The organism is Haloarcula ordinaria (genome assembly GCF_029338275.1).
Lineage (GTDB): Archaea > Halobacteriota > Halobacteria > Halobacteriales > Haloarculaceae > Haloarcula > Haloarcula ordinaria.
The window spans coordinates 166131-220220 of sequence record NZ_CP119789.1 but is presented as its reverse complement, the minus strand read 5'-3'; the positions used below and the strand labels follow the sequence as shown (position 1 = coordinate 220220).

The 54090-nt window shown below is 67.0% G+C and carries 56 protein-coding genes and 1 pseudogene (2 of these 57 running past the window's edge); 21 read left to right on the top strand and 36 right to left on the bottom strand.

Features of this window, described 5'->3' with window-relative positions; translation table 11 throughout:
• Positions 1-490, top strand: partial view of a translation initiation factor IF-2 gene (gene infB, locus P1L41_RS01185; protein ID WP_276297056.1) — the final stretch only. 1319 nt of this gene lie to the left of the window's left edge; the window shows 490 of its 1809 coding nt (coding positions 1320-1809); its start codon lies off the left edge, out of view; its stop codon occupies positions 488-490.
• A gap of 45 nt (positions 491-535) precedes the next feature.
• Here infB and P1L41_RS01180 read toward each other — a convergent pair whose 3' ends face one another.
• Entirely contained in the window at positions 536-1579 is a 1044-nt protein-coding gene (locus P1L41_RS01180; protein WP_276297055.1) for a hypothetical protein, read from the bottom strand.
• Between the two features lie 341 nt (positions 1580-1920).
• Positions 1921-2508 (bottom strand): hypothetical protein, encoded by a 588-nt coding sequence (locus P1L41_RS01175; RefSeq protein ID WP_276297054.1) that lies wholly within the window; start codon positions 2506-2508, stop codon positions 1921-1923.
• Between the two features lie 122 nt (positions 2509-2630).
• Here P1L41_RS01175 and P1L41_RS01170 point away from each other — a divergent pair, with 122 nt between their 5' ends.
• Complete coding sequence (locus P1L41_RS01170; RefSeq protein WP_276297053.1) at positions 2631-2813, top strand: DUF8015 family protein; 183 nt, start codon at positions 2631-2633, stop codon at positions 2811-2813.
• Positions 2814-2826: 13 nt separating this feature from the next.
• On the opposite strand, the gene P1L41_RS01165 is transcribed toward P1L41_RS01170, so the two are convergent.
• The gene (locus P1L41_RS01165; protein WP_276297052.1) at positions 2827-3180 is read right to left on the bottom strand and encodes a DUF5811 family protein; all 354 of its coding nucleotides are present in this window, start codon (positions 3178-3180) and stop codon (positions 2827-2829) included.
• A gap of 170 nt (positions 3181-3350) precedes the next feature.
• Here P1L41_RS01165 and pan2 point away from each other — a divergent pair, with 170 nt between their 5' ends.
• The 4 genes from pan2 (at position 3351) to P1L41_RS01145 (ending at position 7203) form a co-directional block, all read left to right on the top strand.
• Entirely contained in the window at positions 3351-4571 is a 1221-nt protein-coding gene (gene pan2 / locus P1L41_RS01160) for a proteasome-activating nucleotidase Pan2 (protein WP_276297051.1), read from the top strand.
• A gap of 67 nt (positions 4572-4638) precedes the next feature.
• Positions 4639-5337, top strand: a complete 699-nt coding sequence (gene fer, locus P1L41_RS01155; RefSeq protein WP_276297050.1) for a ferredoxin Fer — start codon at positions 4639-4641, stop codon at positions 5335-5337.
• A gap of 48 nt (positions 5338-5385) precedes the next feature.
• The gene (locus P1L41_RS01150; RefSeq protein WP_276297049.1) at positions 5386-6600 is read left to right on the top strand and encodes an outer membrane protein assembly factor BamB family protein; all 1215 of its coding nucleotides are present in this window, start codon (positions 5386-5388) and stop codon (positions 6598-6600) included.
• A gap of 132 nt (positions 6601-6732) precedes the next feature.
• Positions 6733-7203, top strand: a complete 471-nt coding sequence (locus P1L41_RS01145) for a pyruvoyl-dependent arginine decarboxylase (protein WP_276297048.1) — start codon at positions 6733-6735, stop codon at positions 7201-7203.
• 59 nt (positions 7204-7262) lie between these two features.
• On the opposite strand, the gene P1L41_RS01140 is transcribed toward P1L41_RS01145, so the two are convergent.
• From P1L41_RS01140 to truA, 3 genes are all read right to left on the bottom strand, one after another.
• On the bottom strand, positions 7263-7607 hold the full coding sequence (locus P1L41_RS01140; RefSeq protein WP_276297047.1) for a HalOD1 output domain-containing protein: 345 nt from the start codon (positions 7605-7607) through the stop codon (positions 7263-7265).
• A gap of 141 nt (positions 7608-7748) precedes the next feature.
• Positions 7749-9539, bottom strand: coding sequence for an oligoendopeptidase F (gene pepF / locus P1L41_RS01135; protein ID WP_276297046.1), 1791 nt, complete (start codon positions 9537-9539; stop codon positions 7749-7751).
• Positions 9540-9579: 40 nt separating this feature from the next.
• Positions 9580-10380 (bottom strand): tRNA pseudouridine(38-40) synthase TruA, encoded by an 801-nt coding sequence (gene truA, locus P1L41_RS01130; RefSeq protein ID WP_276297045.1) that lies wholly within the window; start codon positions 10378-10380, stop codon positions 9580-9582.
• 96 nt (positions 10381-10476) lie between these two features.
• Here truA and P1L41_RS01125 point away from each other — a divergent pair, with 96 nt between their 5' ends.
• Entirely contained in the window at positions 10477-10983 is a 507-nt protein-coding gene (locus P1L41_RS01125) for a GNAT family N-acetyltransferase (protein WP_276297044.1), read from the top strand.
• Positions 10984-10989: 6 nt separating this feature from the next.
• Here the strand turns inward: P1L41_RS01125 and hisS are convergent, their stop codons facing one another.
• The 5 genes and pseudogenes from hisS to P1L41_RS01100 form a co-directional block, all read right to left on the bottom strand.
• Positions 10990-12297 carry a histidine--tRNA ligase gene (gene hisS, locus P1L41_RS01120; RefSeq protein WP_276297043.1) on the bottom strand — a complete coding sequence of 436 codons (1308 nt, stop codon included), beginning with the start codon at positions 12295-12297 and terminating at the stop codon, positions 10990-10992.
• A 151-nt stretch (positions 12298-12448) separates the two neighbouring features.
• Positions 12449-13048, bottom strand: a complete 600-nt coding sequence (locus tag P1L41_RS01115) for a DUF7411 family protein (protein ID WP_276297042.1) — start codon at positions 13046-13048, stop codon at positions 12449-12451.
• Positions 13049-13400 (bottom strand): annotated as a pseudogene (locus tag P1L41_RS01110) (DNA-binding protein).
• A 215-nt stretch (positions 13401-13615) separates the two neighbouring features.
• Positions 13616-14077, bottom strand: coding sequence for a 30S ribosomal protein S19e (locus P1L41_RS01105; protein WP_276297041.1), 462 nt, complete (start codon positions 14075-14077; stop codon positions 13616-13618).
• Positions 14078-14171: 94 nt separating this feature from the next.
• Positions 14172-15215 (bottom strand): lysylphosphatidylglycerol synthase transmembrane domain-containing protein, encoded by a 1044-nt coding sequence (locus P1L41_RS01100; RefSeq protein WP_276297040.1) that lies wholly within the window; start codon positions 15213-15215, stop codon positions 14172-14174.
• 78 nt (positions 15216-15293) lie between these two features.
• On the opposite strand from P1L41_RS01100, the gene thiL reads away from it, so the two are divergent.
• The gene (gene thiL / locus P1L41_RS01095) at positions 15294-16160 is read left to right on the top strand and encodes a thiamine-phosphate kinase (protein WP_276297039.1); all 867 of its coding nucleotides are present in this window, start codon (positions 15294-15296) and stop codon (positions 16158-16160) included.
• Positions 16161-16184: 24 nt separating this feature from the next.
• Here the strand turns inward: thiL and P1L41_RS01090 are convergent, their stop codons facing one another.
• Positions 16185-17381, bottom strand: a complete 1197-nt coding sequence (locus tag P1L41_RS01090) for a site-2 protease family protein (RefSeq protein ID WP_276297038.1) — start codon at positions 17379-17381, stop codon at positions 16185-16187.
• Between the two features lie 198 nt (positions 17382-17579).
• A complete protein-coding gene (locus P1L41_RS01085; RefSeq protein ID WP_276297037.1) occupies positions 17580-17828 on the bottom strand; it encodes a DUF7123 family protein in 249 nt (82 codons plus the stop codon).
• A gap of 343 nt (positions 17829-18171) precedes the next feature.
• Between P1L41_RS01085 and pyrH the strand changes: the two genes are divergently transcribed.
• Positions 18172-18858: a UMP kinase gene (pyrH, locus tag P1L41_RS01080; RefSeq protein WP_276297036.1), complete on the top strand. Its 687-nt coding sequence runs from the start codon at positions 18172-18174 to the stop codon at positions 18856-18858.
• Position 18859: 1 nt separating this feature from the next.
• The gene (gene lysS / locus P1L41_RS01075) at positions 18860-20497 is read left to right on the top strand and encodes a lysine--tRNA ligase (protein ID WP_276297035.1); all 1638 of its coding nucleotides are present in this window, start codon (positions 18860-18862) and stop codon (positions 20495-20497) included.
• A 54-nt stretch (positions 20498-20551) separates the two neighbouring features.
• On the opposite strand, the gene P1L41_RS01070 is transcribed toward lysS, so the two are convergent.
• Both P1L41_RS01070 and P1L41_RS01065 read right to left on the bottom strand, forming a co-directional pair.
• Positions 20552-21199 carry a helix-turn-helix domain-containing protein gene (locus P1L41_RS01070; protein WP_276297034.1) on the bottom strand — a complete coding sequence of 216 codons (648 nt, stop codon included), beginning with the start codon at positions 21197-21199 and terminating at the stop codon, positions 20552-20554.
• Positions 21200-21267: 68 nt separating this feature from the next.
• Positions 21268-22578 (bottom strand): hypothetical protein, encoded by a 1311-nt coding sequence (locus P1L41_RS01065; protein ID WP_276297033.1) that lies wholly within the window; start codon positions 22576-22578, stop codon positions 21268-21270.
• 89 nt (positions 22579-22667) lie between these two features.
• Here P1L41_RS01065 and P1L41_RS01060 point away from each other — a divergent pair, with 89 nt between their 5' ends.
• Positions 22668-22934, top strand: a complete 267-nt coding sequence (locus tag P1L41_RS01060) for a DUF2249 domain-containing protein (protein WP_276297032.1) — start codon at positions 22668-22670, stop codon at positions 22932-22934.
• Positions 22931-23221, top strand: a complete 291-nt coding sequence (locus P1L41_RS01055; protein ID WP_276297031.1) for a hypothetical protein — start codon at positions 22931-22933, stop codon at positions 23219-23221. The genes P1L41_RS01060 and P1L41_RS01055 overlap by 4 nt, the downstream gene beginning before the upstream one ends.
• On the opposite strand, the gene P1L41_RS01050 is transcribed toward P1L41_RS01055, so the two are convergent.
• The gene (locus P1L41_RS01050; protein ID WP_276297030.1) at positions 23207-23518 is read right to left on the bottom strand and encodes a cupin domain-containing protein; all 312 of its coding nucleotides are present in this window, start codon (positions 23516-23518) and stop codon (positions 23207-23209) included. The genes P1L41_RS01055 and P1L41_RS01050 overlap by 15 nt on opposite strands.
• On the bottom strand, positions 23511-23750 hold the full coding sequence (locus P1L41_RS01045) for a DUF2249 domain-containing protein (RefSeq protein ID WP_276297029.1): 240 nt from the start codon (positions 23748-23750) through the stop codon (positions 23511-23513). The genes P1L41_RS01050 and P1L41_RS01045 overlap by 8 nt, the downstream gene beginning before the upstream one ends.
• A gap of 89 nt (positions 23751-23839) precedes the next feature.
• On the opposite strand from P1L41_RS01045, the gene P1L41_RS01040 reads away from it, so the two are divergent.
• Positions 23840-24391 (top strand): DUF7998 family protein, encoded by a 552-nt coding sequence (locus P1L41_RS01040; protein WP_379788279.1) that lies wholly within the window; start codon positions 23840-23842, stop codon positions 24389-24391.
• Between the two features lie 74 nt (positions 24392-24465).
• Here P1L41_RS01040 and nirK read toward each other — a convergent pair whose 3' ends face one another.
• From nirK to P1L41_RS01020, 4 genes are all read right to left on the bottom strand, one after another.
• Positions 24466-25566 carry a copper-containing nitrite reductase gene (gene nirK, locus P1L41_RS01035; RefSeq protein WP_276297028.1) on the bottom strand — a complete coding sequence of 367 codons (1101 nt, stop codon included), beginning with the start codon at positions 25564-25566 and terminating at the stop codon, positions 24466-24468.
• Positions 25567-25791: 225 nt separating this feature from the next.
• Positions 25792-26856, bottom strand: a complete 1065-nt coding sequence (locus P1L41_RS01030) for a radical SAM protein (RefSeq protein ID WP_276297027.1) — start codon at positions 26854-26856, stop codon at positions 25792-25794.
• On the bottom strand, positions 26856-27200 hold the full coding sequence (locus tag P1L41_RS01025; RefSeq protein ID WP_276297026.1) for a CGCGG family putative rSAM-modified RiPP protein: 345 nt from the start codon (positions 27198-27200) through the stop codon (positions 26856-26858). Before P1L41_RS01025 ends, P1L41_RS01030 begins: the two co-directional genes overlap by 1 nt.
• 5 nt (positions 27201-27205) lie before the next feature.
• Positions 27206-27622 (bottom strand): SRPBCC family protein, encoded by a 417-nt coding sequence (locus P1L41_RS01020; RefSeq protein WP_276297025.1) that lies wholly within the window; start codon positions 27620-27622, stop codon positions 27206-27208.
• 170 nt (positions 27623-27792) lie between these two features.
• Between P1L41_RS01020 and P1L41_RS01015 the strand changes: the two genes are divergently transcribed.
• The 3 genes from P1L41_RS01015 to argS all read left to right on the top strand — a co-directional run bounded on the left by P1L41_RS01015 (position 27793) and on the right by argS (position 33756).
• Positions 27793-30072 (top strand): nitric-oxide reductase large subunit, encoded by a 2280-nt coding sequence (locus P1L41_RS01015; protein WP_276297024.1) that lies wholly within the window; start codon positions 27793-27795, stop codon positions 30070-30072.
• A gap of 74 nt (positions 30073-30146) precedes the next feature.
• Positions 30147-31913, top strand: a complete 1767-nt coding sequence (locus P1L41_RS01010; RefSeq protein WP_276297023.1) for a site-2 protease family protein — start codon at positions 30147-30149, stop codon at positions 31911-31913.
• Between the two features lie 52 nt (positions 31914-31965).
• Positions 31966-33756, top strand: coding sequence for an arginine--tRNA ligase (gene argS, locus P1L41_RS01005; RefSeq protein ID WP_276297022.1), 1791 nt, complete (start codon positions 31966-31968; stop codon positions 33754-33756).
• A gap of 21 nt (positions 33757-33777) precedes the next feature.
• On the opposite strand, the gene P1L41_RS01000 is transcribed toward argS, so the two are convergent.
• Positions 33778-34590 (bottom strand): MinD/ParA family ATP-binding protein, encoded by an 813-nt coding sequence (locus tag P1L41_RS01000; RefSeq protein WP_276297021.1) that lies wholly within the window; start codon positions 34588-34590, stop codon positions 33778-33780.
• Between the two features lie 385 nt (positions 34591-34975).
• On the opposite strand from P1L41_RS01000, the gene prf1 reads away from it, so the two are divergent.
• Complete coding sequence (gene prf1 / locus P1L41_RS00995) at positions 34976-36229, top strand: peptide chain release factor aRF-1 (protein WP_276297020.1); 1254 nt, start codon at positions 34976-34978, stop codon at positions 36227-36229.
• A 142-nt stretch (positions 36230-36371) separates the two neighbouring features.
• Complete coding sequence (locus tag P1L41_RS00990) at positions 36372-36749, top strand: DUF7968 family protein (protein ID WP_276297019.1); 378 nt, start codon at positions 36372-36374, stop codon at positions 36747-36749.
• A gap of 9 nt (positions 36750-36758) precedes the next feature.
• Here P1L41_RS00990 and P1L41_RS00985 read toward each other — a convergent pair whose 3' ends face one another.
• From P1L41_RS00985 to ahaH, 11 genes are all read right to left on the bottom strand, one after another.
• The gene (locus P1L41_RS00985) at positions 36759-37151 is read right to left on the bottom strand and encodes a DUF6276 family protein (protein ID WP_276297018.1); all 393 of its coding nucleotides are present in this window, start codon (positions 37149-37151) and stop codon (positions 36759-36761) included.
• A gap of 75 nt (positions 37152-37226) precedes the next feature.
• Positions 37227-37919, bottom strand: a complete 693-nt coding sequence (locus P1L41_RS00980; RefSeq protein WP_276297017.1) for a V-type ATP synthase subunit D — start codon at positions 37917-37919, stop codon at positions 37227-37229.
• 91 nt (positions 37920-38010) lie between these two features.
• Complete coding sequence (locus tag P1L41_RS00975; protein WP_276297016.1) at positions 38011-38763, bottom strand: bacteriorhodopsin; 753 nt, start codon at positions 38761-38763, stop codon at positions 38011-38013.
• Positions 38764-38875: 112 nt separating this feature from the next.
• Positions 38876-40303, bottom strand: coding sequence for an ATP synthase subunit B (locus P1L41_RS00970; protein ID WP_276297015.1), 1428 nt, complete (start codon positions 40301-40303; stop codon positions 38876-38878).
• A gap of 2 nt (positions 40304-40305) precedes the next feature.
• Complete coding sequence (locus tag P1L41_RS00965) at positions 40306-42066, bottom strand: ATP synthase subunit A (RefSeq protein WP_276297014.1); 1761 nt, start codon at positions 42064-42066, stop codon at positions 40306-40308.
• Between the two features lie 2 nt (positions 42067-42068).
• Positions 42069-42395 (bottom strand): V-type ATP synthase subunit F, encoded by a 327-nt coding sequence (locus P1L41_RS00960; protein WP_276297013.1) that lies wholly within the window; start codon positions 42393-42395, stop codon positions 42069-42071.
• Entirely contained in the window at positions 42392-43468 is a 1077-nt protein-coding gene (locus P1L41_RS00955; protein ID WP_276297012.1) for a V-type ATP synthase subunit C, read from the bottom strand. Before P1L41_RS00955 ends, P1L41_RS00960 begins: the two co-directional genes overlap by 4 nt.
• Positions 43465-44046, bottom strand: a complete 582-nt coding sequence (locus P1L41_RS00950) for a V-type ATP synthase subunit E (RefSeq protein WP_276297011.1) — start codon at positions 44044-44046, stop codon at positions 43465-43467. Before P1L41_RS00950 ends, P1L41_RS00955 begins: the two co-directional genes overlap by 4 nt.
• Before the next feature lie 21 nt (positions 44047-44067).
• Positions 44068-44322: a F0F1 ATP synthase subunit C gene (locus P1L41_RS00945; protein ID WP_276278409.1), complete on the bottom strand. Its 255-nt coding sequence runs from the start codon at positions 44320-44322 to the stop codon at positions 44068-44070.
• A 231-nt stretch (positions 44323-44553) separates the two neighbouring features.
• Positions 44554-46800 (bottom strand): V-type ATP synthase subunit I, encoded by a 2247-nt coding sequence (locus P1L41_RS00940; protein WP_276297010.1) that lies wholly within the window; start codon positions 46798-46800, stop codon positions 44554-44556.
• Positions 46787-47119, bottom strand: coding sequence for an ATP synthase archaeal subunit H (gene ahaH / locus P1L41_RS00935; protein WP_276297009.1), 333 nt, complete (start codon positions 47117-47119; stop codon positions 46787-46789). Before ahaH ends, P1L41_RS00940 begins: the two co-directional genes overlap by 14 nt.
• Positions 47120-47279: 160 nt before the next feature.
• On the opposite strand from ahaH, the gene P1L41_RS00930 reads away from it, so the two are divergent.
• Positions 47280-47900: a methyltransferase domain-containing protein gene (locus P1L41_RS00930; RefSeq protein WP_276297008.1), complete on the top strand. Its 621-nt coding sequence runs from the start codon at positions 47280-47282 to the stop codon at positions 47898-47900.
• Between the two features lie 18 nt (positions 47901-47918).
• Here the strand turns inward: P1L41_RS00930 and P1L41_RS00925 are convergent, their stop codons facing one another.
• Entirely contained in the window at positions 47919-49136 is a 1218-nt protein-coding gene (locus tag P1L41_RS00925; RefSeq protein ID WP_276297007.1) for a DUF7094 domain-containing protein, read from the bottom strand.
• A 154-nt stretch (positions 49137-49290) separates the two neighbouring features.
• On the opposite strand from P1L41_RS00925, the gene P1L41_RS00920 reads away from it, so the two are divergent.
• Positions 49291-50400, top strand: a complete 1110-nt coding sequence (locus tag P1L41_RS00920; protein ID WP_276297006.1) for a helix-turn-helix transcriptional regulator — start codon at positions 49291-49293, stop codon at positions 50398-50400.
• Between the two features lie 4 nt (positions 50401-50404).
• Here P1L41_RS00920 and P1L41_RS00915 read toward each other — a convergent pair whose 3' ends face one another.
• On the bottom strand, positions 50405-51439 hold the full coding sequence (locus tag P1L41_RS00915; RefSeq protein ID WP_276297005.1) for a phosphoribosylaminoimidazolesuccinocarboxamide synthase: 1035 nt from the start codon (positions 51437-51439) through the stop codon (positions 50405-50407).
• A gap of 99 nt (positions 51440-51538) precedes the next feature.
• On the opposite strand from P1L41_RS00915, the gene cofH reads away from it, so the two are divergent.
• On the top strand, positions 51539-52891 hold the full coding sequence (gene cofH / locus P1L41_RS00910) for a 7,8-didemethyl-8-hydroxy-5-deazariboflavin synthase subunit CofH (protein ID WP_276297004.1): 1353 nt from the start codon (positions 51539-51541) through the stop codon (positions 52889-52891).
• A 249-nt stretch (positions 52892-53140) separates the two neighbouring features.
• On the opposite strand, the gene cofG is transcribed toward cofH, so the two are convergent.
• Positions 53141-54090, bottom strand: the 3' portion of a protein-coding gene (gene cofG, locus P1L41_RS00905) for a 7,8-didemethyl-8-hydroxy-5-deazariboflavin synthase subunit CofG (RefSeq protein WP_276297003.1). Its footprint extends 154 nt past the window's final position; 950 of the gene's 1104 nt are visible here — the last part of the coding sequence; its start codon lies off the right edge, out of view — the gene reads right to left on this strand; it ends in the stop codon at positions 53141-53143.

Genomic DNA, 54090 nt, shown 5'->3' with positions numbered 1-54090 from the left:
CGACGTCATCTACCAGCTCATCGAGGAGTACGACGACCACGTCACCGCCATCGAGGAGGCTCAACAGGAACAGATCTTAGAGAACATCACCCGCCCGGCGAAGTTCCGCATCCTCCAGGACCACACTTTCCGGCAGTCCGACCCCGCCGTCGTCGGCGTCGAGATCCTCTCGGGGTCGCTCCGCCGGAACGTCAACGTCGTGAAGTGGGACGGCAACGAGCCGAAACGGGTCGGCCACCTCAAGACCATCCAGGACGAGGGCGAGGACGTCGACGAAGCCATGACCGGCGAGCGCATGGCCGTCTCCATCGACGGCCCGACGGTCGGCCGCCAGATCGAGGAGGGCGACGACCTCTGGGTAGAGATTCCCGAAAAGCACGCGAAGATCCTCGAGCAGGAACTCACCGAGGATATCACCGTCGACGAGCGCGAGGCGCTGTCGATGTACCTAGAGAAGCAGCGCAAGCGGGACCCCTTCTGGGGGAAGTAGGTACGCAGCCGACCCAAACCACTACCCATCTCGGCGGTGGATCGCTCACTCCTCCTCGAAGTGGTAGATGACGTTCATCTCGAACGGATTGGCCTTCAGATTCCTGAAACTCCCCTCGTCCGGCGCTCGGACCTCGCCATCGACGTCGGGCTCCCACTCGTCGTTGAGCGGGAGGTGCGTCGTCAGCGATAACGGTTCGAGATTCGACCACGCAATGTGTCGTCGAGAACTGTTGAGCGACGGCCGGTCGAAGCCGATCGACGGGTAGCCTTCCGTACACTCGACGTCCGTGTACGTGTACTCGAACTGCCGCGCTTCGTGTGGCTCGGTTTCGAGATTGCTATATCCAGCGACGGGCAGGTTGCCCAGATGGGACAGGTCTGGCATATCGATATCGTGCAAGCCTGCCCAGAAGTGGCCAGACAGTTCAACCCGCTGTACAAGGACCATCACCGGATGGCAGCCAGTCATCCAGTAGGCGACACCGGTGAAGAACATCGAAGCCGTCACACAGTCGGCCCCTGCGTACTCGTCGGTCGTCGCACTCAGGTACATATTGACGACCGTCTCTTCGGGCGTATTCTGATAGACGTCTGCCTGGAAATCGTAGTCGATTTTGCCGACGAAGGCTTTCAGCGTCGTCAACTTCTGGTACTGGAGCGACTCGAACCGGTCCGCGTACGGCTTTGCTTCGAGTGCTTCGGAGAACGCTTCACCCCATCGGCGGGACATACCCCGCCCGACACAGAATTTGATCGGGTTTACCTTTCGGAGGTCTTCGGCTGCGAACTCCTCCTCCCAGAATAACTCGTGGAGCGCTCCGTAGAAGAAGTAGTCCGCTGCTGGGTCCGCTTCCTGAGCGACGTGTGAAGTAGTGGATACAATTCGATCGTCGAAGTCTCCGTTTTCGGCTAGTATATACTCCGTTGGGTCTATCAGAACCGAACACCCGAAGTTCTCCTTATCGGTAACTTCTTTGCTCGTGTACGGAACGCCGTCTCCGACGCTGTACTCGCCAGCTGGATTCAACAGTTTCTGCGTGGCGGGGGAATTGAACAGCATCGACTCCAGATATTCGAGTGCAGACAACCGGAGTGTGACGACAGTCCAGTCGTAATAGGGACCTTGGACTTCGCCCTCGCCGTCGCTGGCAAATTCGTGACTTAGGACCGGGACTCGAATGATTGCGGTCAGTTCGATGTTGTGGAGGTCGAACCAGTCGCTCCCGTCGTAGTACTCTTTCTCTTCGTCCTCGTACGTCTGGATGTCGTATTCCGACCTGTCCAGGGGGCGGGATATCGAACGGTGGGTCGTCGGACTCGTTGTACCACACTTCGACCTTCTGTGAATCGTAGCGAGGACTTGCCCAGTCTTCATCGGAGACAAATTTCGGGCCGACCGCTCTGAGCGTTTGCTCGTCTCTCGCGACGTTATCGAAGGGGAGATAGACCACGTCGCTCCGGCCGATACTCACCGCAGACGCCTCCAGTTTCGGACTGGCGAACCGGACTTCGAGTTCCCGTGGGGTGTCCATCAGGTCCTCGTCGAACTCCAGCGACACCTCGTGGTCCTGCGTACCCCCCCCTGAGGCTGGCTCCCGTCTCGCCGAGGACATCGCTTCCCCCCACAGGCACGTTCCCGTAGACGCGGAGCGTCCCCTCCACCGCCTCCTCGGGTTGCTGGTGTGGCAGGAGCCCGTTCTTGAGCGTAAGCTGAACGGAATCGAGTGTTACCTCGCCGAACTCCAGGTCGTATCCTTCGACCACTTCGAGTTGCGTCCGGGTCCGCTCATACTCTTCCTCTCTCGAGGGTCCCTCCTCCGTCTCACCTTCCAGTACAGAGCCGACTTCCTTCGATACCGCCGCCCCGCACTCCTGGGGTCCGTAACACTCACCACACCCAGCCATCCCCGAGGCAGCGGCCGTCGCTCCCACTGCGAGCAGTTCCCGTCGAGAAATCGCCTGCGAGTAGTAGGTCGCATCGGGTTCGGTTTCGTCCGTCGTCCCCTCTTCAGTCATGGAACTGACTCACGACTGAACTGGTAAGTATGTTAGTACTATCGAATGGCTAATCTACAACACGACGCTCGAGCGACCGAGTAATAATATTTAATTAGCGCGAGTGTCTCTAGACAGACACGATGCTCGAACTCTCGACGCCCGACCTCGTCCTCCTCAGTATCGCCGCGTCGATGCTGCTGGCGGCTGTCGGTGGGTTCGCGTCTTCGCTCAGTCTCTGGACCGCGCTGGGTGCGGGTAGTCTGCCCGCCGGCGGCTCCATCGGCTACGCGCTGTTCTTCGACCCGCCCGAAGACACGGTGTGAGGAAACGGCTCTGTTACTGCGCGGTCGGGGCGGTGTCGTCGCCCATCACCTGCTTGACCTGCAGGGCGGCGGAGGCGGCGATACCCTGTGCGAGCTCGTCGCGCTCGTCCGAGGTGATGCTCGAACTCTCCGCGTCCTCCGGTCGGTAGTCGGCGCTGACGACGGAGCCCACCGGCGGCTGGACGGCGATGGTGGCGCGCGGGCCGGTCTCGCTGTTGTGAATCTCGGAGCCCACCACGAACTCGCTGGGGAGCAGCTCGCGGGTCCGGGCCGCGACGCTCGCCAGGTCCTTCCGGAGCTGGTCGCGTTGCTCCGCGGTGAGCGTCACTTGCTCGGTCTCTCCGCCGAACGGCGAGTTTCCATACATGGACGTTCTTCACCACTAAGCGGGATGGGTACTAAAACCCGATGGCTCGGTCGGGCAACCGCGGGATATCGCCGGGCCGACGAGGACACAAAAACCGTTCGGTCCCATGGGTGAGCCCCCCCCGACCCAAAGGCACTTTGTACCCCAGCCCTGTACTTACGTTCAACCAAATGTCGCGTAGTCCCTCGCTTCCGGAGCGACCGCGGTTGGAGCTCGACCCCGACATGACGCCCGACGAGCGTCTGGCGGCACTGCGGGAGCACTTCGAAGAGATCGTCCGCGTGAACGAACAGCTCACAGAGCAACTCGACTCGGCCCGGAGCAGACAGTCGGACCTCACCGGGCAGGTCGAGCGGTTGGAACGCGAGAACGAGACGCTGAAGACCTCGTCGCTATACATCGCCACGGCAGAGGAGCTGACCGACGACGGCGTCATCATCAAGCAGCACGGCAACAACCAGGAGGTCCTGACCGAGGTCTCGCCCTCGGTCCGCGAGGACCTGGAGGCCGGCGACCGGGTCGCCATCAACGACTCCTTCTCGGTCAAGACCATCCTCGACCCGGAGACCGACTCCCGGGCCCAGGCGATGCAGATCACCCAGTCGCCCGACGTCACCTACGACGACATCGGGGGCCTCGAAGAGCAGATTGTCGAGGTCCGCGAGGCCGTCGAGGCGCCGCTGGTCGACGCCGAGCAGTTCCGCACGGTCGGTATCGAACCGCCGAGCGGCGTCCTGCTGCACGGGCCGCCCGGGACCGGCAAGACGATGCTCGCGAAGGCCGTCGCCAACGAGACCGACGCCACCTTCATCAAGATGGCCGGCTCCGAGCTCGTCAGGAAGTTCATCGGCGAGGGCGCACGCCTGGTGCGTGACCTCTTCGAACTCGCCTCCGAGCGCGAACCGGCTATCATCTTCATCGACGAGATCGACGCCATCGCCTCGAAGCGCACGGAGTCGAAGACCTCCGGCGACGCCGAGGTCCAGCGGACGATGATGCAGCTGCTCTCGGAGATGGACGGCTTCGACGACCGCGGTGAGATCCGCATCATCGCGGCGACCAACCGCTTCGACATGCTCGACCGCGCCATCCTCCGTCCGGGCCGGTTCGACCGCCTCATCGAGGTGCCCGAACCCGACGTCGAGGGCCGCGAGCGCATCCTCGAGATACACACCGAGACGATGAGTCTCGCAGACGACGTCGACTTCGCCGCGCTTGCTGAGGAGACCGCCGGCCTCTCGGGGGCCGAACTCGCCTCGCTGGCGACCGAGGCGGGGATGTTCGCCATCCGCGACGACCGGACGACCGTGACTGCCGACGACTTCACCGACGCCCTCGAGAAGGTCCAGGCCGAAGAGGAGTCGAACACCGGTCCCATCGCGTTCGTCTGATCTCCGCGACGGACTGGCTGACCAGTTTGGGAACACAAATTTATACGCGACCTCGCAAGTGACAGACGTGGAATCCCCGTTCGAGATTCTCGGCGTCGACCCGGACGCCGACGACGCCGACATCGTCGACGCCTACCGCGACCGGGTGAAGGAAGTCCACCCGGACCAGGGTGGCTCCGTTCACGAGTTTCGGATGGTCCAGACGGCCTACGAGCGCATCGAGGCGGGCTACCAGCCCGGCGACCCGGTGCCCGACCCCGACCCGGCGGCCGGGCCCGAACCGGCAGCCGACGACGAGGCCGACGAACCCGCCGAGGAACCCGCGGAGCCACCGGAACCCGACGGCTTACGGGTCGAGTACCTCGACTACGAGGCCATCGTCGACCAGGGCTGGTCGCTCGACGACCCCGACCTCTTCGAGGCGGCCGCCGACGCTGACCTCGACGAGGCGACGTACGGCGAGTTCTACGCCGCGGAGGACCAGCCGCTGCTCGAGGCCGCAGAAGACAACGACCTCCACTGGCCTTTCGCCTGCCGGGGCGGCGCGTGCACGAACTGTGCGGTGGCCGTCGTCGACGGCGAGATGCCCTCCCCGGCCAGTCACGTCCTCCCGCCGGAGCTCTTCGATAAGGGCATCCGACTCTCGTGTATCAGCGCACCGGTCAGCGACGACATGCAGGTGGTGTTCAACATGAAACACCTCCCGGAGGTCGGCGAGTTGCTGCTGCCCGCCAGCCGGTTCGAGCAGGCCCGCTCCTCGGAGTGAGCGGCACACGCCGCGCGTTTTAAGCCGTCCCCCCCGGTAGCGCCTGCCATGACTGGAGCGGGACAGACGCGCCGGGCGTTCCTCGCAGCCGCCGGCACGGCAGTCGTCGGGTCGCTCGCGGGCTGTCAGTCCGAGTTCGACCCGCTGGCCTCGACGGGGCTCGACGAGCACGCGGCCACGCAGTTCCGCCAGGGACCGCTGAACCAGGGCTACCAGGACGTCTCGGTCCCGGCCAGCGTGACCGAGGCGTGGTCGGTGCCGGCGAACCGGGGCGACCACACCGCCGCGAAGGGGAGTCCCGCGCTGACGCCGGACGGCGACGTCGTCCTGGCCGACGACACCGGCCGCGTCCGACGGCTCTCGCCCGACGGCGAGGTCCGTTGGGCGACGACCATCACGGAGGCCACCCGCGGGAGCCACGGCACCGCCGCTATCGCCAACGACACCGCGTACGTCGGGACCTACGACGGGGCGCTGTCCGCTCTGGACCTCGAGACCGGTCAGCGCCGGTGGCGCACTGAACTCGGCGACGCCATCGGCGCGAGTCCGACCTACTACAACGGCACGCTGTACACGGCCGTCGAACACGCCGCACCGAGCGGCAGCCTCGTCGCGGTGGACGCCGCCAGCGGCGAGGTACAGTGGCGCGACGGCTGGCCGACGAACCACCCGCACTCGACGGCCGCGCTGGACGTCGAGCGGGGCCGCCTGCTGTTCGGGTCGAACGACGGGAAGGTCTACACCTGGTCGTTCCCCGACCTCGAACGCGAGTGGACCTACGACACCGGCGGCGACGTGAAAGCACCCATTCCCATCGCCGACGGCGTCGCCGTCGTCCCGTCGTGGGCCGCGACGGTGACCGCCCTCGACGTCGCGGACGGCTCGGTCCGCTGGGAGTTCCAGACCGGCCAGGACAACATGTGCGCGCCGGCCGTCCACGACGGCACCGTCTACGTCGGGAGCCACGACGACAACGTCTACGCCATCGACCTCGCGACCGGCGAGGAGGAGTGGCGCTTCGAGACCGGCGGCTGGGTCATCGGCAGCGTCGTCGCCACCCCCGAGCACGTGCTGGTCGGCTCGTACGATACGCACCTCTACGCGCTGGACCGCGCCGACGGCAGCGAAACCTGGCGGTTCGAGGGCCGGGGCCACGCGACCAGTGCGCCGCTGGTCACCGAGGCGGCCGTCTACTACGCCGAGCGGGCCGTGAACGGTGAGTCAGACACGCCCGGGCTGTGCTACAAGCTGGGTCCCACGTGACCATCCCCCGGTATTGGCCGGGGCAGCATCCACTGGGGTGGGACTTTCTGGCTGTCACTCCCGATCGTTCCGGAGCGAACGCCGACGCCGAGAAGCGAAACCCCTTACCTTCCGCGTCGTCCACCAACGCCCATGAGCACGATTCGGGTCGTCTGGGGGACTGCTCACGGCCCGACCGAGCTGTCCTCGTACGACGCCGCCCTCGCCGAGGCGGGCGTCCACAACTACAACCTGGTGACCCTGTCCTCTGTGATTCCGGCCGGCCCGGCAATCGAGGTCGTCGCGACCGCGCCGGACCTGGGGCCGCCGGGCGAAGCCCTGGAGGTCGTCCAGTCGGCGGCCACCGCCGCACCGGACGAGCGCGCGGCCGCCGGCATCGGCTGGGCACGCTCCGAGAACGGCCCGGGCATCTTCTACGAGGTCGACGGCGCGGACCCCGACGAGGTCCGTCGGGAGATACGCGAGGGACTCGCCGCCGGCCGGGACCTCCGGGACTGGGACTTCGTCGAAGAGAACGTGCACGTCGAATCGGTTGCCCCCGACGACGACTACGCGAGCGCGGTGGTGCTGGCCACGTATGGCCAGAGCCACCCGGTCGTCTGAGTGGCTGGACTCGCTCGTCTTCGGCGTCGCTCACGAAACAGTCGTCGCGGCCAGCGATATCAATCGCAGATCGCCTTCTCGAACACCGGCGCCGGGTCGGTGGGCCGCTCGGGGTCACACACCCGAAGCGCGCCGTCACCGCGGACGTACACTTTCCATCCCAGCACGGAGCACTCCAGCAGCATGGGACGCGCCGCCGAGGGGCCCGCCGTCGAGAACAGCTGCGCCACCGCCTCCAGGTCGACGTCGTCGTACAGCGGGGTCAGTTCTGTAGGGGCGATGTCTTCGGCAGCAGCCACCCCCTCGATAATCGCCTGCGCCGGGCCGCGACCGGTGTCGCCGCCGAACCGAGTGCCGACGACGGGTGTACAAGTACACCGAGCCGACTCTTTCGAATATTGCATTGGAAGTACTATATCCGACAGGAATATTAAACCCACCTTGACACTTGATATCAGTCTGCTATTTACCGGCCCGTTTCGGTAACTATGTGGCACCCACCGACCGGTGACTCTGTCGGGGTGGGGCCGCCTCGGACCAGTCGGTCAGTTCAGGTCCGAAAACTCGTCCAAGTACTCGCTGTAGGTCGCGAGCGCCGACTCGACGGGTTCGGGACTGGCCATGTCGACGCCGGCGTCGCGCAGCAGTTCGAGGGGGTACTGCCGGGAACCGCTGCGCAGGAAGTCGACGTAGCGCTCGGCGGCGTGCTCGCCGTGTTCGAGGATGTTGTCGACCAGCGCCACGGCCGCCGAGATACCGGTCGCGTACTGGTAGACGTAGAACGCCCGGTAGAAGTGCGGGATGCGCATCCACTCGCGGGCGATGCGGTCGTCCAGTTCTGCCGGGGCGTAGTACTCGCCCTTGAGATCCGCGTAGAGGTCGTCTAAGCGGTCCGGTGTCAGCGGTTCGCCGGCCTCGGTCATCTCGTGGGTGCGGAGCTCGAACTCGGCGAACATCGTCTGGCGGTACAGCGTCGAGCGGAACCGTTCGAGATACTCGTTGAGGACGTGCCGGCGGAGTCGCTCGTCCTCGATGGTCTCCAGAAGGTGGTGGGTCAGCAGCGTCTCGTTGACCGTGCTCGCGACCTCGGCGACGAAGATCTCGTAGCCGGAGTAGACGTACGGCTGGGTCTCGCTGGTGTACTCCGAGTGCAGCGAGTGGCCCAGTTCGTGGGCCAGCGTGTACATCGACTCGACGTCGTCCTGGTAGTTCATCAGGATGAACGGCTGAGAGTCGTAGGTGCCCCCGGAGTACGCCCCCGACTGCTTGTGTTTCGTCTCGTAGACGTCCACCCACCGGGACTCTAGCCCCTCTTCGAGCCGAGTCTGATACCCCTCGCCCAGCGGTGCGACGGCATCGACGACGTACTCGCAGGCTTGCTCGTACTCGATTTCCGGGGACTCCTCCTGGACCAGCGGGACGTAGAGGTCCCACATCTGCAACTCGTCGACCCCGAGCGCCTCGCGCTTGAGGTCGGCGTGGCGGTGCAGCGTGTCGAGGTTGTCGTCGACCGTATCGACCAGCGTGTCGTACACTTCCGTCGGGATGTTGGGGCCGTCGAGCGCGGCCTCGCGGGCGGTATCGTAGTTGCGCGCCCGGGCCATCTTCACGTCGGTCTTCACCGAGTTCTTGTACGCGGCGCCGACGGCGTTGCGGACCGTCTCCCACTCGTCGTAGAACGCCTCGTAGACGCGCTGTCGGAAGTCGCGGTCGGGGTGCTTCTGGAGATTAGTGAAGTTGTTGAGCGTGATGGGTTGCTGGTCGCCGTCCGGGTCTTCGACGCTCGGGAACTCCATGTCGGCGTTGGCGAGCATGTTGTACACCTCGCCCGGCGCGCCGGTCACCTCGCCGAGTTCGGCCAGCAGCGACTCCACTTCGGCCGAACGGGTGTGGTTCTTCATCCGCAGGACGTCGTCGAAGTAGTGTTCGTATTCCGCGAGGGCGGGTTCGGCGTCGACGAGCGCGTCGATGTCGCCGTAGTCCAGCTCCTGGAGCTCGGGTTCGAGGAACGAAGCGGCGCTACTCGCGTCCGAGGACAGCGACTGGGCGCGGGCGGTCAGCGCCTGGTAGGTGTCGTCGGTCGTGTCCTCGTCGCGGCGCATCCGGGCGTAGGCCGCGACGTTCGAGACGGTTCGCATCGTCTCCTCGTAGGTCTCCAGCGTCTCCAGTAGGGTGGTGGCGTCCTCGGTGGCTCGGCCCTCGTAGGCCGCGAGGTCCTCGACCAGCGCCTCCGCTTCCTCGTAGGCCGCCTCCCAGTCCTCGTCGGTGGCAAAGAGGCTCTCCAGGGACCACTTGTACTCCTCGTCGACCTCGCCGCGTACGGGTACCGAACTCATGGACCGGCGTAGGGTCGGCCCGGAAGTAAGCCTTTCCAGCCTACCGCTCTAGGCCATCGAGGACGCTGTCGGCGACCCGCGCGCCGGCCTGTCGTTCGGCCCGCAGGTCGGCGAACACCTCGCGGGCGCTCGCGGCGGCCTCCGGGTCCGGCTCGAAGGTGACCTCAGGGTACTGGACGCCGGTTAGCACCAGCGGATAGGCGGGGGCCGGCGCGACTCCGTCTGGCCCCTCCAGCGGCGCGCTCGCGAGTACTCTGTCGACCTTTCCCAGCGGCGACTCGCCGCGCGCGACCTCGGCGAGCAGGCCGACCACGCGCCGCACCAGCTGGCGACAGAACCCGCCGGCTTCGAGTCTGACGACGAGAAACGGCCCGTCGCGCGTCAGCGCCCCGTCGAGCGTCCGGCGCGTCCCCTCGGCGTCGGGCGTGAGGTTGTGGAAGTCGTGGTCGCCGGTGAGCGCGCTGAGGGCCGCCCGCGACAGGTCGTCGTCGGCGTCGGGCGCGTGGAGATGGTAGGTGTACCGGCGCTCGCTGGCGTCGTGTGTCGCGTGGAACGCCGGCGGGACCTCGGCGCTGGCCCACGCGCGAACGCTCGCCGGGAGTTCGCTGTTGAACGCCGACGGCGACAGCCACTCCGGCGCCTCGAACGCGACGGTCTGGGAGACTGCCGAGACACCGGCGTCGGTGCGCCCGGCAGCGGCGTACTCCGCTGGAACGTCCCCGTCGGTCACGTCCAGCCGGTCGAGCGCCGCGAGCAGCGTCCCCTCGACCGTCTCGACGTCCGGCTGGCGCTGGAACCCGTAGTACGGTCGGCCGTCGTAGGCCACGCGGAACGCGCGCATCGATGGCGCTTGGGCGGCAGGGCACTTGTGCCGTCCGACTCCCGCCGCTCGGGAACGGAGCCTGGATTTATTGCCGTCCCCATCGATTTTCGAGACATGGAGTCGTCCGCCGGGGAAGTCACCGAGTTCCCGCGCCCGCCACAGACGTTCACCGACCGGGCGGGAGAGGAGATTCGGATCACTGCCTACGACGGGGGGCCCGACCCGCTCGCGGCCATGTACCTCGACTACGACGACGCGTCGCGCGCCCAGGGATTACCGCCGCGGGGCGAGGCCCAGATTCGCGAGTGGCTCGACGACCTGCTCGAAGCGGGCCTGAGCGTCGCCGCCTGGCATGACGACCGCGTCGTCGGTCACGCGGTGCTGTTCCCGTACGACGACACGGCGGAGCTCGCTATCTTCGTCCACCCCGAGTACCAGACCATCGGCATCGGCTCGCGCCTCATCCGCATCCTGCTGGGCTACGGCCAGGCGAACGACCTGGACCACGTCTGGCTGGCGGTCGAACGGACGAACCTCGTCGCGATGAACCTCTACAAATCGGTCGGCTTCGAGACGACGGTCCGGGACCGGGCCGAACACGAGATGGAACTCACGCTCTGACGGTTGTCAGTCCGCGAAGTCCTCGAACGTCGGCCGGTCGTAGTCGCCCGGGAACTCGGCGAGCGGTGCGGTCGTCTGCTCGCCCTCGTCCATCTCCTTCAGCGTCACCTCGTCGTTCGCCAGGTCCTGCTCGCCGACGATGACGACCGTCTCGGCGTTGATGCCGTCCGCGTAGCCCATCTGCGCGCCGAACGAGCGGTCGGCGACGTCGCTCTCGACGACGTGGCCCTTCTCGCGGAGGTCCCGAGCGATGCGCGCGGCGGTCGGGCGGGTGTCACCCACCTGCAGCACGTAGTAGTCCGTCGAGAGTTCCTCCTCGGGCCAGACGCCGGCGCGCTGACAGAGCAGGCCGAGCGTCGCGTGCCCAGGGGCGAACCCGACGGCCGGGGTCGGCTGGCCGCCGAAGCCCTCGATGAGGTCGTCGTAGCGCCCGCCGCCGAAGACGGACCGGGAGACCTCGCCGGTCGAGTCGAAGCACTCGAAGACGACGCCGGTGTAGTAGTCCAGCCCCCGGGCAGTCGTCAGGGAGAGCGTCAGGTGTTCGCGGACGCCGAAGTCCGCGGTGGCCTCGAGGACGGCCTGGAGGTTCTCGACGGCCTCGTCGACCGCCTCTGAACCCGTCTGCTCCGCCAGCGTGTCGAGCTCGTCCTCGTCGACCTGGAGCAACTCGTCGAACGCCTCGGCCTGGCCGTAGTTCAGGCCCGCCTCGACCAGCAGGTCGAGGTACTCCTCGCGGTCGACCTTCGCGCGCTTGTCGACCGCGCGGATGGCCTCGCGGACGTCCACGTCGGCCTCGAACGATTCGAGGAGTCCGGCGAGGATGTCCCGGTGGGAGACCCGAATCTCGAAGTCCGCGTCGGTGAGGCCGAGGTCGGTGAGCATGTCGACGGCGACGGCCAGCACCTCGGCATCGGCCGCCGGGGCCGAGGAGCCGAAGATGTCGACGTTGGTCTGGTAGAACTCCCGGAAACGGCCCTGCTGGACCTGCTCGTAGCGCCAGAACGGCCGCGTCGACACCCACTTGATGGGCTTGGAGAGCGCCTGTTGCTTGGCGACGACCATCCGAGCGACGGTCGGGGTCAGCTCGGGGGTCAGCGCCACCTCGCGACCGCCTTTGTCCTCGAAGCTGTACAGTTCTTCGACGATCTCCTCGCCGCTCTTGTCGACGTACATCTCGGTCGGTTCGAGTGCGGGTGTCCCGATTTCCCGGAACCCGTAGCGTTGCGCCGTCTCCTTGAGCGTGTCCATCACCCATCGGCGGGACTGCATCTCCTCGGGGTAGAAATCACGAAAGCCCTTGACGGAGTCGTACATGTTCCCGCCTTCTGCGAGGGCGCGCTTGAACCTGTCCGTTCGGGCTGAGTGACCGGTCGTGTTTGGGTAAGCGGTTTTGTGAGTGAACAGCCAGGGCTTTCTGGCTCTCTAAGTCAATACTTGCTAAAGTAAACGCCGCCGAGCGAACCCGTCACCGACGGCCGCGGACCCGCGACTGCGTGTGCTCGGGGAAGACGTCGTCGACGGCGTCCTCGCCGTACCGCTCGGCGAGCAGCGCCCGGAGTTCCACTTCGTAGTCGCCCTTCTGAATCTCGTCGCTCGGCCCGGTCTCGACGTCGAGCGACGCGGCGGCCATCTCGCCGATGGCCCCACGGCCGATACCCGCGAGAGGGGCCAGGTAGTCGATATCGAAGCGGTCCTCGACGCTCTGGGCGAACGGCCGCTCGACGGTCGGCACGCGGTCGTCGCGCCGTGTTCCGTCGGCGACGGCATCGATCGTCTCTGTCCATTCGCCGGCGGCGACGGTCTCGACGGCGTGCTCGTGGACCCGTTGAATGCCGCTGCGCGGGAAGCCGTCGTCGTGCATCCGTTCGACAGCCTCGTGAGCGACGTCGGGGTCCAAGTCGACCGTCTCGTGGTCGAAACCGACGCTCGCTGCGGCCTCGCGGGCCGGTACGGGGTCGACGACGCCGAAGGTGCAACTGACGAGCGTTATCTCGTAGAAGGGGTCTAACAGCAGCGCCGCGAGCGTCGAGTCCTTCCCCGCGCTGTACAGCAACCCACAGCGCATCTACCGGCGCTTGATGTCGAAGCTCTTCGAGTCGGGCGTCAGTTCCGAGAGCAACTGTTTCATCTGCTCCTCGTCGATCTGCTGGCCGAGTCGGCCCGAGCGGGCCAGCGACACGATTTGCTGTTCGACCTGCTCACCGGCCTCCGGCTTGGACATCTTGACGGTGTTGAGCCGCTTGCGAGCGCCGTCCGTGAGGTGCTGTCGAAGGATGGCCTTCTTCTGGGCCTCCGCCTGTTCCTGGGCGGCCTGCTGGGCCTCGGCGTCCCCGCCCTCTTCCTGTTGCTCTTTGAGCTGTTCCATCTTCTTCTCGCGAAGTTCCTCGAAGCTCCTCCTCGCTTGGGTCGCCACTCATGACTGGCTAGAGTTACTTGGCTCGGTCGGAAAACGATTTCGGGAAATAGCGAGGGTCTGAGCGAAGCGAAGACCCTCAGTAGCCCGAGCGGGGAGCGAATGCGACCCGCGAGCGGCTGTGTTGTCGTACAAGCGGCGGAGTCTGAGCGAAGTGAAGACCCTTGCACGGACCAGCCGCTCGACGCTTTTCAGAGAGACGGGAGAACAGCAGACGGGTTACGCGTAGCGTTCGAGGTCCGGACGGTCGAGGTCCTGCAGTACCTCGCCGGCGGTGTCGTCGAGCAGGCTGCGGCCTTCGCCGGTGATGCGGCGGCCGTCGTTCTCGCTGGTCTCGACGTAGCCGGCGTCCTCGAGCTGCTGGAGGGCGGTCCGGATGATGTTGCCAGAGCCGTCGACCTTCTGGTGCGGGCGGACGCGGTAGCGGGTCGTCCCCTGCTTCGCGTTGCCGTACTCGGTCTTCAGCCGGTTGACGCCGACGGGCCCGTCGACGGCGACCTTCCGGAGCAGGCTGGCGGCGCGTCGCTGCCAGAAGTCCTCCTGTTCCGGCGGCAGTTCCTTGTCGACGCCGGTCTTGGTGAACGCGGCCCACTCCGGTGCTTCGATGTCGTCCTCCTCGGCGAGCGTCTCCGTGAGCGCCTCGATGAGGTCCTCGGCGGGGACGTCGTAGAGTGTCGTCATTGCCGTTTTCTTTCCGTCGCCGTCATTTAAGCGCATCGTTCCCTGTGCCGGGGAGTGAACCGTTCACGTGGCCCGTCGCGGGGGTCCGGCCGGTTCAGTCGTCGTCCTGGTTCAGCTCCACGGCCCGGTCGATGCCGAGCATCGTCGCGACGCCGCTGCCGACCAGCGTCGGGAGCAGGAAGGTCGCGCTGCGGTGGATGAGCACCGCGGAGGTGGCCGCCGCCGCCGGCACCGGCGCCGTCGAGACCAGGAGCGTCACGAGAACGGCCTCGATAGCGCCCGAACCGCCGGGGAGCGGCGCCAGACTGGCGATGCTCCCGACCGGGACGACGAGCAGCACCGTCGACGGCGGTACGGTGAAGCCGACGGCGTACAGCGACGTCCACAGCGAGGCGGCCAGACAGGCCCACCCGAACGCCGAGAAGCCGAGCGTCTGGACCAGCGTTCGGCGGTCGGCCGCGACGCGGTCGATGGCGGCAAAGAAGCTCTCGATCCGGTTCTCTATCATCCGGGGGGTCGGCGGCGACCGCCGCGGGGCGATGCGGCCGAGGAGCCTGATGACGGGCGTGAACAGACTGACCACCGCTGTCTCTAGTTCGTAGCGGTACCGCCAGCCCAGATACGCCGCGACGGGGAGCCCGATAGCCAGGGCAGCCACGGCACCGGCGGCGAAGAGGAGGTTCCGCCCAAGTCGCACTGCGCCCGCCGCCACGAAGGTGAACCCGATGATAGCGTAGCCCACCGACGGGACGAAGTGGACGGTGTCGACGCTGGCGATGGCCGCCAGACCGGTCTCGTACTCGCTGTCGGCGGCCGTCGAGATGAGCAGGGCGCTCAGCGGCTCGCCGCCCGCCTGCCCGAACGGCGTGATGTTGTTCGAGAAGACCGCGCCCGCGAACAGCAGCACTGCCGTGGAGACCGGGATGGGGGCGTTCAGCGCGCGGAGTATCGTCCACAGTGCGAGGCCCCACGAGGTGAGCCAGACGACCGCGATGCCCAGCACGAGGACCAGCGCCGTCGGGTCGGCACGGGTGAGCGCGCTGACGGTGTCGTCGATGCCGACGACCAGCACCAGCGCCGAGAGTACGACCAGCGTGCCAGCGAAGCCCAGCACCGTCGCCCACCCGCTCTCGTCCATGTCCGTGCGGTCGCGCGTCGGTGTCAAGAAGGCACCGCAATCCCCGACCGTTTTGCCCACCGGCCGCGACTGCCCGGTATGGACGAACAGGCCGCACTCGCGCTCATCGGCGACCGGTTGCTGGCGGCCGGCGACGACTGTGCCGTCGTCGACGGCCAGGTCATCACGACGGACATGCTCCACGACCGGACGGATTTCCCCGACGGGACGACCCGCTATACGGCTGGCTGGCGGGCCGTCGGCGCGTCGCTCTCGGACGTGGCGGCGATGGGTGCCCAGGCGACGGCCGCGGTGGCCGTCTACGGCGTCCCCGAGTTCGACGCCGAGGACCTCCTGTCGTTCGTCGACGGCGCGAGCGACGTCTGTACGGCCGTCGGGGCGGAGTACGTCGGCGGCGACCTCGACGGGCACGACGAGTTCACCGTCGCGACGACGGCACTGGGCGACGTCGAGGACCCAGTCCTGCGTTCGGGGGCGACCCCCGGCGACGCGGTCTGTGTCACCGGGACGCTGGGCCGGACGGGCGTTGCGCTCGACCTGTTCGAGCAGGGCGACGTCGAGCGGGCCAACGACCTGTTCCGGTTCGAGCCGCGGGTCGCCGCCGGAGTCGCGCTTCGGCCCTACGCGACGGCCATGCTCGACTCCAGCGACGGGCTGGCCCGCTCGCTCCACCAGCTGACGGCGGCGAGCGACTGTGGCGCCGCCGTCGAGTCACCGCTTCCCATCGACGAACGGGTCGACGATGTGGCCGACAGCGACGAGGAACGCCGGGAGCTGGGCCTCTTCGTCGGCGAGGACTTCGAGCTCGTCTGTACGGTTCCCGAGGCAGACCTCGCGGCCGCACGCGAGGCGGTCCCCTGTCCGCTCCATCACATCGGCCGGGTCACCGAGTCCGGCGTGACCCTCGACGGCGAACCGCTCCCGGACCGCGGCTACTCTCATTAGGACCGACGCGTCCGACAGTCCGGTTCAGGCTGCGACGATCTCGAACGGGACCGGCGTGAAGCAGGCCAGGCCCAGCGCGAAGGTTGCCACGCCGAGGGCGACCCGCCGGCGGTCGAGCGCGTCGTCGACCGTCGGACTGGCCGGCCCGGCGTACGCCAGCCCGGTCGCGAACAGGCCCCAGAACACCCAGAGCGTCCAGACACCGAAGCCGACCGGCGGCGGGTCCCGGGTGAAATAGAGGAAGCCCGCCAGCGCGAACAGGCCGCCGGGGACCGCTGCGGCGACCGTCTCCTGGCGGCGGCCCAGTATCGCGCGGACGATGTGGCCGCCGTCGAGCTGGCCGACCGGCAGCAGGTTCAGGAAGGTGAAGAACATCCCCGCCCAACCGGCGAAGACGATGGGGTGGACGGCCGTTCCCGGCCCGTACTCCGAGCCGAGGCCCGCCGTCCGCACCAGGTATTCGAGGACTTGCAGCAACAGCGGGTCCTGGAAGGTGATGACGTACCCCCCGCCGCCGTCGGCCACCCGCTCCGGGACGGTGATGGGGTCGAGCGAGAGCCCGATGACGGTCACCACCGCCGTGGCAACGAGTCCGGCGAGCGGACCGGCGACGCCGATGTCGAAAAGCACTTTCCGGTCGGGAATCCGGCCGCGGATGTTGATGACTGCCCCCATCGTCCCCAGCAGCGACGGGAACGGGATGAAGTAGGGCAGCGTCACGTCGACGCCGTGGTAGCGGGCAGCGACGTAGTGGCCCAGCTCGTGGATGCCCAGCACCCCGAGCATCGCGACGACGAACGGCCAGGCCTCGAACACGCGCCAGGGCTGTTCGAAGACCGGGATGTAGTACCACCGGCTCGCCCCCACGTACAGCGTCGAGGCGATGGTCACGAGCAACAGCACGACGTTCAGCCAGGGCACGCCGCCTGTAGTCGTCTCGGCGGGTTCCGCGACGAGCTCGTACGGGGCCGTCCGTCCTGTCGCGGGAGCGACGGTCGCCGACCCGCCGTCCGTCGGTCCGGTCACGTCCGTTCGCCGCTGCAGTGCGACCGCGTACCCTCGCTCGCGGAACATCGGTCCGAGCTCGTCGACGAGGGTGTCCGGCGGGACCAGCGAGTCGCCGACGTACCGAACCGTCTCACCGTCGCGACGGACGGCTGTGACGAAAAACAGGTCCGAGAACTCGGTAGGGGAGGGCGGGTCGTCGGCAGGGCGACTCATCGTCACCGCATATGTGTGCCGGCTACTAATATACTGTCGCCCATACCGGGGCGAAGGAATCCGCTACCCGGGTAAGGTCGGCTATCTCGTCGACGCCGGCACCGAAGCCCGTGGTGTCTCGCCCGGCTCCGAGCGGCCCGGCGGCTGGGCGGGTCGGAAAGCGCGAGAAACTGCAGATGGAGGGGACCGCTCGGGCGGTTACGCGGGTTCGATCCGCCAGGTGGTCGCGCTCGTGTACGACCACTTCTCGACTTCGATCTCGGTCGCGCTGTCTTTCAGCTTGACCATCAGCGCACCGATTTCTTTCGGGGAGAGGCCGACTTCGTCCGCGATGAACTTGCTCTTGAAGTACATCTCACCGTCTGCCGCCTTCTCGGTGAGGAAGGACTTCAGACGTTCTTCTTTCGACGGCTCTTCTTTCGTGGAGGGGGAAACTGTCGCGCTCATCTTTGTCACCTCACTCCCCTCTTGTTACGGGACGAGTATATAAAGGAAGGAACCTTCGACTCTATTCGGCCACTTTCAGCCCAAATCAACGAAAAATCATCGTTTTACGACGGTTCGAGAGATACTTAGACATTTTACAAACGATTCTGAAGCCGTGCGAGTGGATACGAAGAGGGGTGCCTCTGACCCAGTGTAAAACCGATTTCTCACGTACTCAGCGGGGCATTTAGCGGATATTGTTGCCGATTTACTGTCGCAGTGGTCGGTTTCGGGACTGCGGGCACTCGGTGCTCGTCACCGGGCTTGACAACCCTTAAGACCGCATCGTGGTTACGCCGGGCCAATGAAAGTCGTCGTCTCCGTCGGCGGGAGCGTCCTGGCTCCCGACCTCGAACCGGACCGAGTCGAAGCCTACGCGGACGTGGTCCAGACGCTCGTGGACGCGGGTCACCGCCTCGGCGCCGTCGTGGGCGGCGGACCGACCGCGCGGGAGTACATCGAGACCGCTCGTGAACTGGGCGCAAACGAAATCGAGCTCGACCAGCTGGGCATCGCCGTCACGCGGCTGAACGGCCGCCTGTTGACGGCCGCACTCGACGACCTCGCGGCGCCGGCGCCGGCCGAGAGCTACGACGAAGGCCGCGCAGTCATGCGCCGGGGTGAAGTGCCGGTCCTCGGCGGTATCGTCGCCGCCCAGACGACCGACGCGGTCGCCGCGTCGTTCGCCGAGTACGTCGACGCTGACCTGCTCGTCTACGCGACGTCGGTCCCCGGCGTCTACGACGCCGACCCGAACCAGGACCCCGACGCGACCCGCTTCGACGAACTCACCGCCGACGAGCTGGTCGACATCGTCGTCGGGAACGAGATGAACGCCGGGAGCAACGCGCCCGTCGACCTGCTTGCTGCGAAGGTCATCCAGCGCTCGGGCATCGAAGCGGTCGTCCTCGACGGGACCGACCCGGACCGCGTCCGACGGGCCGTCCAGAACGACGAGGTGGACGGCACGACTATCCTCCCGGGGGCCTGAGATGGCCGAAGACCCGTACGAGGTCGGCCGTGGCGGGCGGCGGGCGTTCTGGGCGGACTCGGTCGCCGACGCCGTCGAGGCCCGCAATCCCGAGGACCCAATCGTCGTGAAGGGCGGCGTCTCTCCCTCCGGGGTCCCCCACATCGGTCACTTCAACGAGATAATGCGGGGCTACTTCGTCGCCGAGGCGCTCCGCGACCGGGGCCACGAGGTTCGGCAGGTGTTCACCGCCGACGACAAGGACCGGCTGCGGAAAGTGCCTCGACAACTCGCCGACCTGGAGTGGAACATCGTCGGCCTGGGCGAGGTGGACGCCGGCGCGCTCGGTCGGAACCTCGGCAAGCCCTACACGGACATCCCGGACCCGTTCGGCTGCTGTGACTCCTACGGCGCGCACTTCACGAACCTGCTGAAGAAGAGCGCCGAACTCGTGGGTGTGGACGTCGAGTTCGTCTCCAATACCGAGCTGTACGCCGACGGCGAGTTCGAGGCTGTCACCCGCCGGGTGCTCGAACGCGCGGACCGGGCCCGCGACGTGCTCGCAGACTACCAGAACAAGGTCGACGCGGACTATGTCCCGTTCGTCCCCCAGTGTGCGGACTGCGGGAAGCTGACAGAGGGCGTCACCGAGGTCGACCTCGAGGCCGGCGAGGTCCACTACGTCTGTGCGGACGTCGAGGCCGGCGACCAGACCATCGAGGGGTGTGGTCACGAGGGCGTCGCCTCGCTCCGGGACGGCAAGCTCCCCTGGCGCTTCGAGTGGCCCGCCCAGTGGGAGATTCTGGGTGTCGATTTCGAGCCGTTCGGGAAGGACCACGCCGAAGGTTCCTGGCCCTCCGGCGAGGACATCGCCGAGAACGTACTGGACATCCAGCCGCCGGTGCCGATGGTGTACGAGTGGTTCACGCTCGACGGCGAGCCGCTCTCCTCCTCGTCGGGCAACGTCGTCACCGTCGACGAGGTTCTGGACCTGCTCGAACCGGAGGTGTTCAAGTACTTCTTCGTGAAGAACCCACGCAAGCAGCGCGACTTCTCAGTCGAGCACGTCGACCAGCTGGTCGACGAGTTCGACGCGTTCGAGGCCACCTACTTCGGGGAGGACGACGCCAGCGACGACGAACGGGAACTCGCCGAGCGCGCGTACCCGATGGTCGTCGACGACCCCCGCGAAGAACGGGTGCGCATCCCCTACACCTTCGCCGCCGTCCTGGGGATGACCGACGACCCCGACCTGCGCGAGGACATCGCCCGGAAGGAGGGCCACATCCCTGACGACGCCCCCGAGTGGGTCGTCGAGGGCGCGCTGGCGCGGGTCGAACGCGCCCGGAACTGGGCCCGCCGGACCGGCAACGAGTTCGACTACGAGCTCAAGCGGACCGAACTGCCCGACGTGGACTTCGACCCCGAGACGGAAGCGGCACTCGACGAACTCGCTGCGTTCGTCGCCGAGGGCCACGACGGCGACGCGATTCAGGGCGAGATCTACGAGACGGCCAAGCGCCACGACATCGACATCGCCGACTTCTTCTCGGCTGGCTACCGCCTGCTGTTCGACGACACGCAGGGCCCCCAGCTCGGTCCGTTCGTCGCGAAACTCGACCGGGAATTCGTCGTCGCCCGACTGCGACGGGAGGAGTGAGCGGCGACCGCGAGGCTGCCGAGACGACAGGACGTGGGACGGGTGTCTCGCTCGTCAGAAGAGCGACCGTCCGTCCGCCTCGTCCGCGATGAATTCCTTGATTATCTGTTCCTCGGCACGGTGGAGCGTCTCGCTACAGGTCGATTTCGCGAGCCCGACCCGTTCCGAGAGGTCGGTCAGCGAGCACTGGCGGGGCGTGTCGTAGTACCCCGACTCGACGGCGGCGTCGACGAGTTCGCGCTGGCGCTCGGTCAGGAGGCGGTCGGACTCGACCCGCTGTTCGATTCGTTCGACGTTGAACGGGATGCCGAACGCCTCCAGCTGCTCACCCAGCTTCGAGAGTCGGCTCTGGGGCGCGGTGATGTCCCACCGGGCCTCGCCGTCCTGGATGGTGAACGGCATCTCCAGTGGCACGCCCGAGCTGTGGACCGGAAACAGCAGCAGCGGTGCGGTGGTCTCGAACTGTATCAGCGCGGTCTCGTCCCGGTGGCCGAGCAGTTCGAGCGAGTCGACGGCGTCGTCCGTCTCGATGTCGCTCAGCAGTGCGGGTAGGTCCTCTGCGGTGACTTCGGCGAGCCCGACGCCGGTGTCGCCGTCGGCGAACGCCGATAGGATTCGGACCGTCGCCTCGTCGTACCGGCGGGTGACGTCGCCAATCCACGTGTCGTCGGGCACCGTGAGCGTGAGTTCGGCGCGGGGCATCGTCTAGCCGAATATGTTCGGCGTGACGCCGGATAACTGTTCCCGAACATGTTCGGGCAGGCACGTCCTCACTGTTCGGTCGCGATTCGACTGCCCACCAACACGGGGAGTGCCTGTGGGCTGTGAACGACGACGACTCGCACGAGATTGCCCGCGAAGAGCACTGTGCCCACGAACGCGAGGATACCAGCGCTCAGACTCGCCACCGGCGGTGCCGCGCCTGCCTCGTGGGCGACGGCGAGCGCCCCGGCGAGTGCCATCACGAGGCCGTCGGCAGCGGCGACCCGACTGTCGTAGAGGTCCGCGACGGCGGGCACGTGCTCGAATCCCAGCCGGTCGCTGTAGCGGTGCACCCAGACGATGAACGGGACGACGTGGTACAGCGTGCCGACGACGACGAACCCGACGCCACCGACCAGCAGGAGCGCGCCGGTCGCGGGATGCCCGAACAGTGTGCCGTAGGCGAGCGGGGTACGGAGCCACGCGATGGTCGCGAGTGGCGTCCAGCACGCGAGCGCGACGGTGGCGACGGCGTACCGCTGCAGCATCGTGCTCCACGCCACGTTCGCCCGGTAGAGCCGCTCTGCGACGACGAGCGCGACCGACCCCAGTCCGGCCGCGACCACCAGCCCACCGACGCGTGCCAGCGACGCCATCCCCACGAGCCGACCGCCGGCGAGCATGGCGACGCCAGCAGGGTAGGTGACGGTCTCGAACCGCTGGAGGACCCGACGGAACCGGGTGGCTCCCGTCTGCGTGAACATCGGGACGAGCTGGGCGAGCGCCCCGGCGACGGTGGTCAGCATCGCCCCGAAGACGGCGACTGTGGCGTGAGTCATCAGGAGACGGCCCCAAACGAGTCCGCTCCCGTCGAACACGCCCGTCGCGTGGTCCATCGCCAGCGCGAGGCCGAGCAGCGTGAGCACGATGAACCAGCCCAGCGCCACCGCGAAGTGGGTGGTCGTCACGTCCCGCTCTGCGGCGGCGAGCGTCCGACCGACGTTGTAGACGAAGGTCCAGACACCGACGACGGCGACGGCGCCCGCGACCGGGAGTACGGCGGGTTTCCCGGCGAGGAAGCCCACTGCGAGCCCGCCGAATCCAGCCGCTGCCAGTGGGAGCTGGACGATCGCCAGTCGCCGGGAGTGGAGTGTGACGCCCGACCAGACCGGGACGAACTGCGTCATCGCGCCCATGATGGTGAGACACACCCAGCCCGCCAGCAGGAGGTGGACCTGTGCGAGGTGGCCTCGACGGCCTGTCACCCAGCCGACCGCCACGCCGGAGACGAGGAAAGCCAGCGCGACGACGAAATGGCGCAGTGGGACGGTCATCGGCGGGCCAGCGTCCGAATCGACGGCATCCGGAACGGCGCTCATGTTCGACGCGTAGTCGCGCCGGCCTGCTGGACGTGTGGCCGAACGTGTTCGGGAAAACATCGGGGACGGGACGGCACCAACCTCCGGGTATGTCGACGGAGACCGAGACCGTCCTCACGGCGACGAACGCACCGACCGACCGGGCGACCGAGTACCTGGACGTGCGCTCGCTGGGGCCGCCCGAGCCGCTGACCGAGACGCTGGAGACGCTGGCGGACCTCGGCGACGACACGGTCCTCCTCCAGCGCAACGACCGGGCCCCTCAGCATCTCTATCCGAAACTGGACCAGCGGGGCTACGCCTACGAGACCGTCGAAACCGACGAGGCGACGGTGACCGCCATCTGGCAGGAATGACCGGGATCGCCGACGACCCGGCGCGAAACACGGACGTCGACCGGGCCATCGCGGCGGTTCGAACGCGGGGCGAGACCGTTCGAGCGGACCAGCTGGACCGCGCACTCTCCGAACTCGACGCGGAACGGCTCACTGACGCCCAGCGCGAGGCCATCGAGCGACTGAGCGACCGGCTCGTCGACCAACTGCTCGCGGTGCCCGAACGGCGACTCCGACGACTCGCCGCCGACGGCGACGACGCGGCTGTCGAGCGGGCACTGGCGCTGTTTGGCTCAGACGGCAGGTGAAAGCACCAGCAGCGCCTCGCAGTCGGTTTCGGCCCGCAGGGAGATGTCCTGGTCGCCGTCGAACCGGACTACCTCGCCTGCCGACAGCGCGACCGTCTCCGAACCGAGGCCGAGTACGAGCTCGCCCGCGACGAGGTGACAGACGATGTTCCGGTCGGAATGTCGATGTGCTGGCACGTCCTCGCCGGCGTCGAGTGCGAGCCGGACGGTCCTGGGTCCGGCCTCGAACAGTGACTGGCGACTGCCTTCCGCCAGGTTGTCGAGCGAGACGTGCTCGGTCGCGTCGGTGTCAGGCATGCGTCTTCGGGAGGTCGGCGACGTACTTTTCCTGTCCCATCCGACGACAGTCGTAGTTCTCGCCGTCGAAGGCGTCGACCTCGGCCTCGAACTCGTAGAACAGTGGCTTCGGGTCGTGGTCGTTGACGATACGGAGCGTCTCGCCGGCCTCCAGCGCCGCGAAGGCGTCGTGAATCTTCGGGTGGCGGTCGGACGGCGGCATGTCTCTGAGGTCGAGTGTCGTCGCTGGCATCATCTGTCCGTTGCTCCCACTGAGAGGTGCGTGTTGTCCCGAACGTGTTCGGCGACAACCCCTGTGGGCTGGCGGCCCGAGAACGAGCTATGTCCTTTCGCTCGCGTTTCCTCGGCGGCGACGGTGACGGATTCGACGACTACGACGAGTTCCGACCCGCGATGCTCCCGGACCCCGGTGCCTTCCTCGTCGACGGCGAGGTGCTGACCGGCGACGACCACGCGGCCGTCCACCGACTGGCGAGGGCCCTGTTCGAGGAACGGGGCGTCTACGACGTGACCTTCGGCTACAACCTCGCGCGGTTGAATCTCGACCACCGCCATCCGGATTCCGGGTTCCGGTACGCGCGCGACCCAGCGGAAGACGGCGTGTTACGGGCCGAGTTCACGCCGACCACCGAGTTCTGCCCACAGAGCGACACCTTGACCGTCGGCGCGTTCCGGGCGTGGAACGGGCTGGCAGAGCGCCACGAGTACGACCTCGTCCGCGTACGGGTCGCGTCCGACCACGCGCAGTCGGGCAGCATCAACGGCACGCTCGAGCAGCTCGAACAGCAGTATCGCGAGACCGGCACGGTCCCCGACGGTGGGGATGGGCAGGTCCCGGAACCGGACGCGGAGACGAACGACTACCCGTTCTGAGCGGGGCAGTCAGGAGCTGGTCGGCGACGGCGAGAAACAGGGTCGACGGCCGGCGAGCGAGTCCCCCATTCAGCTCAGGGGTCGGGATCGAACACCTCGGGGTTCTTCGGCCCCTCGCGGTTGATGATGCCGAGCATCCCCTTGCGGGCGACCCGCGAGAGGGCGTGGTCGACGAGTTTTATCGGGCCGGGCACCTCGGCGTGGAACTCCGCGACCGCGGCGGACCCGGGCTTGACCGGCGTCGTCTGGACGAACCGGTTGGCCGGACCGGCCAGCGCGCCCTGTTGCCAGACCTTGTCCCAGACGTTGCCGATGGGGTGGAAACTGGAGTCGAGGTTCGGTCCTCCGGTGACGAAGAACACCCGCGCAGTCTCGCCGACTTCGAGGGTCGGCGCGCCGTAGCGGTCCGGTGTGATGGCGTACTTCTCGCCGTTCAGCAGGACGTAGGTCGGCTCTTCGGCCGCCATCGCGTCCATGTCGAAGTCGTGGTGCCCCTTCTCGCCGGCCGCGCCGGTCGTGTACAGTTCGTTCTGACCGAAGTAGAACTCCCTGTCGACCTCCGGGAGTCCCTCCTTGGGTTCGACGACGATCAGGCCGAACATCCCCGAGGAGATGTGCATGTCCAGATTCGGGACCGCACAGTGGTAGATGAACGCGCCGGGGTAGGTCGCCTTGAACTTGAACGTCGCCGACTCGCCGGGCGCGACCATCGAGGCCTCCGCCCCGCCGCCAGTTCCGCGGACGGCGTGGAGGTCGACGTTGTGCGGCATGGAGCTGCTGGACTCGTTGGTGACCGTCAGCTCGACGGTGTCACCCTGGCGGACCCGTATCATCGGGCCCGGAATCTGCTCGTCGAAGGTCATGTAGGTATAGGTGACACCCGGCTCGACCTCGGCGACGACCTCGCTGGTCGTCATCTCGATGGTGTGTGACGTCGGCGTCGAGCGGTCGATGGGGTCGGGAATGTCGGTCGGGTCGGCCGCGACACGGTCTACGTCGGTGCTCTTTGCAGGGTTCATGGCTGGTTCCTGGGGTTCGGTCCGCTGTTCGGTCGGCTGTTCGGTGGCCTGTCCTCCGTCCGGGTCGCCCGGCGCGGCACACCCCGCCATCACGGCGGTCCCGGCACCGAGCGCCTCGAGTACGCGCCGACGCGTTGCCGTCGGAATCGTTGACATCTGGTGTCCCTCCGTACAGGTGGACGTGGGGACGAGAACGGCATATATGGCCCAGCAGCTTCTCAGCCGGCGGGGGACGTCCCGAAGATGTTCTCCGTTCTTTTATATACTCCCCGGGGGTGTGGGTCACTCGACTCGTGGCCCGCAGTCTCGCCGTGCCGGTACCCCTCCCCGGCGGTGTCCCTGCTCGAGCGCGACGCTCCTGGACGGTGACGTGCGAAAAAGTCAGTCGTCGGCCGGGGCTTGCTCGCTCGCCGACTGGGGGTCGTACGCACAGAGCGGGTCCTCGGCGAGCGCGTCGCCGGTGTGGGCGTAGGCCCGCGAGCGGCTTCCGCCACAGACGGTTCGGAACTCACAGGCCCCGCAGTCTCCCTGCAGGGCGTCGTCGTCGCGCAACGCCTCGAACAGGTCGGCGTCACGGTAGACGTCGACGAGCGACGCCTCGCGGACGTTCCCCGCCGACTCGGGGAGGAAACCCGAGGGATAGATCTCGCCGGTGTGGCTGACGAAGGCGAACCCTTTGCCCGCACGGACGCCCCTCCGCCGGCGGAGTCCGTCGTCCTCGCCCCCCGCCCGCTGGGCGGCGACCCGGCGGTAGTGTGGCGCTTCGGTGGTCTTGACGCCGAAGCGGGCCTCGTCGGCCACGTCGTGGAGCCACTCCATCACCCGTTCTGCCCGCTCGGATGTGATGGGCGTCAGCACCCGACCCCGACCGACGGGGACGAGGAAGAAGACGGACCACAGCACTGCCCCGAGGTCGGCGACGAGGTCTCGGATGGCCGGTAACTGCTCGACCGTCTCCGCACAGACCGTAGTGTTGACCTGGAGCGGGATGCCCTGCTCGCGGGCGGCCTCGACCGCCCGGAGGGTTGCCTCGAAACTGCCGTCCTCGCCGCGGAACCCGTCGTGGGCCGTCTCGCTGCCGCCGTCGATGGACAGCGCCAGTCGCCGGAGCCCGGCGGCCTCGAGGTCGGCCAGCGCGTCGGCGGTCAGCGACGTCGTTCCGCTCGGCGTCAGCGTCATCTGGAGGCCGCGGTCGGTCCCGTAGTCGACCAGCTCGACGACGTCGTCGCGTGCGAGCGGGTCGCCCCCCGAGAGGACGACCAGCTGGCCCTCACCGAACTGTCGGGCCTCGTCCAGGAGCGCCTTGCCCTCGGTTGTGGTGAGTTCGTCGGGGTGACGCCGTGGCTGGGCGTCGGCCCGACAGTGTTTACAGGCCAGCTCACAGGCCTGCGTCAGTTCCCAGATGAGCACCAGCGGTCGCTCGTCGAAGTCGATGTCCCCGAACATCAGTCGACCTGCACTCTCGTGACGTGGCCGCCACAGCCACACTGCTGGACGTAGTCGTACTCGATGCGTGCTCCGAACCGCTCGTCGAGGACCGGGAAGAGGTACGATTCGGGGTGGCCGTGTGCGGCGTGGGTGACGAGGTTCACGTGGTGGCCCGGTGCCGTCTTCGCGACGGCGTCGACCGCCCCCTCGGTCACCAGCGCCCGGTCCTCGGCGTGGTCGGCCGTCTCCAGGTTCGCCGACCACGAGTTCTCGTGGACGTGGTCCGTCACGGACACGTCGTCGTCGGTCAGGCCCATAGGTGGGCCTTGCAGCGCCAGCGGCCAGAGTCGTGTCGCGAACATGTTCGTCACTCCAGGCGTTCGGCCAGCCAGTCGAACTGTGTGTTCAGTTCCTTTCGGCGCTGGCGTCGGACGACACTCGCATCGAGCAGTTTACCGACGACGGCGAGGTCCAGCATCTCGTACACCGTGGTCGCCGTGACCGTCGTGCCGCCGGCAACCGCCTCGACGTGGTACTCGGTCCGCATCGAGTCGAACACGCCCTCGTGTTGCTCGTAGGCGAGCGCCGCGTCCTCGTCCGACACGACGCGGAGTTCGAGGTCGACGTCGAACAGCCCGACCCGGTTCTCGATGCGCAGGTGGTCCCCGTCGTAGTCCACCGCGTCGAACCCCGCACCGCGCATGAATGCGGCCGTGTCGGCTATCGCGGCCCGGACGGTCCCGGGGTCGGTCTCGAAGTGCCGCGAGACTGTGACACGCTCCATACTCGGTTCTCTGTCGCTCAGCCACGTAAAACGCCGCCCGGGTTCCCGTGCATCGGGAACGCGGTGCGCTCGATGACTATCCGATCGCGGCCGAACACGTTCGCCCACACTGCCGCCCGGTGGGAACGCCGTCCCTCGTTGAAAGGCGTGGCCGTCCGACCAGCTCCCGTATGCAGGTGACCAGACAGACGCTCGCAAGACTCCTCGTCGTCGCGTTCGTCGTCAACCTCGTCGTGATGGGCGCCGGCGCGGCACTGGCCTACGAGAAGGCCCCGCCCATCCCCGACCGCATCGAGGGGCCCGACGGGGCGACGCTCGCGACCAGCGAGGACATCCGTACCGGGAAGACGGCCTTCCAGCGGGCCGGCCTGATGAATCACGGCTCGATTCTGGGCAACGGCGCGTACTACGGCGTCGACTTCACTGCCGACGCGCTGGACCTGAAGGTGCAGTACATGCGTGCGTACCACGCCCGCCAGGAGTACGGGACCGGCTACGACGCGCTCTCGGCGGAGCGCCAGGCCGCCATCGCCACCCGCGTCGAACAGCGACTCGACCGGCGGGCCGACGGCGACGTGGTCCAGTACTCCGCCGCCGAGGCGTACGCCCACCGACAGGTCCGGGAGGAGTACGTCGAGCGCTACCACGAGGGGAGTCACGACCGCGGCGTCCCCGAGGGAATGATCGAGAGCGAACGAGCGGCCAGGCAGTTCGCCGACTTCGCCATGTGGACGGCGTGGTTCTCCCACGCCGACCGGCCGGCGGGCGACCACTCCTACACGAACGAGTGGCCCTACGCGCCCGGCGCGGGCAACGACGCCACCGCCGCCGCGATGACCTGGAGCGTCGTCGCGATGGTCTTGCTGGTGGCTGGTGTGGGGCTCGCCGTCTGGCTCTACCGGAGCATCGACTTGCCCGAACCGGACGTCGACGGTATCGACGTCCCCAAACCGGACGACGTGGCGCTGTTCCCGGGGCAGCGAGCCGCGACGCGGTTCATCCCCGTCGCGGCCGGGCTGTTCCTCTCGCAGGTGCTGCTGGGCGGGCTGCTCGCGCACTTCTACGTCGAGCGGGCCGCCTTCTTCGGCCTTGGCGAGTTACTGGGGGTCAATATCCTCCAGTGGCTCCCCTTCGCCATCGCGAAGACGTGGCACATCGACCTCGGCATCCTCTGGATCGCGACCCTGTGGCTCGGCGCGGGCCTCTTCCTCCCGCCGCTGCTGACGGGGCACGAACCCGCTCGCCAGGGGACCTTCGTCAACGGGCTGCTGGGGGCGCTCGTGGTCGTCACCGTCGGCGGGCTGGTCGGTATCTGGCTCGGCGCGCAGGGTGTCTTCGACGGCCAGCTGTGGTGGATTCTCGGGAACGAGGGCCTGGAGTACCTCGAAGTCGGTCGGCTCTGGCAGGTCGGCCTGCTGGCGGGCTTCCTTATCTGGGCCGGCCTCGCCTACCGCGGGTTCAAACCGCTCCTCGACGACGAACCGAAGTACGGACTGTCGCATCTCATCCTCTACGCTGGCGGCTCCATCGCGCTGCTGTTCTGCGCCGGGATGCTCTACACCCCACAGACGAACATCGCGGTCACGGAGTTCTGGCGCTGGTGGGTCGTCCACATGTGGGTCGAGGGGGCCTTCGAGTTCTTCATCGTCGCCATCGTCGGCATCACGCTGGTGTCGATGAACCTCCTGAAGCGCCGGAGCGCCGCCAAGGCGGTGATGTTCGAGGCGCTGCTGGTTATGGGCACCGGCGTCATCGGCGTCTCCCATCACTACTGGTGGATCGGCATGCCCGACCTCTGGGTGCCCATCGGGAGTGCCTTCTCGACGCTCGAACTCGTCCCGCTCGTGTTCATCCTCTACGAGGCCATCAACGAGTACCGAGCCATGGCGACCGGCGGCGAGGCGTTCCCCTACACCGTCCCGTTCATGTTCATCGTCGCCTCCGGCGTCTGGAACTTCGTCGGCGCCGGTGTGCTGGGCTTCTTCATCAACCTCCCGCTGGTGAACTACTACGAGCACGGCACCTACCTCACGGTCGCACACGCTCACGCGGCGATGTTCGGGGCCTTCGGCTTCCTCGCGATAGGGATGGCGACCTACATGCTCCGAATCAGCGTCGACCCGACCGACTGGGACGGCTCGTGGCTCCGCTACGCGTTCTGGTGCTGGAACGCCGGCCTGGCGCTGATGGTGCTCGGCTCCGTCACGCCGGTCGGGTTCCTCCAACTGGAGGTGGCGTTCACGCAGGGCTACGACGCCGCCCGGAGCGTCGCCTTCTACGAGCGACCGCTCGTGGAACTGCTGTTCTGGGCGCGGATGCCCGGTGACACGCTCATCATCCTCGGGACGACCATCTTCACCGCGGACGTGCTCCGCAAGCGGTTCGACCTGCGCTCGGTGTTGGCCGACGACGACGCACCGGTGTCCGACCCGATGGTTTCGGACGACTAGCGGCGCGTCCGCACACCCGCCGAGAGCGGGTCGAACCAAACCCTCTTGAATCGCTGCCCCTTCCGTACTGGTAGATGGTAAGCACGCTGACGTGGGTCCTCGCGGGCCTCGTCGCCTACAGTTTCGTGGCGATGCTCCTCCGTGCCCGTGGCGTGGTGCCCGAGTACATCCGGTTCACCGGCCCGATTACGACCCTGCACACCCAGCGGGGCAAGGAGTTCCTCGATTGGCTGGCCAGGCCCAAGCGGTTCTGGCGGGCCTGGGGGAACCTCGGGGTCGGCATCGCGCTGGTCGTGATGGCCGGGTCCTTCCTGCTGGTCGCGGTGGGGGCCGTCCAGGCCATCCTCGACCCACAGCCCTCCGCGCTGAACGAACCGCGTAACGCGCTGGCGATTCCCGGCGTCAACGACTTCCTCCCGCTGTCTGTCGCCCCCGAAATCGTCCTCGGCCTGGCACTCGGCCTCATCGTCCACGAGGGCGGCCACGGCCTGCTCTGCCGCGTCGAGGACATCGACATCAAGTCGATGGGGCTGGCGATGCTGGCCGTGATTCCCATCGGGGCCTTCGTCGAACCCGACGAGGAGAAACTCCTGAAGTCCGACCGCGGCGCCCAGACCCGGATGTACGCCGCGGGCGTCACGAACAACTTCGCGCTCGCCTTCGTCGCGCTCGTCTTGCTCTTTGGCCCGGTCGCGGGCGCTATCTCCGTCGTCGACGGCGTCCCGGTCGGCGGGACGCTCGAAGGCACCCCGGCCGCGACGGCCGGCCTCGACTCCGGCGACGTCATCACCGCCGTCGACGGCGTCAGCGTCGAGAACGCCCGCGACCTTGAGGCGGTCCTCGCGGCCAACGACAACGAGACGGTGTCCGTCGCGCGACGCGGCGGCGAGACAGTCACGGTCGACCGGGCCGTCGTCGTCGCCAGCGCGGTCCAGAGCTCGCAGTTGCGAAACGGCGACACGATAACCGCCGTCAACGGGACGGCGGTGACGACCCAGAGCCAGTTCGAGCGGGCCGCACGCAACACCACCGTCGCGACGCTCCAGACCCAGGGCGGCGAGTCGGTGACGATGCCGCTCGGGAGTTATGTCCTCGTGGCCGAGGACGGGGCGCTCGCCGCGGCCGGCGGCCCGGCCGGCGAGTCGATGGTACTCACCGCCCTCGACGGGCAGCGAATCCACGACTCCGAGGCGCTGTTGTCCGCACTCGACGAGACCCAGCCGGGCGACCAGGTGTCCGTCACGGGCTACGTCGACGGCGAGCGCCGGACCTACGAGGTCACGCTCGGGTCGAGCGACGGGTCTGACAACGGCATCCTCGGTATCAACGCGCTGGCGGGGGTCAGCGGCGTCTCGGTCAACGACTTCGGCATCGACGAGTACCCGGCCGCGACCTTCCTCTCATTCATCGGCGGCGAGACCGACGACCCGACGGCCGACCGCGGCTTCTCCTTCGCCCAGCGCGTCTTCGGCGTGCTCATCCTGCCCTTTATCGGCGTCGCCGGCGGCTTCGGCTACAACTTCGCGGGCTTCACCGGCATCGCGACGAACTTCTACACGGTCCAGGGGCCGCTCGCTGCGCTCGGCACCGGCGGCGTGTTCCTGCTCGCGAACGCCCTGTTCTGGACCGGGTGGATAAACGTCGTCATCGGGCAGTTCAACTGCGTCCCGACGTTCCCGCTGGACGGCGGGCACATCCTCCGGACGACGACGGAGTCGTTCGTCTCGCGGCTCCCGATTCCCGACCGACGCCGGCTGACGACGGCAGTGACGCTGACGGTGACGCTGTCGATGATCGGCGGGCTCATCTTGATGGTGTTCGGCCCGCGGCTGTTCGCCTGAACCGGTCGACCCTTTCGTTACCCATTTACCCCCCGCCGCGAAAGCCGGGCGTATGTTCCTGCAGCTCCGCGCGGAGGTCGAGGACGCCCTCGAGTCCGCGCTCACGCGTCTCGACCTGCCGACCGACGACCTCGGTATCGAGGAGCCGCCGGAGGACGTCGACGCCGTCCTCGCCTCCAGCGCGGCCTTCCGCCTCGCCGGCGAGGTCGGGGCGCCGCCGCCCGAGGTCGCCGCCCAGGTCGCCGACGAGATAGACCTCGCGGCCCTGCCATACGTCAGCGCGGTCACGACACAGGGCCCCTACGTCAACTTCCTGCCCAGCGACGCGTACTTCGCGGACACGCTCGACGCCGCGACCGACGCCGACTACGGCCGGCTCCCCGCTCGCCACGAGCGCGTCGTCGTCGAACACACCTCGGCGAACCCTACCGGCCCAGTCCACGTCGGCCGGGCGCGCAACCCCATCATCGGGGACGCTATCGCCCGCGTGCTCGACTACGCCGGCTACGACGTCGACCGCCACTACTACGTCAACGACGCCGGTCGCCAGATTGCAGTGTTCACCTGGGCCTACGAGACGTTCGACGAGAGCGACCTGCCAGACCCGGAGCGTGACTCCCCGGAGTACGAGATGGTCCGGTACTACCGCAAAGGCAATCAGTTCTTAGAGGAAGCGGACCCGGACCGCGTCGAGGCGGCCGAAGCCGAGGTCCAGGCCATCCTTCAGGGCCTCGAAGACGGCGACGAGGACACCTACGAGCGGGTCGCCGAGGTGGTCGACACCGTGCTGGGCGGGATGCGCGGGACGCTCTCGCGCCTCCCCGCCGAGTTCGACGAGTTCGTCAAGGAGACGCGGTTCATGCGCGACGGCTCGACCGACGACCTGGTGGGTCGCCTGAAGGAACTGGACTGTGCGGTCTACGAGGAGGACGCCTGGCAACTGGACCTACCTGACTTCGAGAAGAACCTCGTCTTCCTGCGCTCCGACGACACCTCCCTCTACACGACCCGCGACCTCGCCCACCACGAGTGGAAGTTCGACACCTACGACCGCGCGGTGACGGTGCTGGGCGAGGACCACAAGCTCCAGGCCGACCAGCTCTCCGCGGCGCTGGACCTGCTGGGCAACGACACCGACGCCCTCCGGCAGGTGTTCTACTCCTGGGTCAACCTCCCCGAGGGCGGGATGAGCACCCGCGAGGGGACCGGCATCGACTTAGACGACCTGCTCGACGAGGCCATCGACCGCGCCCGCGAGGAGGTCGAGTCTCGCCTCGACGACCGGACCCGCAACGACCTCGACGCGGACGACGTCGAGCGCATCGCCCACCAGGTCGGCGTCGGGGCGGTCCGCTACGACATCGTCTCGAAACAGCCGACGAAGGGCATCACCTTCGAGTGGGACCGCGCGCTCGACTTCGAAGCCCAGTCGGCGCCGTACGTCCAGTACGTCCACGCGCGCTGCTGTGGCATTCTTAGCGAGGCGCGGAACCGCGCCTCGGACAGTCGAGCGGTGGAACCGCGAGACGACGACGTCGAAGACGAGGTTCCGCCCGCACCCGACGTCGACGTCCTCGACGAACCAGCGGAACGCGACCTCCTGCGGGTCATCGCGCGGTTCCCGGCCGTGGTCGACGAGGCCGCCGCCGACCTCCAGCCACACTCGGTCGCCACCTACACCAGGGACCTCGCGGAGACGTTCAACACCTTCTACCGGGAGTGTCCGGTGCTCTCGGCCGACGCGGAGACCCGCGAAGCGCGACTCGCACTCGTCGCCGGGACGCGTCACGCCGTCGCGAACGCGCTGGACGTGCTGGGCGTCGAGGCACCGGACTCGATGTAGTACAGAATACGCGACCTGCGCTCAGTTGAACAGGCCGAAGACCCCGCCGGACTGGTCGTCCTCGTCCTCCGACGCCGCGTCCTCGTCGACGAACCACTCGTCGTCGACCATGGCCTCGAGGTCCTCCTCGGCTTCCTCTCCATCGAAGAACACCGCTTCGAGTGCCTCAGACAGACGCCTGTAGGCGTCCGAAGCGGGCCGCTCCGGGGCGTTGAGCAGGGTCGGCTCGTCGGCCGTCGGCTTCGTGTCGTCCGGGACGACCGCGAGCAGCGGGAACTCGACGCGGTCGGCGATGGCGGCGAGGTCCGTCTCGCGGGTGACGCGGGTGACGACCACGCCGAGGACCGTTCCGCCGATGCGGGCCGCGAGCTCGGCGGTCTTGATGGTGTCGCTGACGGCGACGTCGTTCGGTGTGGTCACGAGGACGATTCCGTCGGCCAGTCCCAGCGGGACCCCGACCGCGTCGCTCAGGCCCGCGCCGGTGTCGACGAGGACCACGTCGTAGGCGTTCCGTAGGGTCTTGACGACCGTCCGGAGGTTGGCGGGGTCGGCGTCGGCGAAGGCGTCGAGCGACTGGTCGCCGGGGACGACGGTCAGTCCGCCGGGCGCGTCGGCGAGCGCCTCGCTGACAGCGCCCTCGCCGGCGAGGATGTCGTGTAAGTTCTTCTCTGGGTCGACGTCGAGCATCGCCCCGAGGTTCGCCATGCCGAGGTCCGCGTCGACGACGGCGACGTCGTAGCCCAGCTCCTGGAGGCCGGCACCGAGGTTGACCGCGGTCGTCGTCTTCCCGACGCCGCCTTTCCCGCCCGCGATTGTACAGACGTACCCCGCCATATCCTGATTGCTTGTCCCCAGGGTATTGGGGCATATAAATCCGGCTGTCGGATGAACGAGGGGTCGCAGGGAGGTCGTGGTCGCGGTGGTCCTGTAGCGGTGGTTGTTCCCACGACTCGCTTGTGCCCTTCGTTCCCTGCTCTGCGGTTCGCTTCGCTCACCGCGCCGCCTCGAGGACCCTCCCTTCGGTCGGCCCCTCGCTGTCTCGCGGGTCACTGCGCTCCCCGCTCGACCTTCTGGCGCCCCTCGCTACGCTCGCGGCGACCGTGCTCCACGGCTCCCTCCGGTCGCCGTTTCACCTCGAAGACCACTCACTCGCGTGGCTCGTTCGTGCCCTTCGCTCCCTGTCAACAGTTTCTTACCCACCACCGGCCAAACACTGACAATGAGTGAGCAGCAGGAACAGGACCAGTCGGACAAACAGAAGTACGAGTTCCGGAAGGTCATCGAGGAGCTCAAGGGGTACAGCGGCTCGGGCACGCAGCTCGTCTCTATCTACGTCCCCGAAGACAAGCAGCTGAGCGACGTGGTGGCCCACGTCACCCAGGAGCACTCCGAGGCGTCGAACATCAAGTCCAAAGACACTCGGACGGCCGTCCAGGACGCGCTGACCTCTATCAAGGACCGCTTGCGGTACTACGACAACCCGCCGGAGAACGGGATGGTGCTGTTCTCCGGCGCTATCGACGCCGGCGGCGGCCGGACGAACATGGTCACGAAGTCACTGGAGAGCCCGCCGGACCCAATCGAGTCGTTCCGCTACCACTGCGACTCGGAGTTCCTGACCGAACCTCTAGAGGAGATGCTGGCCGACAAGGGCCTGTTCGGGCTCATCGTCCTCGACCGGCGCGAGGCCAACGTCGGCTGGCTCAAGGGGAAACGCGTCGAGGCCGTCAAGTCCGCCTCCTCGCTGGTCCCGGGCAAACAGCGCAAAGGGGGGCAGTCCGCACAGCGGTTCGCCCGCCTGCGCCTGGAGGCCATCGACAACTTCTACCAGGAGGTCGCCGGCATGGCCAACGAGCTGTTCGTCCCCGACCGCCACGAGATGGACGGCGTGCTCGTCGGCGGCCCATCGCCGACGAAAGACGAGTTCCTCGACGGCGACTACCTCCACCACGAGCTCCAGGACATGGTGCTCGGGAAGTTCGACGTGGCCTACACCGACGAGTCCGGCCTCTACGACCTCGTCGACGCCGCCCAGGAGGTGCTGGCCGAACACGAGATCCTCCAAGACAAGCAGGTCATGGAGGAGTTCTTCAAGCAACTGCACGACGGCGAGAAGGCCACCTACGGCTTCGAGCAGACCCGCCAGAACCTCAACATGGGCGCCGTCGAGCAGCTGCTCATCTCCGAGGACCTCCGGAAGGACGTCGTCGCCTACACCTGTGAGAACGGTCACGACGAGTACGAGCTCATCAACTCCTCGACGACCACGAAGGACCACGACTGCACCCGGTGTGGCGCGACCGTCGACGCCGACGAGGGCGACCGCGAGGACGCCATCGACCACCTGATGCAGCTGGCCGAGCAGCGCGGGACCGAGACGGTGTTCATCTCGACGGACTTCGAGAAAGGCGAGCAACTGCTCAACGCCTTCGGCGGCGTCGCGGGTCTGCTGCGGTACTCGACGGGCGTCTAAGGGCTACTTTCTCCCGTCTGAATGTTGCGCCAGACTTCACCCGTCCAGCAGCCGTCGGTAAACTCCGCCGTCGAGCGACGGCACAGTAGTATTGTACAATTCGGACAAAACCCTTAATTGGCGCAGGCCCCTAGCTCCGGTAATGACGACCGACAGCGAGCGGGTCAACAGGACCGACCCGTCGACGGTGACAGACCAGGCCGACCGGATCCTCGTCTCGTTTCGCTCTCCCGAGACAGACCCCGACGACGACAAGCGCTGGTGGGTCGCCGACAGCGAGTGGCTCCAGGAGAGCATGACCGAAGCGACCTACCTCCGCTACCTCCGCTGGGCGCACGCGGGTCCCGTCTCCGTGGGCGATGAGTGGGACGAGTTCGTCAACTGCGGCTGTGCCAGTCCCCAGGACGTGGTGCTCCGCGTCGAACGGGTCGAGGGCGGCACCGGAATCGGCGGGGACACGACTATCGACGTCGTCTCCCGGAAGGCCGTGCTAGAAGCCGACGACGCCGGCGCGATGTAGGGCCGTCCGTTACAGCAACTGTGCGAGCTGGTGGCGACGTGCCCCCAGGTCGACGAACGCGTCGTCGCCGTAGGCGTCGTCGAGTCGGTCGACGACGAGCAGCGGGTCGGTCCCGGCCCGTTCCACCCGCTCCAGTAACGCGGTAATCTCCGGCCGATTGAGCGCGAGCGAGTCGAGCAGCCCGACGAGCAACGCCATCGGGACTGCGGCGGCGGGGTTCGACGGGAAGCTGTCGCCGAGCACGGTGAGGTCGGGGACCGCCTCGGGTGGGTCGTCGACGGGGTCCATCGACAGGCACGACCGGCAGAGGCTCACGCCGACCGTCCCGTCGGGCAGGTACTCGCGCAGGGCCTCCTCGACCGGGAACGCGACAGTGTCGCCACCGCAGTTCGAACAGGACATAGGGAGTGGTGGGCCCGGGGCGAGAAGAGCGTGGCGGCCCGGCACCCAGTGAGATACGAGCGCGGTCTGCTAGATTCAGTCGTCGGCCGTGACGGCTTCGACTTCCTCTTCGGCGGCTTCCTCGGCGGCGATGGCGTCCTCTTCGGCCTCTTTCTTGGCCTTGATCTTCTTCATGCGGAAGATCTCTTCTCGCTCCTGTTCTTCGAGTTTCTGCTCGATGTACTCCTGGTTGTCGTAGAGGTCCGGCAGGAGCTTGAACTCGAGGGCGTTGACGCGGCGCTTGGTGGTCTCGATCTCTTCGAGCATCTTCTTCATCGCCGTCTCGACCTCCGCGGCGAGGATGATGGTCTCGAGCAGTTCCTCGTAGGCCTCGGCGGCCTCGTCGATGCGGGCGGACGTCCCCATCACACCGTAGCCACGCTCGTCGAGCGACTTCTTGACCTTGCTGGACTCGATCTGCGGGACGACGACGCCCATGATGTTCTTCGACTGGGTCGTCAGTTCGGGGTGTTCTTTGAGCGCGGCGGCGGCGCCACGGACGGCGACGTCGCCTTCCATCGCCCGGGCCATGTTGATGGCTCGCTGGGCGCGCTCGTAGTCGTCGTCCAGGTCGTTCCGGACGTCCTGTGCCTGGTCCAGGATGTCCATGAACTCCATGATGAGGCCGTCACGCTTCTTCTCCAGCGTGTCGTGCCCACGCTCGGAGAGCTCGATGCGGTCCTCGATCTGCATCAAGTTCTTCCGCGTGGGTTTGACGTCCTTCGCCATTACGACGACATTCTGGGCGGAGTCAGTTAACCGTTTTCAGTCGTGACTGGCGGGTGGCGTCGAAAAAATCCGCAATCGGAACCGAACCGGTTCAGTCGTCGGCCGGGGCAGCGCCGGTCGTCGACTGGGCCGCACCGTCGAGCACGCTGTGGCTACGGAGCAGGATGAACCCGAATCCGACCTTCGCGACGAGGTCGATGACCATGAAGCCGGCCGTCTCGATGCCGAGGTTGACGAGACCGAGTCCCTCGGTCCCGACCAGCCACCAGACCGGGTAGATGAGCCAGACTACCGTCACGAGGTTCCGTAGCGTCTTGAACGTCTGTTGCGTGTCGCTCGGCAAGTCCGAGACGCGCCCGGACAGCGAGCTGAACAGGAAGTACAGCAGCACGAGCAGGAACGCCGTGCTGATGCCCCACCAGACGAGTCGCTCCGCGCCGGCGGCGAGGACGCCGCTCCCCGCGCTGAGCGTCGCGACGACACCCGTCCCGATCATGAGCACGTCGAGGCTCACGAGCGACGCGATGGTGTTGCGGTCAGCACCGGCGAGCAGCCCGAGGTCGTACAGCAACAGGGGCGTCGTGAACAGCCAGTCGGTGTACCGTGCCCAGTAGATGGGCACCTCCGGATCCCCTGGTAACTCTATTATCGTCAGCCCGAAGCCCAGTGCCATCGCGAGATAGTTGACGAACGCGATCGCCGTTATCAGTATCGTCGCGATGTAGAACTTCTGGCGACGGTCATCGGTCTCTCCCCAACCGCGACCGATGAAGTATAGCATACCGAGGAACATCCCGGCAGTGCCGAGCCAAAGCCAAATCGATTCACTTCCTGGTTGTGGCATGGTGCAGGCTAACATAAGGACAATTCGTAAAAATTTCCCGTACCATAATGGTTAGGCACGGCTGCCGGAGGCGGACAGAGTAGCGGAGAAAGAACGGAGACGAACCGGCGTCTCAGGCCTCGGCTTCGACCGCTTCGACCTCGGCGTCCTCGTCTTCGCGGTAGTTCTCTTCGATGAGCTCCTCGTCGATGCGGTTGAGCGCTTCCTTGGGGAGCATCGAGAGCAGGTCCCAGCCGAGTTCGAGTGTCTCGTCGATACTGCGGGACGTTTCCGTCCCCTGATCGACGAACTCCTCCTCGAAGCGGTCGGCGAAGTCGAGGTACTTGTTGTCCAGGTCCGACAGCGCCTCGCGACCGACGATGTTCACGAGGTCCCGCAGGTCCTCACCCTCGGCGTACGCGGCGAACAGCTGGTCCTTGACGTCGGCGTGGTCGCCACGGGTCAGGCCCTCGCCGATACCGTCGTCCATCAGCCGTGACAGCGACGGCAGGACGTTGATCGGCGGCGTGATGCCCTGGCTGTTCAGGTCGCGGTCGATGTAGATCTGCCCCTCGGTGATGTAGCCGGTGAGGTCCGGAATCGGGTGCGTGTCGTCGTCACCCGGCATCGTGAGGATGGGCAGCTGGGTCACAGAGCCATCGCGGCCCTGAATTCGACCGGCGCGCTCGTAGAGCTGGGCCAGGTCGGTGTACATGTAGCCGGGGTAGCCACGCCGGCCCGGAACCTCCTCACGTGCGGCACCGATCTCTCGGAGTGCCTCACAGTAGTTGGTCATGTCAGTGAGGATGACCAGCACGTGGTAGTCCTTCTCGAAGGCCAGGTACTCGGCCGTGGTGAGCGCGAGTCGCGGCGTGATGGTCCGCTCGACGGCAGGGTCGTCCGCGAGGTTCATGAAGACCACGGAGCGCTCGAGTGCGCCGGTCCGCTCGAAGTCGTCCATGAACTCGTTTGCCTCTTCGGCCGTGATTCCCATCGCGCCGAAGATGACGGCGAACTCCGAGCCCTCTTCGTCGCCCTCACCCTCCTCTTCTTCCGGCACGGTCGCCTGTCGCGCGATCTGCAGCGCCAGGTCGTTGTGGGGCAGGCCGGACGCCGAGAAGATCGGGAGCTTCTGGCCGCGGACCAGGGTGTTCATGCCGTCGATGGCCGAGACCCCAGTCTGGATGAACTCCTCGGGGTACTCCCGCGAGAAGGGGTTGATGGCCGCGCCGACGATGTCCTGTCGCTCGTCGGGGACGATCTCCGGGCCGCCGTCGATGGGCTGGCCGGTCCCGTCCATGACCCGCCCCAGCAGGTCCTCGGTGACGGGCATCTTCATGGTCTCGCCGAGGAAGCGAACGGACGCCTTCCGGTCGATGCCCGAGGTCCCCTCGAACACCTGGATGGCGACGTAGTCGCTGGTCGACTCCAGCACCTGGCCACGGCGGGTCTCGCCGTCGCTCGTCTCGATCTCGACGATCTCGTCGTAGCCGACGGGCTCGTCGGTCTCGACGAAGACCAGCGGTCCGCTGATTTCCGTGATTGTCTGGTACTCTTTCATCGTTAGTACTTCTCCTGGAGTTCCGCGGCGATGTCCTCTTCCAGGTCGTCGACGTACTCGCCGTAGTCTTCCTGGACGCCGATACGGTTGAGCCGCGGCGCGGCGTCGATGTCGGTGATCTCCTCGACGGGGACGCCGGCTTCGAGCGCGTCGAAGGCCTCGTCGTTGAACGTCTTGATACCGTTCACGATGCGGTAGGTCTTCTCGGGCTCGCAGTAGGTGTCGACGGGGTGGAACGCGTTCTGCTGGAGCCAGGCCTCACGCAGGTATCGAGCGACCTCGAGCGTGAGCTGCTGGTCCTCCGGCAGGGCGTCCTTCCCGACGAGCTGGACAATCTCCTGCAGTTCCGCTTCCTCGTCGAGCACGTCGATGGCCCACTGTCGCGTCTCGGGCCACTCCTCGCGGACGTTCTCGACGAACCAGTCGTCGAGCTGGTCGCGGTACAGCGAGTACGACTCGTTCCAGTTGATAGAGGGGAAGTGCCGACGTTCGGCGAGGTCGGCGTCCAGCGCCCAGAACGTCTTGACGATACGAAGCGTGTTCTGGGTGACCGGCTCCGAGAAGTCCCCGCCGGGCGGGGAGACGGCGCCGATGACCGAGACGGACCCCTCGGTGTCGTTGATGTTGTGGAAGTAGCCGGCGCGCTCGTAGAACTCACTGAGGCGTGCCGAGAGGTACGCGGGGTACCCCTCCTCGCCGGGCATCTCTTCCAGTCGCGACGAGATCTCACGCATGGCCTCGGCCCACCGGGAGGTGGAGTCGGCCATCAGTGCGACGTCGTACCCCATGTCGCGGAAGTACTCCGCGATGGTGATGCCGGTGTAGACGCAGGATTCACGCGCCGCCACGGGCATGTTCGACGTGTTCGCGATGAGGCAGGTCCGGTCCATCAGGGCGTTGCCCGTGATGGGGTCTTCGAGTTCCGGGAAGTCCTCGATGACCTCCGTCATCTCGTTGCCACGCTCGCCACAGCCGACGTAGACGACGATGTCCGCGTCGGCCCATTTCGCGAGCTGGTGCTGGGTGACCGTCTTGCCCGACCCGAACGGACCGGGAATCGCGGCCGTCCCGCCCTTCGCGATGGGGAACAGGCCGTCGAGGATGCGCTGACCCGACACGAGCGGCGTGGTCGGGGTCTGTTTCTCGTCGGCCGGTCGCTGACTGCGGACGGGCCACTCCTGGCGCATCGAGATCTCTTCGCCGTTGTCCAGCTCGACGACCGTCTCCTCGACGTTGAACGAGCCGGACTCGGCCGAGACGACCTCGCCGCCCTCGTAGTCGGGCGGGACCATCACTTTGTGGTCGATGCTGGGTGTCTCCGGGACGGTGCCGACGATGTCGCCGGCCTCGACCTCGTCACCTGCGGTGACCTCGGGTTCGAACTCCCAGGTCTTCTCCAGGTCGATACCGGGTGCGTCGACACCACGGTCGAGGTACGGGGACCCCATCTTCTCCTCGAGGACGTCGAGCGGGCGCTGGACGCCGTCGTAGATGGCGTCGAGCATACCCGGCCCGAGGTCCACGGAGAGCGGCGAGCCCGTCCCTTCGACGGGTTCGCCCGGGGAGACCCCCGAGGTCTCCTCGTACACCTGGATGGTGGTGATGTTACCTTCAATCTCGATGACCTCGCCCATCAGCCCTTCCGTACCGACGTACACGACGTCGTTCATCCGGGCGTCGAGGTCCCGAGCCGATACGACCGGTCCCGAGACGCTTTCGATGATGCCGTCCTCGCGGACGTCTGTTTCTGTTGCTTGACTCATGATTACTCTTCGTCCATCAGGTCGATTCCGATGGCTCGTTTGATCTGTTCACGCAGACCGCCGCTCCCGGCGCCGCTCGCGCCGAGCGTCACCAGCACTGGTTCGACGCTCGTCTCGGCGTCCTTCCGGACGCCACGGGAGAGACGCTCCATGTCGTCGTCGTGCATCACGACGATGCCGACGTCGTCGTCCGTGAGCATCTCCTCGACGGCGTCGTCCAGCTGTTCGTCTTTCTCCTCGTTGGGGATGTCCGCGAACTTGCGGACACCCGCCAGTCGGAACCCCGTCGTGAACTCCGGGCTCCCGATTACGGCGATTTCCTGGCTCATAGTATCACCAGTTCCTGTTCGATTTCGTCCGCCTCCAGCCCCGCCTCGCGACCGCGCGAGATGGCGCGGATGTTGTCGACCTCTCGCTCCTTCGAGAGGATGTACGAGAGGACCGGACAGACCGACAGTGGATAGCGGTTCGAGAGCTGTTCCGCGTACTCGAGGAGCGCGACGTCGAGCGCGCGCTCGAAGTCGATGAGGTTCTCGGCGTCCTCCAGTGTCTCCAGTGCGTCCTCTAAGTCGTCACCGTACGGGCTCTCCCGGACGGCGTTGACCAGCTGGTCGGTGTCGGTCGCCAGCTGTGCGAGCTGGCGCTCCTTGAACAGCCGACCACCCTCGATGTAGTACTCCGCCGGGTCCATGTCGGCCCCGCTTCGCGCCAGCCGGAGCGCGTTCCGGAGGTTCCGGAAGTCGACCTCGGCCTGGAGGAACTCGATGTACAGTCCGGTCGGACTGTCGACCTCCGGGCCGGTCGGGAGGCCCGACAGCAGCATCTCGTAGAACGAGCGGTCGACGGCGTTCTCGACGGGGACGAGGACGCCGCTCTCCTCGAACTCGCTGAAGGCTTCTTCCACGGCGTCACCGAAGATAGTGGGCTCGAGCAGCTCGACCACTTCCTCGATGCTCTCCGCTGCGAGCAGCTGGTCCAGCAGTTTGTCGTCGAACTCCCCGGCGTCGATGAGGTCGTCCTCGACCTCGGTCTGGGTCGCCCCGGAGTAGATGCCCCGGATTATCGTCTTGATGTTCCAGGCGTCGAACTTCCGGAGGTACCGGGCGACGTAGTCGTACAGCTGCCCTTCGGTCCAGTCCAGCAGGTCGTCGAAGTGCTTCGCCAGGTTGCGGTTGAGCGCGTACTCGACGAGGTCGATACCGCTGTATCGAGCGCCGAGGGCGTTCATCTCGGTCTCGTACTCGGTCTCTTCCATGAAGCGGGCGATCTCGCCCGTCCCCATGCGGACCAGCTTCCGGTAGTCGTCGTCGTCGAACAGCGACGCTCGACGCGACCGAACGCGAGCGACGACGTACTCGTAGTTGCTTCCTTGACCGCGCTTTGCGTCCGTTCGCGAACTCATTGTGCGTCGAAGAGGCGGTCGCTGATGTCTCGCAGGTTGTCCTCCCAGACGGTCTCCAGCAGCGAGTCGAACGTGTTGTTCACGCGGACTCGGGAGGACTCACTCTCGACGACGACACCACCGAGGCAGTCTCGCTCTCCGGCGAACGTTGCTCCGTCGTAGTCTGTGAGGACGTCTTCGAGCAGGTCCTGGTCGTCGGCCCGGCCGTAGACGGCCAGGTCGCCGTCGTCGAACTCCGCGACGGCGGCGTCCAGGAGCGCCCGGGTCAGCTCTTCGCGACGGTCGCCGCCGAGGTCGGCGAGTGCCGCCTCGACGTCGGCGCGGACGTCCTCGAGGACGTCCCGACGGGCGCCGAGTCGGGCCTGCTTCGCCTGCAGTTTCGCCGAGGAGAGCCGCTGTTCGCGCTCCTGGGAGATCTCGCGGTCGACCTCGGCCTCGCGGTCCGCTCGGATCTGCTCTGCGTCGGCCTCGGCCTCGTCGATGATCTCCTGGGCGCGCTCGTCGGCCTCCCCGCGAATCTCGTCTGCACGCGCGCGGGCTTCGTCTCGAATGTCCTCTACGACTGTTTCAAGGCTCATTGTTGGAAAAGGGAGGTGCGTTTAGACGACGAAGACGACGACCAGCGCGAGGATGACGAGTGTCTCCGGGAGGACCGTCAGAATGAGGCCACGCCCGAACATGCTCTCGTCTTCGGCGACGGCACCGACCGCAGCGGCGCCGATACCACGCTCGGCGATACCGGCGCCGAGAGCGGCGAGACCGACGGCGAGTGCCGCGCCGGCAGCCGGCGGAATTGCTGGTGCGCTCGATCCCTGCAGTACAGCGTTGACAACGGGTGCGATGGATTCAATCATTGTTTGAAGTCCTCTCTGAGGTTGCTCGTGTCCGAACAGGCGTATGTGGCAGTACGTACTTCATAAAACTTCCCAAACTGGCTCAGCGCGACGCTATTCCGGCGATTTAGCCGCTCGGATGGCCGGGGATGTGAACTGATAGCAGCCGCCTCCCGTAGCAGGTCGGACCGGCCGCAGTGCTCAGGATATGGCGAAACTGCGAAAACGGGGCGTACTGCGGTTGTGACCGCCTCAGTCTTCGGTCGTGTAGTTGCGCTCGTAGCCGAACGGGGTGTAGGGCTTGCCGCCGCCCTCGTAGAACTTCCCGAAGAACTCGACGTACTCGAGACGCACTCCCTGCAGTCCGGCGCTCGTGATACCGAGCACCAGCACGAGCAGGTGGCCGATGACCAGCACGAGGAGGCCGCCGATGACGCCGGCGATGCCCGAGTGCATCAGGCCGCCGAACATCACTTCGGTGACCTGGTGCCCCTCGTAGGTGCCCTGTGCGAGGTAGTACGACGGGGCGTGGTTGATACCGAAGTGCCACTCCGCGTCGGCGCCCGAGCCCGTGACCCACACGCCGAAGAACAGGAGGTTGACCACGAAGGCCATCCCCGCCTTGGCGAGCAGCACGGCGGCGAGTCGGGTATAGGAGAGGACGTTGACGAGCACGTTGAGGAACTCGACGCCCTCGATGGGTTCACCGACGACCAGCAGGACGAGGCCGAGTGCGAAGACCCCGAACGCCAGGAAGCCGACCGCTTCCGGCAGGACGGTGAAGCCGAGCGGGAACGGATTTCCGGCGAAGACGCTCTGTTCGGCAGAGCCGACCAACAGCGGCGGTGCCGCCCCCGTCGGCGGGGCGTCGGCGAGGATCCAGCCCCAGAAGCCAAACAGCATCATGAGCCAGGAGCCGCTCTCCAGCACTGCGTCCTTGAGGCCGTGATTGAGGTTCTCGATGAAGTCGAAGGTCCAGCCGACCGCGAGGTGGAGCATCCCAGCAAAGAGGCTCAGGACGAGCCAACCGAGCGCGTACTCGCCGTAGTGGGGCTGGAGGCCCTTGTGGATCGGCGGGTTGCCGCCCCAGACGATCTCGCCCAGTTGGTGTAACCCAAAGAACTCGCCGTACAGCACGCCGAAGAGCATCGTGAAGCCACCGGCCCACATCGCGACGCCGCCGAGGCTCTTGAGCACGTCACTGTCGACGCTGCTGTACAGCGCGTAGCCCAGCAGCAGGTAGATAGTCCCGTATCCGAGGTCGCCGATCATGAACCCGAAGAACGCCGGGAACGTCAGGAAGAACGCGACGGTCGGGTCGAACTCGCTGTACTTCGGCCGGTTGATGACCTCGACGAGGGCCTCGAACGGCTTGACCGTCGCCGGGTTGTCCTGGATGACCGGCGGGGCGCCGCTGCCCATGGTGATGACGCCGCCGTCGGAACGCACCGTTCCACCGTCGGCGGCGGCCTCGCGGGCCTCGCCCTCCTCGTCGGCCGCAGCGGTGACGCCCTCGCTGGCAGGGGGTTCGCCGCCCTCCTGTTCGACCTCTTCGTGAGCGTGTGCGTGGCCGTCCGAGTCGTACTCGGCGACCTCCAGCTTCTCGATGTCGACGGCCTCGCCGACCTCGCTGCGGACCGCGCTCTCGAACTCCTCGTAGCGGTCGTCCGGGAGCCAGCCCTCGGCGATGAAGGCGTTCTCGGTCGTCGCGAAGGTCAGGGGCGCTTCGGCCTTCTGGACCTCGATGGAGAGTTTCTCCTCGGCGGCCAGCAGGAAGCCGGCGTAGTCGAGTCGGAGGTCGTCCAGCTCGTCCTGGACCGTCGTGAGCTTCGACTCGAGTTTCTGTTTGCGGTGCTGGAGCTCCTCGAGGTACGACGAGGGGTCGCCGTCGCCGTCGGGAATCTCCAGGCCCGTGAAGGTGGCGCCGACCAGGGCGTCCTGGACCGCGCTCTCGTCGTCCTGTGCGAAGATGGCGACGACGCCGTCTTCGTGCATGACGCGGAACGTGTCGACGGGGCTGTCCGCGAGCGCGATCTTCACTTCATCGGGGTCGGCCTCGCCGACGAGCACCGACAGCGACTCGTAGCCACGGAGGAGGTCGAGGTCGATGCCCAGCGTGACGAAGGGCTCCATCGCGTCGATGCGCTCTTCGACCTCACGCAGGTCGCTGCGGACCTCGTCACGGCGGTCGTCGAGGTCGTTGACCTTCCCGCGGACGCTCGCGAGTTCCTCGTCGATGGCCTCGTCGGTCACGACGCGCGTCGGCCCCGCGTCGTCGGGGCTGACGTCGAGGATGGACTCGAGCGAGCGGACGGTGACCAGCTTCTCCGAGGCCTCGTCGGCCCCTTCGACGGGGTCGCCCGGCTCGAACCCGTCCCACACGCCGTCGTACTCGGTGACGTGGAGCATGTCGAGGTCGTGGACCGCTTCCACGATGTCCCGCATGGTACGTTTCGACCCGGTCACCGAGACGCGGCACATCTTCTCAGGTCTGAGCATGTACCGCCTCCTCGAAGAGGTCTGTTACGTAGTCGACCACCTCGTCGACACGGTCTGCGGCCTGTTCCTCGAGCTCGTCGCGGGCCGCCTCGCCGTCGGCGAGAATCTCCTCGCGCTCGGACTCGATCTCCGAGCGTGCGTCGGCGAGACGCTCTTCGGCCGCCGCGTCGGCCTCTTCGTGGGCCGTCTGGCGGATTTCCTCGGCCTCATCGCGAGCCTCCTGAATCCGCTGCTCGCGGTCTTCCTCGGCTTCGGCGACGATCTCGTCGGCCTCCTGCTCGGCCTCCTTTATCTTGTCGAGAACTTCTGGCCGTGGCATTCTCTAATCGTACGGACGTTGCCAGAGCGCCTATTTGGTAGTTGCGAAACTTGCGCGGAGCGACGGCTCCCGGTTCCGGCGTGCTCTACGGGGATTGTCCCTCCCGTCGGGTGGGTCGAAATCCGGGGAATTATGACCGACACGCCCCAAGACAGTGCCAATGGGAGTCCTCGAGAACAAATCTCGCGCGCGGCTGTTCTACAAGTACCTCTCGAAGGTGTACGACCAGGTCAACCCCTTCATCTGGGACGAGCGGATGCGCGACGAGGCGCTCGACATGCTCGGGCTCGAACCCGACGACAGCGTCCTCGACGTGGGCTGTGGCACCGGCTTCGCGACGGAGGGGCTGCTCCAGCACGTCGACGTCGTCTACGGGCTCGACCAGAGCCCCCACCAGCTCTCGAAGGCCTACGGGAAGTTCGGGAAGCACGGCGACGTCCGGTTCCACATGGGCGACGCCGAGCGGCTCCCGTTCCAGGACGACGCGTTCGACGTGGTGTGGTCCTCGGGCTCCATCGAGTACTGGCCCAACCCCGTCGACGCCCTCGAGGAGTGTCGCCGCGTCACGAAACCCGGCGGCAAGGTCCTCATTGTCGGTCCCGACTACCCGAAATCGACCGTCTTCCAGAAGGTCGCCGACGCCATCATGCTCTTTTACGACGAGGACGAGGCCGACCGGATGTTCCGGGAAGCCGGCTTCGACTCCTTCGAACACCACATCCAGCAGTCACGCCCGGGGAGTCCACGCGCGATAACGACCATCGCCGACGTGCCGGAGTGAGACCGGTCCTGACGCGCGTTACCGGCCGGCGACGTCGGCTTCGAGTTCCGTCCCGTCAGAAGTCGCCACGGTGACGTTGTAGGCGCCGCGGGGTTCGACTGTCCACAGGGTGCCGTCAGCCCCGGTCGCGCCGACGGGCTGGCCCGATATCGACACCGTTCCGGAGAGCGGGACTCCGGTCTCGTTGTTCGAGACGGCCACCCGGAGCGGCCCGGTCTCGTAGGCTCGACTTACCGTTAGCCGCGTCGAGTCGTCGACTGTCGTCACCGTCGCCGTCGGTTCGACCGTCGAGAGCTGTCGGGACTGCACCTCGTGGAACACTCTCGTCGTCCCGCCGTCGAGGTACGCCGTCAGCCGGCCGTTCGAGTGGTCGGCGGTGAGCTGGTAGATGTTCGTGGTCCCGAAGCTCTGGACGCTGGGGAGCTGGCGGTCGTACAGCCAGGGGTACAGCGACTCGGCGCGGTCGGCGGCGTTCCGGAGCCGGTCACCCTCGCTCGCGGCGAACTGGTCTTCGGCGCCCGGCGCTCGCTCGTCGTCGAGGTGCGTCTCGCGGACGTACTCCCCGCCGTCGATGGTTGCGAGCATGTACCCGTCCGTCGCCGTCTCGAGGTAGACGACGCCGACGTCGCGCTGACCGGCCAGCGACTGGCGCAGCTGAGCGGCGATGGGCCCGGTCAGCATCCGGAGGTTCCCTTTCGTGTTCTCCAGGTCGGTCCGGAGGCCCCGTTCCATCGCGAAGTCGGGGTTGTTCCGCTCGACGCGCTCGATCCGTCGCAGCCCGTCGGCGAGTGCCCGGGCCTCGGCGTCGGCGAGCGCGCGCATCTCGACGAACCCGGTGACCGAACTGGCCCCGGTCGCGTAGGCCGAGAGGGCCTGGCCCTGCTGTGTCTCGAGTTCGACGCGGCGGTCCTCGATGACGGCGAGCCTGTCGCGGACGAGCTCAGTCCGGGCCTCTGCCGAGTTCGCTCTGATGAACCGCTCCTCGAAGGCGCCGGTCTCGTGCTCCTGGTGGAGCCGACGGGACCCCGCGGCGACGGCCGTCCCGACGTCGACGCCGGGCGACTCGTACGCGGCCGTCTGGAGTTCGCTCTCGGGGACCGACAGCTGATTGGTCGTCCCGTTGATGGACGTTATCTGGTACGGACCACCGTCCTGTGCAGCGACGGCTGTCGTCGCGACGGGGAGGGCCGCCACCACCACGAAGATGGCGACAAGGAGGGCGGGGGATGGGCGCATCACCACCGCGTACAGCCCCACAGTACAAAAATCCCTGCATTCCCACCCCCTGGATAGCCGCCGTAGAGTGCTCCAGACCTTTCAAAACGGCCGGAGACGTTTTACTCTCGGATGGAAAGGGTTTTGGCTCCGGACCTTGCAGTCAGGAGTGCAAATGTCCCCGCGGGTATCCGCTGCCCTCCTCGCCTTCCTCCTCCTCGTTCCGGTCGCGATGCCGGGCGTCGGTGCGACTGCGGTGGTCGGAGACGGCCCCGTCGCACAGACGACGCCCAGCGACCCGGTCACAGAGAACACTACGTTCTACATCCAGCTGCGCGCGAACGGGGACGCCAAGTGGACGATAACTGACACCTACGCCCTCGAAGACGAGAACGACACTCGGGCGTTCGAGGACCTCGCCACCAAGTACGTCGACGGCGAGACGGACCCCGGGTGGTTGGCATCGTTCCGGCAGGCCAGCGCCGCGGCGAGCGAGGCGACCGGTCGGGAGATGAACGTCACCGACGTCCGCCGGGACTACGTCGTCAGTGGTGATACCGGGACGCTCGTCCTCGAGTTCACCTGGACGAACTTCGCGACGGTCGGCGGCGATCGGCTCGTCGTCGGCGACGCGTTCAACACCACCGACGGCACCTGGTTGGGGAGTCTGACGGCCGAACAGCGACTCGTCATCTCCCCGCCCGCCGGCTACGGCGTCCGGAGCGTCCCGACGGCCGTCGAGGGCGGAGAGCTCCGGTTCGACGGACCGCGGACGTTCGAACCGGGCTACCTCCGAATCGTGTACGCGGGCGAGGCGCCGACGACCACCACGACCGACACCCCCGGCGACGACGACCTGTTCGGCGGCGGGTCGTCGCTCTGGCTCGGCGGCGCCGCGGTACTCATCCTCGGCCTCGTCGTGGCCGTGGGCTACATGGCCCGACACGGCGCGACCGGACTGCCTGCGGAGGCCAGCGATGACGACGACGACGGGGACGCGACGGGCGGTGACGGCGCAGTGGTCGGCGCCGCGACGGTAGACGACGACGGCGACGACGTCGACGTCGAGCTGCTGAGCGACGAGGAACGCGTCGAACGCCTGCTCGAGCAGAACGGCGGTCGCATGAAGCAGGCCCGCATCGTCAAGGAGACCGGCTGGTCGAACGCGAAGGTCTCCCAGCTGCTCTCGTCGATGGACGAGGCCGACCGCATCAACAAGCTCCGCATCGGCCGGGAGAACCTCATCTCGTTCCCCGACGAAGAGATCGGCGACTTCGAGGAGTGACTTCTCAGAGGTCCGCCGCAGCGTCGACCGCCGCCGGCAGCGACGGGGCGTCGAACACGTCGTCACCGACGTAGGCGTTCGTCCCGGCGCAGTACAGATCGCGGGCGACCTGGATAACGTGTTCGTCGAGCGGCTCCGGGGCCGCGTCACAGAGCGACTTCCAGTCAGCGATACCGTCCTCGGTCGCCGCCGCCTTGGCCGCGCCGACGGCGTCGACCCACTCCGGCTGCGTGCGCTTGTGGTACTGCCGGATGACCTCCTTCGAGACCTGCTGGCCGTCGTACGAGAAGCGGTTCTCGTCGAAGGTGCCGACCACGTCGGCGACGTGAATCTCCCCATCGTGATACAGGCACTCTATCTTCCCGTCCTCGTGGACCAGGTCGGCCTGCCGGGCCTGTCCGTTGAGGATGTCGTTCACCGCGAGCGCGACTGCTTCGAGGCGGTCGACGCTGGCCGTACCGGCGATACGGTCGGCCGCCTCGCGGTCGAGGTAGCGGTCCTGTTCCTCGTACTTCGTGGAGAACTCGACGACCGGCGTCTCGAGGTCGACCGGTTCGTCGGGCCACGTCTCGAGGTCGAGGCCGTGGTTCTCTGGGTCGGTCCGCGTGCGCAGCGAGGACCCGACCGGGACGCGGTTCCGGAAGACGATCTCCAGGGGGACGAGGAAGTTCTCGCCCGCGGCGTCGTGGTACGCGTCGTAGTCGTACGCGCCGTCGACGAAGGGGAGGTCGGGGACCTGCGTGAGCGAGATGACCATCTCCCGGGGCGTGTGGTCCATCGAGAGCGCCTCGTCGAGGTCCAGCACCTCGTCCCGGCCGTCGATGCGGACGCCCTCGTAGTGCGTCGGAACCTCGTTCGCCTCCAGCAGCTGGAAGTTGAACGCGCCCATGGTACACAGCGAGGCGCCCTTGTCGGGGATCTGGTCGGGCATCTTCCCCCAGTCGAACACCGAGTAGTCGTCCGTGAACACGAACGAGCCCCGGCCCAGCTCCTCGGCCGTCGCGGGCTCGTCGACGCGGAAGTCCTTGACGCTCGTCATTGCTTCGGGGTTTTCGGGCCGTGACAAAGAGGTTTGCACTTCGCCCGTGACCGGGCCGGCCACCAACCTTTTTCTCTATCTCTCCCGTCCCGTACCACAATGTCCGACGCCTCCGAGCCCACGGCCCCGCCGGTCGACTCGATAGAGTTCCGTCACCGACCGGTGACCGACCAGTCCTTCGAGAGCGCGCTCGCGAAGGCTCGCGACGGGGTCCGCCTCTCGGTGGCCGATGGCGTGGAACTGCTCACGACGGGGACCGACAGCGAGGGAATCGACGTACGGCGGAAGGAACGTGTCCTGGAGGCGGCCGACCGCCGTCGCGCCGAGGTGGTCGGTGAGGAGGTCACCTTCGTCGCGAATCTCAACAACAATGTGACGACGGCCTGCAACACGGGCTGTCTGTTCTGTAACTTCAAGGACCGCTCCGAGCAGTTCCGGACCGAGTACCAGGAGTCCCACGGCGGCTTCACGAAGACGCCCGCCGAGTCGCGCGACATCGTCGCCGACGCCGTCGAGCGCGGTATCTACGAGGTCTGCTCGGTGTCGGGCCTGCATCCGGCGCTGGCGCTCGATGCCGAGCACCGCGAGATTCTGGAAGCCAGCGAGCGGGGCGACCTGAACTACCGCTCGCCGAGCGAGTACGACGTCGACCCGGGCACGTACTGCGAGCAGATTCGGGCGATGGACGTCGGCGGGGTCCACGTTCACTCGATGACGCCCGAAGAAGCGTACCACGCCCGGCGCGGCACCGACTGGGCCTACGAGGAGGTGTTCCGGCGTCTCAAGGCCGCAGGACTCGACAGCGTGCCGGGGACGGCCGCCGAGATTCTCGTCGACGAGGTGCGGGAGGTCATCTGCCCGGGGAAAATCGGGACCGACGAGTGGCTCGAAGCGATGGAGGCCGCCGCGAGCGTCGGGTTGGGTCTGACGGCCACGATAATGTACGGCCACGTCGAGAACGAGATGCATCGAGCCATGCACTTAGAGCGCGTCCGCGAGTTACAGGACCGAACGGGTGCCATCACTGAATTCGTCCCGCTATCGTTCGTGCACGAGGCGACGCCGCTGTACGAGCGGGGGATGGTCGAGGGCGGGGCCAGCACCGCCGAGGACGAGTTGCTGATCGCCGTCTCGCGGCTCTTCCTGGACAATATTGAGCACATCCAGTCGTCGTGGGTGAAATACGGGGACAGCCAGGGGCTGAAGATGCTGACCTGCGGGGCCGACGACTTCATGGGGACCATCCTCTCGGAGGAGATAACGAAGCGGGCGGGCGGCGACTACGGCGAGTTCCGGTCAGTCCGCGAGTACGCGGACATGATACGGGCCATCGGCCGGACGCCGGTCGAGCGCTCGACGGACTACGAACACCGGCGGATCGTCGATCCCGACACCGACGTGGTCGGGCCCCAGCTCGGGCCCAGGGCGGACGGGACGCCGCTGCTTGAGTGACGCTGCTGCTGAACGGTGCCATCGTTCGGTCGGCTGTCACCTCGAACCTCTCTACTCGCTGTCACTGTTCGGAGAAACGGTTTGTAACCCGGGAAATTGTCAGAGGCAGACCCGGGCCACTCGATTTGGAGAGTGGTGGCCGTATATATCATCGGCCTATTCATCTAGGTATTACTCACGCGTGACACGATCTAGTTTACGTGTGAAGGCCTGCGGCTCGACTGCTATCTCATATTATCGCTGACCATGCTATGGGTCGACAGGGGACGCGCAGTCGAGGACCGCGCGGAACCGCTCGCCGGCCGCGGTGTCGGCGTCGATGGCCGCCGCGATCGCCGGCGGGAGCCACCCCGACTCGACGAACCGCTCGTAGACGGGCAACCGCTCGGTGAGCGGGACCTCGGCCGCCTCGGCGACGGCCTCCAGCTCGCGGAGCGCCGGCCACTCGTACTCGGGGTTGATATGGTCGACGGTCACCGGCGAGACGCCGCCGAGATCGTCGACGCCGCAGTCGGTCAGCTCGCGGGCCGGTGCCAGGTTCGGCGGGACCTGGACGGCGATCTCGTCGGGGAGGCCGTCCCGGGCCATCGCGGTCACGCGACGCATCGTCGCCAGGTCCGGCGAGCCCCCCTGCCAGCGTTCGTTCTCGACGACCGGCTGGACGATGACCTCCTGGATGTGCCCGTACCGCTCGTAGAGCTCGGCGATGGCGAGGATGCTCTCGGCGCGGTCGCGCCAGTCCTCGCCGACACCGACGAGGATGCCGGTCGTGAACGGGACGCCCAGTTCGCCCGCCGTGCGGAGCGTGGCGAGTCGCTGGCCCGGTGACTTCCCGCGGGGGCCGCCGTGGGCCTGCACCTCGGCTGTCGTCTCCAGCATCACGCCCATCGAGGCGTTCAGGTCGGCGACGGTCGCCATCTGCTCGCGGGTCTGGTCGCCGGGGTTGGCGTGGGGTAACAGTCCCTCTTCTAAGGCAATCTCACAGGCCTCGCGCAGGTACTCGTGGATGCTCTCGTGGCCCAGGTCCGACAGCTGGTCGTAGATAGCGGTGTAGCGGTCGTCCGGGTCGTCGCCGAAGGTGAAGAGCGCCTCCGTGCAGCCGGCATCGGCCCCGCGCTGGCAGATCTCCCGGATCTCGTCGGGCGTCAGCAGGTCGGCCTGGCCCGGCGGGTCGTAGTACGTGCAGTAGGTGCAGGTGT

What these genes read in the sequence shown, in the direction of transcription:
- P1L41_RS01175 (WP_276297054.1), bottom strand. Translation starts at nt 2,508, where the DNA reads ATGACTGAAGAGGGGACGACGGACGAAACCGAACCCGATGCGACCTAC.
- P1L41_RS01170 (WP_276297053.1), top strand. Translation starts at nt 2,631, where the DNA reads ATGCTCGAACTCTCGACGCCCGACCTCGTCCTCCTCAGTATCGCCGCG.
- P1L41_RS01165 (WP_276297052.1), bottom strand. Translation starts at nt 3,180, where the DNA reads ATGTATGGAAACTCGCCGTTCGGCGGAGAGACCGAGCAAGTGACGCTC.
- pan2 (WP_276297051.1), top strand. Translation starts at nt 3,351, where the DNA reads ATGTCGCGTAGTCCCTCGCTTCCGGAGCGACCGCGGTTGGAGCTCGAC.
- P1L41_RS01150 (WP_276297049.1), top strand. Translation starts at nt 5,386, where the DNA reads ATGACTGGAGCGGGACAGACGCGCCGGGCGTTCCTCGCAGCCGCCGGC.
- P1L41_RS01145 (WP_276297048.1), top strand. Translation starts at nt 6,733, where the DNA reads ATGAGCACGATTCGGGTCGTCTGGGGGACTGCTCACGGCCCGACCGAG.
- P1L41_RS01140 (WP_276297047.1), bottom strand. Translation starts at nt 7,607, where the DNA reads ATGCAATATTCGAAAGAGTCGGCTCGGTGTACTTGTACACCCGTCGTC.
- pepF (WP_276297046.1), bottom strand. Translation starts at nt 9,539, where the DNA reads ATGAGTTCGGTACCCGTACGCGGCGAGGTCGACGAGGAGTACAAGTGG.
- truA (WP_276297045.1), bottom strand. Translation starts at nt 10,380, where the DNA reads ATGCGCGCGTTCCGCGTGGCCTACGACGGCCGACCGTACTACGGGTTC.
- P1L41_RS01125 (WP_276297044.1), top strand. Translation starts at nt 10,477, where the DNA reads ATGGAGTCGTCCGCCGGGGAAGTCACCGAGTTCCCGCGCCCGCCACAG.
- hisS (WP_276297043.1), bottom strand. Translation starts at nt 12,297, where the DNA reads ATGTACGACTCCGTCAAGGGCTTTCGTGATTTCTACCCCGAGGAGATG.
- P1L41_RS01115 (WP_276297042.1), bottom strand. Translation starts at nt 13,048, where the DNA reads ATGCGCTGTGGGTTGCTGTACAGCGCGGGGAAGGACTCGACGCTCGCG.
- P1L41_RS01105 (WP_276297041.1), bottom strand. Translation starts at nt 14,077, where the DNA reads ATGACGACACTCTACGACGTCCCCGCCGAGGACCTCATCGAGGCGCTC.
- P1L41_RS01100 (WP_276297040.1), bottom strand. Translation starts at nt 15,215, where the DNA reads ATGGACGAGAGCGGGTGGGCGACGGTGCTGGGCTTCGCTGGCACGCTG.
- thiL (WP_276297039.1), top strand. Translation starts at nt 15,294, where the DNA reads ATGGACGAACAGGCCGCACTCGCGCTCATCGGCGACCGGTTGCTGGCG.
- P1L41_RS01090 (WP_276297038.1), bottom strand. Translation starts at nt 17,381, where the DNA reads ATGAGTCGCCCTGCCGACGACCCGCCCTCCCCTACCGAGTTCTCGGAC.
- P1L41_RS01085 (WP_276297037.1), bottom strand. Translation starts at nt 17,828, where the DNA reads ATGAGCGCGACAGTTTCCCCCTCCACGAAAGAAGAGCCGTCGAAAGAA.
- pyrH (WP_276297036.1), top strand. Translation starts at nt 18,172, where the DNA reads ATGAAAGTCGTCGTCTCCGTCGGCGGGAGCGTCCTGGCTCCCGACCTC.
- lysS (WP_276297035.1), top strand. Translation starts at nt 18,860, where the DNA reads ATGGCCGAAGACCCGTACGAGGTCGGCCGTGGCGGGCGGCGGGCGTTC.
- P1L41_RS01070 (WP_276297034.1), bottom strand. Translation starts at nt 21,199, where the DNA reads ATGCCCCGCGCCGAACTCACGCTCACGGTGCCCGACGACACGTGGATT.
- P1L41_RS01065 (WP_276297033.1), bottom strand. Translation starts at nt 22,578, where the DNA reads ATGAGCGCCGTTCCGGATGCCGTCGATTCGGACGCTGGCCCGCCGATG.
- P1L41_RS01060 (WP_276297032.1), top strand. Translation starts at nt 22,668, where the DNA reads ATGTCGACGGAGACCGAGACCGTCCTCACGGCGACGAACGCACCGACC.
- P1L41_RS01055 (WP_276297031.1), top strand. Translation starts at nt 22,931, where the DNA reads ATGACCGGGATCGCCGACGACCCGGCGCGAAACACGGACGTCGACCGG.
- P1L41_RS01050 (WP_276297030.1), bottom strand. Translation starts at nt 23,518, where the DNA reads ATGCCTGACACCGACGCGACCGAGCACGTCTCGCTCGACAACCTGGCG.
- P1L41_RS01045 (WP_276297029.1), bottom strand. Translation starts at nt 23,750, where the DNA reads ATGCCAGCGACGACACTCGACCTCAGAGACATGCCGCCGTCCGACCGC.
- P1L41_RS01040 (WP_379788279.1), top strand. Translation starts at nt 23,840, where the DNA reads ATGTCCTTTCGCTCGCGTTTCCTCGGCGGCGACGGTGACGGATTCGAC.
- nirK (WP_276297028.1), bottom strand. Translation starts at nt 25,566, where the DNA reads ATGTCAACGATTCCGACGGCAACGCGTCGGCGCGTACTCGAGGCGCTC.
- P1L41_RS01030 (WP_276297027.1), bottom strand. Translation starts at nt 26,856, where the DNA reads ATGTTCGGGGACATCGACTTCGACGAGCGACCGCTGGTGCTCATCTGG.
- P1L41_RS01025 (WP_276297026.1), bottom strand. Translation starts at nt 27,200, where the DNA reads ATGTTCGCGACACGACTCTGGCCGCTGGCGCTGCAAGGCCCACCTATG.
- P1L41_RS01020 (WP_276297025.1), bottom strand. Translation starts at nt 27,622, where the DNA reads ATGGAGCGTGTCACAGTCTCGCGGCACTTCGAGACCGACCCCGGGACC.
- P1L41_RS01015 (WP_276297024.1), top strand. Translation starts at nt 27,793, where the DNA reads ATGCAGGTGACCAGACAGACGCTCGCAAGACTCCTCGTCGTCGCGTTC.
- P1L41_RS01010 (WP_276297023.1), top strand. Translation starts at nt 30,147, where the DNA reads ATGGTAAGCACGCTGACGTGGGTCCTCGCGGGCCTCGTCGCCTACAGT.
- argS (WP_276297022.1), top strand. Translation starts at nt 31,966, where the DNA reads ATGTTCCTGCAGCTCCGCGCGGAGGTCGAGGACGCCCTCGAGTCCGCG.
- P1L41_RS01000 (WP_276297021.1), bottom strand. Translation starts at nt 34,590, where the DNA reads ATGGCGGGGTACGTCTGTACAATCGCGGGCGGGAAAGGCGGCGTCGGG.
- prf1 (WP_276297020.1), top strand. Translation starts at nt 34,976, where the DNA reads ATGAGTGAGCAGCAGGAACAGGACCAGTCGGACAAACAGAAGTACGAG.
- P1L41_RS00990 (WP_276297019.1), top strand. Translation starts at nt 36,372, where the DNA reads ATGACGACCGACAGCGAGCGGGTCAACAGGACCGACCCGTCGACGGTG.
- P1L41_RS00985 (WP_276297018.1), bottom strand. Translation starts at nt 37,151, where the DNA reads ATGTCCTGTTCGAACTGCGGTGGCGACACTGTCGCGTTCCCGGTCGAG.
- P1L41_RS00980 (WP_276297017.1), bottom strand. Translation starts at nt 37,919, where the DNA reads ATGGCGAAGGACGTCAAACCCACGCGGAAGAACTTGATGCAGATCGAG.
- P1L41_RS00975 (WP_276297016.1), bottom strand. Translation starts at nt 38,763, where the DNA reads ATGCCACAACCAGGAAGTGAATCGATTTGGCTTTGGCTCGGCACTGCC.
- P1L41_RS00970 (WP_276297015.1), bottom strand. Translation starts at nt 40,303, where the DNA reads ATGAAAGAGTACCAGACAATCACGGAAATCAGCGGACCGCTGGTCTTC.
- P1L41_RS00965 (WP_276297014.1), bottom strand. Translation starts at nt 42,066, where the DNA reads ATGAGTCAAGCAACAGAAACAGACGTCCGCGAGGACGGCATCATCGAA.
- P1L41_RS00960 (WP_276297013.1), bottom strand. Translation starts at nt 42,395, where the DNA reads ATGAGCCAGGAAATCGCCGTAATCGGGAGCCCGGAGTTCACGACGGGG.
- P1L41_RS00955 (WP_276297012.1), bottom strand. Translation starts at nt 43,468, where the DNA reads ATGAGTTCGCGAACGGACGCAAAGCGCGGTCAAGGAAGCAACTACGAG.
- P1L41_RS00950 (WP_276297011.1), bottom strand. Translation starts at nt 44,046, where the DNA reads ATGAGCCTTGAAACAGTCGTAGAGGACATTCGAGACGAAGCCCGCGCG.
- P1L41_RS00945 (WP_276278409.1), bottom strand. Translation starts at nt 44,322, where the DNA reads ATGATTGAATCCATCGCACCCGTTGTCAACGCTGTACTGCAGGGATCG.
- P1L41_RS00940 (WP_276297010.1), bottom strand. Translation starts at nt 46,800, where the DNA reads ATGCTCAGACCTGAGAAGATGTGCCGCGTCTCGGTGACCGGGTCGAAA.
- ahaH (WP_276297009.1), bottom strand. Translation starts at nt 47,119, where the DNA reads ATGCCACGGCCAGAAGTTCTCGACAAGATAAAGGAGGCCGAGCAGGAG.
- P1L41_RS00930 (WP_276297008.1), top strand. Translation starts at nt 47,280, where the DNA reads ATGGGAGTCCTCGAGAACAAATCTCGCGCGCGGCTGTTCTACAAGTAC.
- P1L41_RS00925 (WP_276297007.1), bottom strand. Translation starts at nt 49,136, where the DNA reads ATGCGCCCATCCCCCGCCCTCCTTGTCGCCATCTTCGTGGTGGTGGCG.
- P1L41_RS00920 (WP_276297006.1), top strand. Translation starts at nt 49,291, where the DNA reads ATGTCCCCGCGGGTATCCGCTGCCCTCCTCGCCTTCCTCCTCCTCGTT.
- P1L41_RS00915 (WP_276297005.1), bottom strand. Translation starts at nt 51,439, where the DNA reads ATGACGAGCGTCAAGGACTTCCGCGTCGACGAGCCCGCGACGGCCGAG.
- cofH (WP_276297004.1), top strand. Translation starts at nt 51,539, where the DNA reads ATGTCCGACGCCTCCGAGCCCACGGCCCCGCCGGTCGACTCGATAGAG.